Origin of the sequence: Klebsiella sp. 141198 (assembly GCF_050600785.1) — a bacterium.
Classification (GTDB): domain Bacteria; phylum Pseudomonadota; class Gammaproteobacteria; order Enterobacterales; family Enterobacteriaceae; genus Klebsiella; species Klebsiella aerogenes.
Map to the genome: position 1 here is coordinate 1 of NZ_JAQIRM010000005.1, position 57,259 is coordinate 57,259.

At 56.6% G+C, this 57,259-nt stretch carries 52 protein-coding genes and 2 pseudogenes (1 of these 54 cut by a window edge); 10 read left to right on the plus strand and 44 right to left on the minus strand.

Annotated elements, in window-relative coordinates; all coding sequences use genetic code 11:
* Positions 1–380: 380 nt before the first annotated feature.
* The gene (locus PGR10_RS17750) at positions 381–656 is read left to right on the plus strand and encodes a DUF2574 family protein (protein ID WP_020079736.1); all 276 of its coding nucleotides are present in this window, start codon (positions 381–383) and stop codon (positions 654–656) included.
* Positions 657–980: 324 nt separating this feature from the next.
* A complete protein-coding gene (locus PGR10_RS17755; RefSeq protein WP_020079735.1) occupies positions 981–1,298 on the plus strand; it encodes a hypothetical protein in 318 nt (105 codons plus the stop codon).
* Between the two features lie 22 nt (positions 1,299–1,320).
* Here PGR10_RS17755 and PGR10_RS17760 read toward each other — a convergent pair whose 3' ends face one another.
* The 3 genes from PGR10_RS17760 to PGR10_RS17770 are packed head-to-tail and all read right to left on the minus strand — an operon-like array spanning position 1,321 to position 6,265.
* Positions 1,321–2,445 (minus strand): ABC transporter permease, encoded by a 1,125-nt coding sequence (locus PGR10_RS17760; RefSeq protein WP_430923964.1) that lies wholly within the window; start codon positions 2,443–2,445, stop codon positions 1,321–1,323.
* Positions 2,445–5,204: a ribosome-associated ATPase/putative transporter RbbA gene (rbbA, locus tag PGR10_RS17765; protein ID WP_430923870.1), complete on the minus strand. Its 2,760-nt coding sequence runs from the start codon at positions 5,202–5,204 to the stop codon at positions 2,445–2,447. Before rbbA ends, PGR10_RS17760 begins: the two co-directional genes overlap by 1 nt.
* Positions 5,201–6,265: an HlyD family secretion protein gene (locus PGR10_RS17770; protein WP_087859654.1), complete on the minus strand. Its 1,065-nt coding sequence runs from the start codon at positions 6,263–6,265 to the stop codon at positions 5,201–5,203. Before PGR10_RS17770 ends, rbbA begins: the two co-directional genes overlap by 4 nt.
* 371 nt (positions 6,266–6,636) lie before the next feature.
* Between PGR10_RS17770 and PGR10_RS17775 the strand changes: the two genes are divergently transcribed.
* Positions 6,637–8,031: a diguanylate cyclase gene (locus PGR10_RS17775; protein ID WP_430923871.1), complete on the plus strand. Its 1,395-nt coding sequence runs from the start codon at positions 6,637–6,639 to the stop codon at positions 8,029–8,031.
* Between the two features lie 46 nt (positions 8,032–8,077).
* On the opposite strand, the gene trpS is transcribed toward PGR10_RS17775, so the two are convergent.
* From trpS to dagR, 24 genes are all read right to left on the minus strand, one after another.
* On the minus strand, positions 8,078–9,085 hold the full coding sequence (gene trpS / locus PGR10_RS17780) for a tryptophan--tRNA ligase (RefSeq protein ID WP_430923873.1): 1,008 nt from the start codon (positions 9,083–9,085) through the stop codon (positions 8,078–8,080).
* 200 nt (positions 9,086–9,285) lie between these two features.
* On the minus strand, positions 9,286–9,615 hold the full coding sequence (locus PGR10_RS17785; RefSeq protein ID WP_004204123.1) for a DMT family transporter: 330 nt from the start codon (positions 9,613–9,615) through the stop codon (positions 9,286–9,288).
* 17 nt (positions 9,616–9,632) lie between these two features.
* Complete coding sequence (locus tag PGR10_RS17790; protein WP_087859652.1) at positions 9,633–10,046, minus strand: DMT family transporter; 414 nt, start codon at positions 10,044–10,046, stop codon at positions 9,633–9,635.
* A gap of 31 nt (positions 10,047–10,077) precedes the next feature.
* Positions 10,078–10,746, minus strand: a complete 669-nt coding sequence (locus PGR10_RS17795; RefSeq protein WP_430923874.1) for a hypothetical protein — start codon at positions 10,744–10,746, stop codon at positions 10,078–10,080.
* Between the two features lie 12 nt (positions 10,747–10,758).
* A complete protein-coding gene (locus tag PGR10_RS17800; RefSeq protein ID WP_015368476.1) occupies positions 10,759–11,379 on the minus strand; it encodes a phosphate propanoyltransferase in 621 nt (206 codons plus the stop codon).
* The gene (locus tag PGR10_RS17805) at positions 11,376–11,774 is read right to left on the minus strand and encodes a BMC domain-containing protein (protein WP_316425116.1); all 399 of its coding nucleotides are present in this window, start codon (positions 11,772–11,774) and stop codon (positions 11,376–11,378) included. Before PGR10_RS17805 ends, PGR10_RS17800 begins: the two co-directional genes overlap by 4 nt.
* A gap of 12 nt (positions 11,775–11,786) precedes the next feature.
* Positions 11,787–12,734 carry a choline TMA-lyase-activating enzyme gene (gene cutD / locus PGR10_RS17810; protein WP_430923875.1) on the minus strand — a complete coding sequence of 316 codons (948 nt, stop codon included), beginning with the start codon at positions 12,732–12,734 and terminating at the stop codon, positions 11,787–11,789.
* Positions 12,735–12,819: 85 nt separating this feature from the next.
* The gene (gene cutC / locus PGR10_RS17815) at positions 12,820–16,206 is read right to left on the minus strand and encodes a choline trimethylamine-lyase (RefSeq protein ID WP_430923876.1); all 3,387 of its coding nucleotides are present in this window, start codon (positions 16,204–16,206) and stop codon (positions 12,820–12,822) included.
* A gap of 25 nt (positions 16,207–16,231) precedes the next feature.
* Positions 16,232–17,386 (minus strand): 1-propanol dehydrogenase PduQ, encoded by a 1,155-nt coding sequence (locus PGR10_RS17820; protein ID WP_430923877.1) that lies wholly within the window; start codon positions 17,384–17,386, stop codon positions 16,232–16,234.
* 17 nt (positions 17,387–17,403) lie between these two features.
* Positions 17,404–17,661 (minus strand): EutN/CcmL family microcompartment protein, encoded by a 258-nt coding sequence (locus PGR10_RS17825; RefSeq protein WP_015368471.1) that lies wholly within the window; start codon positions 17,659–17,661, stop codon positions 17,404–17,406.
* Positions 17,662–17,685: 24 nt separating this feature from the next.
* A complete protein-coding gene (locus PGR10_RS17830; RefSeq protein ID WP_042896103.1) occupies positions 17,686–19,287 on the minus strand; it encodes an acetaldehyde dehydrogenase (acetylating) in 1,602 nt (533 codons plus the stop codon).
* Positions 19,288–19,340: 53 nt separating this feature from the next.
* Positions 19,341–19,619: a BMC domain-containing protein gene (locus PGR10_RS17835; RefSeq protein WP_004146125.1), complete on the minus strand. Its 279-nt coding sequence runs from the start codon at positions 19,617–19,619 to the stop codon at positions 19,341–19,343.
* 12 nt (positions 19,620–19,631) lie between these two features.
* Positions 19,632–19,916: a BMC domain-containing protein gene (locus tag PGR10_RS17840; protein WP_002442227.1), complete on the minus strand. Its 285-nt coding sequence runs from the start codon at positions 19,914–19,916 to the stop codon at positions 19,632–19,634.
* Positions 19,917–19,933: 17 nt separating this feature from the next.
* Entirely contained in the window at positions 19,934–20,212 is a 279-nt protein-coding gene (locus PGR10_RS17845) for a BMC domain-containing protein (RefSeq protein ID WP_012542984.1), read from the minus strand.
* A 447-nt stretch (positions 20,213–20,659) separates the two neighbouring features.
* Positions 20,660–21,178, minus strand: a complete 519-nt coding sequence (locus PGR10_RS17850; protein ID WP_015368469.1) for a FidL-like protein — start codon at positions 21,176–21,178, stop codon at positions 20,660–20,662.
* Positions 21,175–21,978: a winged helix-turn-helix domain-containing protein gene (locus PGR10_RS17855; RefSeq protein ID WP_430923878.1), complete on the minus strand. Its 804-nt coding sequence runs from the start codon at positions 21,976–21,978 to the stop codon at positions 21,175–21,177. The genes PGR10_RS17850 and PGR10_RS17855 overlap by 4 nt, the downstream gene beginning before the upstream one ends.
* A gap of 21 nt (positions 21,979–21,999) precedes the next feature.
* Positions 22,000–22,584 carry a TetR/AcrR family transcriptional regulator gene (locus PGR10_RS17860; protein ID WP_015704263.1) on the minus strand — a complete coding sequence of 195 codons (585 nt, stop codon included), beginning with the start codon at positions 22,582–22,584 and terminating at the stop codon, positions 22,000–22,002.
* A gap of 166 nt (positions 22,585–22,750) precedes the next feature.
* A complete protein-coding gene (gene dagF, locus PGR10_RS17865) occupies positions 22,751–23,497 on the minus strand; it encodes a 2-dehydro-3-deoxy-phosphogluconate aldolase (RefSeq protein ID WP_430923879.1) in 747 nt (248 codons plus the stop codon).
* Positions 23,484–24,593: a D-glucosaminate-6-phosphate ammonia lyase gene (gene dgaE, locus PGR10_RS17870; RefSeq protein WP_308958284.1), complete on the minus strand. Its 1,110-nt coding sequence runs from the start codon at positions 24,591–24,593 to the stop codon at positions 23,484–23,486. Before dgaE ends, dagF begins: the two co-directional genes overlap by 14 nt.
* Before the next feature lie 3 nt (positions 24,594–24,596).
* The gene (locus tag PGR10_RS17875; RefSeq protein ID WP_162182316.1) at positions 24,597–25,457 is read right to left on the minus strand and encodes a PTS system mannose/fructose/sorbose family transporter subunit IID; all 861 of its coding nucleotides are present in this window, start codon (positions 25,455–25,457) and stop codon (positions 24,597–24,599) included.
* A complete protein-coding gene (locus tag PGR10_RS17880) occupies positions 25,454–26,203 on the minus strand; it encodes a PTS mannose/fructose/sorbose/N-acetylgalactosamine transporter subunit IIC (RefSeq protein WP_015368463.1) in 750 nt (249 codons plus the stop codon). Before PGR10_RS17880 ends, PGR10_RS17875 begins: the two co-directional genes overlap by 4 nt.
* Positions 26,204–26,228: 25 nt before the next feature.
* Positions 26,229–26,714, minus strand: coding sequence for a PTS system mannose/fructose/N-acetylgalactosamine-transporter subunit IIB (locus PGR10_RS17885; protein WP_315712487.1), 486 nt, complete (start codon positions 26,712–26,714; stop codon positions 26,229–26,231).
* 10 nt (positions 26,715–26,724) lie between these two features.
* Complete coding sequence (locus PGR10_RS17890) at positions 26,725–27,153, minus strand: PTS sugar transporter subunit IIA (RefSeq protein ID WP_015368461.1); 429 nt, start codon at positions 27,151–27,153, stop codon at positions 26,725–26,727.
* Positions 27,154–27,272: 119 nt separating this feature from the next.
* The gene (dagR, locus tag PGR10_RS17895) at positions 27,273–30,074 is read right to left on the minus strand and encodes a transcriptional regulator DagR (RefSeq protein WP_430923880.1); all 2,802 of its coding nucleotides are present in this window, start codon (positions 30,072–30,074) and stop codon (positions 27,273–27,275) included.
* Between the two features lie 179 nt (positions 30,075–30,253).
* On the opposite strand from dagR, the gene fosA reads away from it, so the two are divergent.
* Complete coding sequence (gene fosA, locus PGR10_RS17900) at positions 30,254–30,676, plus strand: FosA5 family fosfomycin resistance glutathione transferase (RefSeq protein ID WP_087858271.1); 423 nt, start codon at positions 30,254–30,256, stop codon at positions 30,674–30,676.
* Positions 30,677–30,731: 55 nt separating this feature from the next.
* On the opposite strand, the gene symE is transcribed toward fosA, so the two are convergent.
* The 6 genes and pseudogenes from symE to PGR10_RS17930 form a co-directional block, all read right to left on the minus strand.
* Entirely contained in the window at positions 30,732–31,067 is a 336-nt protein-coding gene (gene symE / locus PGR10_RS17905; protein WP_126034200.1) for an endoribonuclease SymE, read from the minus strand.
* Positions 31,068–31,290: 223 nt separating this feature from the next.
* Positions 31,291–34,554 (minus strand): type I restriction endonuclease subunit R, encoded by a 3,264-nt coding sequence (locus PGR10_RS17910; protein WP_213292798.1) that lies wholly within the window; start codon positions 34,552–34,554, stop codon positions 31,291–31,293.
* Between the two features lie 95 nt (positions 34,555–34,649).
* The gene (locus PGR10_RS17915; RefSeq protein ID WP_430923881.1) at positions 34,650–36,038 is read right to left on the minus strand and encodes a restriction endonuclease subunit S; all 1,389 of its coding nucleotides are present in this window, start codon (positions 36,036–36,038) and stop codon (positions 34,650–34,652) included.
* Positions 36,028–37,647 carry a type I restriction-modification system subunit M gene (locus tag PGR10_RS17920; RefSeq protein WP_430923883.1) on the minus strand — a complete coding sequence of 540 codons (1,620 nt, stop codon included), beginning with the start codon at positions 37,645–37,647 and terminating at the stop codon, positions 36,028–36,030. Before PGR10_RS17920 ends, PGR10_RS17915 begins: the two co-directional genes overlap by 11 nt.
* A gap of 63 nt (positions 37,648–37,710) precedes the next feature.
* A pseudogene (locus PGR10_RS17925) lies at positions 37,711–38,877 on the minus strand (restriction endonuclease).
* Positions 38,878–39,071: 194 nt separating this feature from the next.
* Positions 39,072–40,484 carry a PLP-dependent aminotransferase family protein gene (locus PGR10_RS17930; RefSeq protein WP_213317801.1) on the minus strand — a complete coding sequence of 471 codons (1,413 nt, stop codon included), beginning with the start codon at positions 40,482–40,484 and terminating at the stop codon, positions 39,072–39,074.
* Between the two features lie 177 nt (positions 40,485–40,661).
* Between PGR10_RS17930 and PGR10_RS17935 the strand changes: the two genes are divergently transcribed.
* From PGR10_RS17935 to PGR10_RS17950, 4 genes are all read left to right on the plus strand, one after another.
* On the plus strand, positions 40,662–40,826 hold the full coding sequence (locus tag PGR10_RS17935) for a DUF1127 domain-containing protein (protein WP_064571553.1): 165 nt from the start codon (positions 40,662–40,664) through the stop codon (positions 40,824–40,826).
* Between the two features lie 149 nt (positions 40,827–40,975).
* Positions 40,976–41,440: a MarR family winged helix-turn-helix transcriptional regulator gene (locus PGR10_RS17940; RefSeq protein ID WP_049047305.1), complete on the plus strand. Its 465-nt coding sequence runs from the start codon at positions 40,976–40,978 to the stop codon at positions 41,438–41,440.
* Positions 41,441–41,446: 6 nt separating this feature from the next.
* Positions 41,447–42,514, plus strand: coding sequence for an HlyD family secretion protein (locus tag PGR10_RS17945; RefSeq protein WP_015368453.1), 1,068 nt, complete (start codon positions 41,447–41,449; stop codon positions 42,512–42,514).
* Positions 42,504–43,568: a DUF2955 domain-containing protein gene (locus PGR10_RS17950; protein ID WP_213317802.1), complete on the plus strand. Its 1,065-nt coding sequence runs from the start codon at positions 42,504–42,506 to the stop codon at positions 43,566–43,568. The genes PGR10_RS17945 and PGR10_RS17950 overlap by 11 nt, the downstream gene beginning before the upstream one ends.
* Here PGR10_RS17950 and PGR10_RS17955 read toward each other — a convergent pair.
* From PGR10_RS17955 to PGR10_RS17980, 6 genes are all read right to left on the minus strand, one after another.
* A complete protein-coding gene (locus PGR10_RS17955; protein ID WP_213317803.1) occupies positions 43,565–43,819 on the minus strand; it encodes a DUF3343 domain-containing protein in 255 nt (84 codons plus the stop codon). The genes PGR10_RS17950 and PGR10_RS17955 overlap by 4 nt on opposite strands.
* Positions 43,816–44,583, minus strand: coding sequence for a putative 2-hydroxyacyl-CoA dehydratase activator YjiL (gene yjiL / locus PGR10_RS17960; RefSeq protein ID WP_213317804.1), 768 nt, complete (start codon positions 44,581–44,583; stop codon positions 43,816–43,818). The genes PGR10_RS17955 and yjiL overlap by 4 nt, the downstream gene beginning before the upstream one ends.
* A gap of 9 nt (positions 44,584–44,592) precedes the next feature.
* The gene (locus PGR10_RS17965; protein WP_213317805.1) at positions 44,593–45,744 is read right to left on the minus strand and encodes a double-cubane-cluster-containing anaerobic reductase; all 1,152 of its coding nucleotides are present in this window, start codon (positions 45,742–45,744) and stop codon (positions 44,593–44,595) included.
* A 97-nt stretch (positions 45,745–45,841) separates the two neighbouring features.
* Positions 45,842–46,081 carry a DUF2164 domain-containing protein gene (locus tag PGR10_RS17970; RefSeq protein ID WP_015704280.1) on the minus strand — a complete coding sequence of 80 codons (240 nt, stop codon included), beginning with the start codon at positions 46,079–46,081 and terminating at the stop codon, positions 45,842–45,844.
* Positions 46,082–46,105: 24 nt separating this feature from the next.
* Positions 46,106–47,350, minus strand: coding sequence for a multidrug efflux MFS transporter MdtM (gene mdtM, locus PGR10_RS17975; RefSeq protein ID WP_411325771.1), 1,245 nt, complete (start codon positions 47,348–47,350; stop codon positions 46,106–46,108).
* A gap of 56 nt (positions 47,351–47,406) precedes the next feature.
* A complete protein-coding gene (locus PGR10_RS17980) occupies positions 47,407–48,699 on the minus strand; it encodes a DUF445 domain-containing protein (protein ID WP_162750224.1) in 1,293 nt (430 codons plus the stop codon).
* A 205-nt stretch (positions 48,700–48,904) separates the two neighbouring features.
* On the opposite strand from PGR10_RS17980, the pseudogene PGR10_RS17985 reads away from it, so the two are divergent.
* Positions 48,905–49,854 (plus strand): annotated as a pseudogene (locus tag PGR10_RS17985) (Rpn family recombination-promoting nuclease/putative transposase).
* Between the two features lie 167 nt (positions 49,855–50,021).
* Positions 50,022–51,392 carry an NAD-dependent succinate-semialdehyde dehydrogenase gene (locus PGR10_RS17990; RefSeq protein ID WP_213317808.1) on the plus strand — a complete coding sequence of 457 codons (1,371 nt, stop codon included), beginning with the start codon at positions 50,022–50,024 and terminating at the stop codon, positions 51,390–51,392.
* A 57-nt stretch (positions 51,393–51,449) separates the two neighbouring features.
* Here PGR10_RS17990 and yjiA read toward each other — a convergent pair whose 3' ends face one another.
* The 5 genes from yjiA to hpaB all read right to left on the minus strand — a co-directional run.
* Positions 51,450–52,406: a GTPase gene (gene yjiA, locus PGR10_RS17995; RefSeq protein ID WP_430923885.1), complete on the minus strand. Its 957-nt coding sequence runs from the start codon at positions 52,404–52,406 to the stop codon at positions 51,450–51,452.
* A gap of 11 nt (positions 52,407–52,417) precedes the next feature.
* Positions 52,418–52,621, minus strand: a complete 204-nt coding sequence (locus PGR10_RS18000) for a YbdD/YjiX family protein (RefSeq protein ID WP_002887451.1) — start codon at positions 52,619–52,621, stop codon at positions 52,418–52,420.
* Between the two features lie 109 nt (positions 52,622–52,730).
* Positions 52,731–54,881 carry a carbon starvation CstA family protein gene (locus PGR10_RS18005; RefSeq protein WP_045395482.1) on the minus strand — a complete coding sequence of 717 codons (2,151 nt, stop codon included), beginning with the start codon at positions 54,879–54,881 and terminating at the stop codon, positions 52,731–52,733.
* Between the two features lie 300 nt (positions 54,882–55,181).
* The gene (locus tag PGR10_RS18010; protein WP_202181166.1) at positions 55,182–55,694 is read right to left on the minus strand and encodes a 4-hydroxyphenylacetate 3-monooxygenase reductase subunit; all 513 of its coding nucleotides are present in this window, start codon (positions 55,692–55,694) and stop codon (positions 55,182–55,184) included.
* 19 nt (positions 55,695–55,713) lie between these two features.
* Positions 55,714–57,259, minus strand: the 3' portion of a protein-coding gene (gene hpaB, locus PGR10_RS18015; protein WP_002887473.1) for a 4-hydroxyphenylacetate 3-monooxygenase, oxygenase component. It continues 17 nt past the right edge of the window; 1,546 of the gene's 1,563 nt are visible here — the last part of the coding sequence; its start codon lies off the right edge, out of view — the gene reads right to left on this strand; it ends in the stop codon at positions 55,714–55,716.

Here is a 57,259-nt window from a genome sequence, read left to right on the forward strand (position 1 = left end):
GGGGTCTCCCCATGTGAGAGTAGGGAACTGCCAGGCATCAAATAAAACGAAAGGCTCAGTCGGAAGACTGGGCCTTTTGTTTTTGTGTTTTGCGGCCAGACGCGCCGCCATCTCCCCGGTGGCGCTGCGCTTACCGGGGCTACAGACCCCGTAGCCCGGAAAAGGTGCGCAGCACCGCCTCCGGGAAAATACCCGACCCGGCCGCCTGGTTCGTTAACATCAGTAATACCTATCGCACTAATAGCTCTCAGTATAATTGTCCTTATTAATTATATGGATTATCTTTCCTGCGTGATGACATCAACGCATCACTTCTCCTGAGGGAGAAAAATAGAAAGCAAATCGCTTATTTCTCATCCTGTTAACTGGTTATAAATTCAATGAAAAAACCGCTAATTGGGATTCTGACATTAGCTTATGGATTGAGCTTGCCTGCATTCGCTGCTGATACCGCTACATTAACGATCTCCGGGCGTGTGGCGACACCTACCTGCAGCACCAATATCATTAACGAAAAGGCTCAACAGCGTTGTGGGCAAAATACTTACCTCATTAACACGCAAAATATGGCAGTCCCTTCTCATGGGGTGGTTACCCAAACGGTGAATTTACCGAATGATGCGAACAGGAAAATAATTATCAGCAGCTACGATTAATCACCCACTTATATTTCCGCGCCATTATATTGCCCAGCGGCGAAATAATGGCGCGCTGCTATCAGCTATAAAAATCAGCCACTTGTAGACTTGAAAATTTATTCCCACCGCTTAATACTTCTCTCCCCACTTATTTCCACGATCGACAGGTGTTATCCACTCTTTTGGCGTTAATGAGAGACATCATTAACACTTTGTTAACTTGATCTGGTTTAAGTGACGGTAAATTTGATATACAAATAGGGTAGATTGCCTGTATGGATGCTGCCCGAAGTGCCTTGCGATGAATGTTGCAGGTCATCGGCTGGCAATATGAGAATATAAATGAAAATCCTGCTTAACTGGCCGCCGTTGCGCCAGATCGTTACTTACATTCAGGAGCGCTTTACCTTTCTGGTTCTGCTCTGCTGGCCGGCGATTATCTGGCTGTTTTGCCGGGTTGGCGTGTGGCTTACCGATAGCGCCTATCAACTGCTGGGGAAATCGCCTGCCCACTCTTTCACCGTTTATCTTCAGCCATTTATGACGCCCGGCACGTTGCTGCGCATTTCTATCAGCTGGATTGTGCTGTTATTCATTCTTTTCAGTATGGCGATGGCCTTCACCTGGGGTCTGCGCCGCTTTATGAATCGTCAAAAATAAGCCATCGGCGCAGCTCCAGGTTTTATGCCATCTCACCAATTGTCTTGCGAAAACGCAGCAGCGCAATGGTAAAGAAAGCGCTGCCGATAGCGAACAAGATTAAAAACTGCGGCCAGACGATGGCAAAGTTGGCGCCACGGTAAAGTATCGCCTGCGCGAGGCTGACGAAATGGGTGGTCGGCATGGTCAACATAATGTCCTGAACCAGCTGCGGCATACTCTCCCGTGGCGTGGATCCACCGGAGAGCATCTGCAGCGGCAGCAGCACCAGGATCATCAGTAGCCCCAGTTGCGGCATAGAACGGGCGAGCGTGCCCATAAAAATGCCAATGGAGGTGGTGGCGAACAGGCTGAGCGCAACTCCCAGCATAAACAGCGGAATCGACCCCTCAATCGGTACCTGCAAAATTCCCTGCACCATCAGCAGTAGCGACAGCCCGGAGACAACCAGTACCACTAGCCCCATCGACCAGATTTTTGCCATCATTATCTCAAACGGCGTTACCGGCATCACCAGCAGGTGCTCAATGGTGCCGTGCTCTCGCTCGCGGATAAGCGCCGAGCCGGTGAGGACAATTGCCAGCATGGTGATGTTGTTAATAATCGCCATCACCGCGCCGAAGCGCTCTTGCTCAAGGTTAGGGTTAAAGCGCATCCTCACCGCCAGCTCTACAGGCAGCGCACTATTGTCGCGATAGCGGGCGACAAAGCTGTTCACTTCACCGCTGATAATATTCTGGATATAGCCGTTGCCGGTAAAGGCCTGGCTCATTCGCGTGGCGTCGACGTTGACCTGCACTTCCGGCTGGCGACCGGCCAGCACATCGCGCTGGAAGTTTGGCGGAATATTGATGGCGAATGTGTATCGTCCCGCATCCAGCCCGGCATCCATTTCATCGGCGCTGATCAACTCCGGCGTTAAAAACCACGGCCGATAAAAGCCGTTAATGATCCGCGATGAGAGCTGTGATTTATCCATATCGGCAATGGCGATAGGCGCCAGGTGCAGTGAGCCGGGCATTACCGTGGCCGAGGAGTAAACCGACACGGTAAAAGCAAACACGATCAGCGCCAGCATCGCTTTATCGCCGAGCAGGCTGCGCAGCTCTTTGATGCCGAGGTTATAGATATTGCGTAATCCGCGCATCATCCCTCCTGTTTCTTCAACAGCAACACGCTCAGCCCGAGCACCAGCGGCACCGCAATCAATAGCGGAATGAACGAAACCCACAAATCGCTAATATTCAGCGCCTTGGAGAAGGTGCCGCGGGCGATGGTCAGGAAATGGCTGGTCGGGTAGATTTGCCCGATCCAGCGACCTGGCCCTTCCAGAGATGCCACCGGATCGATCATCCCGGAGAATTGGGTGGCCGGAATCAGCGTAATAATCGCGGTACCGAAAATAGCGGCGATTTGGCTCTTCATAAATGTCGAAATCAGCAAACCCAGCCCGGTGGCGATGGTGACATACAGCAGCGCCGCCAGGGAGAGGGTCAGGAAACTCCCCTTATGCGCGACGCCAAATACGAAGACCGATAAAGCGCACAGTAGAAAGAAGTTAAACATCCCCAACACGATGTAAGGCAACTGTTTGCCGAGCAAGAATTCGCTGCGGGTGGTCGGCGTCACGTACAGGTTGATGATCGAACCGAGCTCTTTTTCACGCACTACGCTCAGCGCGCTGAGCATCGCCGGGATCATCATCAGCAGCAGCGGGATCACCGCCGGGACGATGGCCGGCAGGCTTTTCACGTCCGGGTTATAGCGATAGCGGGTCTCGATGGAAATGAGCGAGGTCTCACGATTCGGGCTACTTTGCCGCCCGGCCATCTCCTGCAGCCAGGCCAGATGCATCGCCTGCACGTATCCGCGCACCGTTTCCGCGCGATTCGGCATTGCGCCGTCCACCCACACGCCAATCTGCACCGGCGTACCGCGAGCGATATCGCGGCCAAAGTTTGGCGGGATTTCTATTGCCACCGCCAGCTCGCCGTTACGCATTCGACGATCCAATTCGTCATAACTCTGCAGTGGCGCCTGCTCGATAAAGTAGCGTGAGCCCGCGATATTCTGCGACCAGTTCTGGCTGCTGATCGTTTGATCGCGGTCGAGGACGGCAAAGCGCAGATCCTCAACGTCCATGCTGATCCCATACCCCATGATAAACATCAGGATCACCGTTCCCAGCAGCGCCAGCGTCGATCGCACCGGATCGCGGCGCAATTCCAGCGCTTCGCGGCGGCTATAGCTAAACAGGCGACGCAGGCTGAATGACTGGCGTGGGGACGCATTCTTCTGCTGTGATGCGACAGCAGGCGGCGCGGGCGTTGTAGAGACAGAAACGGTCGGTTGCGCGGCATCCGCCGCTTCCTGCAGCCAGGCGATAAACGCCTCTTCGAGGCTGGCGGAGCCACGTTGCTCAACCAGCGCCTGCGGCGTATCGCTGGCCAGTACCTTGCCGGCGTGCATCAGCGAGATGCGATCGCAGCGTTCCGCCTCATTCATAAAGTGGGTAGAAATGAAGATGGTGACGCGATCCTGCCGCGCCAGGTCGACCATCAGCTGCCAGAACATGTCGCGTGCCACCGGGTCAACGCCGGAGGTGGGTTCATCGAGGATCAGCATCTCCGGGCGATGGATTACCGCTACCGCTAATGACAGACGCTGGCGGATCCCCAGCGGTAAGTCAGCGGGAAGCGCGTCTTCAGCCTCGGTCAGCATAAAGCGTTTGCTCATTTCTGCGACCCGGCCAGCTATTTCTTGGTCCGGAATGTGAAACAAGCGGGCGTGCAGCTCCAGGTTTTGCCGTACGCTCAGTTCGCTATAGAGCGAGAAGGCCTGCGACATATAACCCACTCGCTGTCGGGTGGCGATATCTTTCGGATCGACCGGTTGGCCAAACAGCCAGGCCTCGCCTTCGCTGGCGGGCAACAGGCCGGTTAGCATCTTCATGGTGGTGGATTTGCCGCAGCCGTTAGAGCCGAGGAAGCCAAAAATTTCGCCACGGGCGATACGAAAGTTAACGTGGTCGACGGCGACAAAGTTGCCGAAGCGCATGGTCAGGCCGCGCGCTTCAATAGCGATCTCTTCCTCACTGCTGTCGCGCGGCGGGATGACCACGTCTTTATGCGCCAGGCGCTGCGCTTCCGGCAGCAGGGCGATAAATGCCTGTTCCAGTGTCTGGCTACCGGTCTGTTTTTTGAGCGCCGCCGCGCTACCGGTCGCCAGAATCTCGCCGGCGTTCATCGCCACCAGCCAGTCGAAGCGCTCAGCCTCTTCCATGTAGGCGGTGGCGACCAGCACGCTCATTTCCGGCTGACGCTGGCGAATGCTGTCGATTAGATCCCAGAACTGCGCGCGGGAGAGCGGGTCGACGCCGGTAGTCGGTTCATCAAGGATGAGTAGCTGCGGGTCGTGGATCAGCGCACAGCACAGCCCAAGTTTTTGTTTCATTCCACCGGAGAGTTTACCGGCGGGGCGATCGCGAAACGGCGCCAGCCCGGTGCTCTGCAGCAGTTCGTTGATACGAAGTTCACGCTCGGCTTTATCGTGACCAAACAGGCGAGCGAAGAAGTCGACGTTTTCATAGACCGATAGCGTATGGTAGAGGTTTTTCCCCAGGCCCTGCGGCATCCAGGCGATTTTCGGGCATACCTGCTGGCGGTGACGAACGTCGCGCATATCGCCGCCGAGCACCATCACGTTACCCTGCGCGATGGCCCGCGCCCCGGCGATAAGCGAGAGCAGGCTTGATTTACCGACCCCGTCCGGGCCAATCAGGCCAACCATACGCCGCGCCGGAATCGCCAGGTTGATATCGCGCAACGCGATGGTAGCGCCAAACTGCTGGCCAACGTTTTCCAGCAGGGCGACGGGGGGCGAAGTATCCTGCGGCGTCAGTTTCATTGCGGCAACCTCACCGTCAGCGCTTCAGGCCAGCTTTTCTGCTTATCCAGTCGTACCCAGGCCATCCCAGGCAGGCCGGTTTTGACATATTCCAGATGCTGCTCCAGCAGCTCTGGCGGAATGCGCGCCTTGACGCGGAACATCAGCTTGAGCCGCTCGTCGCTGGTTTCTACCGTTTTCGGCGTGAATTGCGCGACGCTGGCGACAAAGCTGATATTTGCTGGGATCACTAGATCTGGCGCGGCATCCAGGATCAAGCGCGCTTCACTGCCGAGCGCCAGGAGACCCGCCTGTTCCGTTGGCAGGAAGAAGGTCATATAGACGTCAGCCAGGTCGACCATGTTCAATATCCGCCCCCCGGCGGCCAGCACTTCGCCCGGTTCGGCAACGCGATACTGGATGCGGCCGTCGCGCGGCGCTTTCAGCTGGCTATCGTCGATATCGGCGAGGATCCGCCGCTCGGTGGCTTCGGCGGCTTCAACGCGGGTTTTGGCCTGAATGATGCTGGTACGGGCGGCTTCAATGGCGGCGCGGGCGGCAGAGACCTGCGCTTTCGCCGATTCCAGCGCCGCGCGGGCGCTTTCAGCGGCCGCGCGATCGTCATCCAGCTGCTGAGCGGAGACGGCGCCACGCTGTGAAAGGGTGCTGGAACGGACGTGGCGTTTAGCGGTGGAGTCTAGCTCCGCCTGGCGTTGCTTCACCACCGCTTCGGTGGCGCGCATTTCGCTCTGCCGCTGGTCGAGTAACGCGTTGGCGGCGGCAACCGCGCTTTGCGCTTCTTTGATTTGCGCGGCGGCTTCGAGGCGCTGCTCGTTAAGTACCCGCGTATCCATCCGCGCCAGCACATCGCCTTTATGAACGAACTGCCCCTCTTTGACCAGAATCGTCTCGATACGCCCGGCAATTTTGGTGGCGATATCGACTTCCGTCGCCTCGATGCGGCCATTACTGGCGGCGAAGCCCGGCGGTAGCCCGGCCGGGCGCAACATCCACCATGCTGCGGCGATGATTACCGCTGCAACTACGATATACCCGGTCCAACGTCGTTTGTTCTTGTCCATACGCGACTCGCTCTGTTCCATATTGCTGAGTGGTGCGCGTTTCGCTATTTCGCCCGGCGGGACGATAAAAAAAGAGGAGATAAGGCCGTCCGGCGCAAAATCCTGTTACGTTGCCAACCGGTGGGGAAGATGTGCTTTTAGAGTGGTCATCATCAGCAATCCTGGCCTTAAATGAAACACGCATATTTATAATCTGGATACTAACATCGGTTGCGCCAAAGTCCATATATAAACTATGGAATTGCGAGCCCCTCACTGTAATGGCTGAGAACTACGCTATCCCTATGATTTTCTTCGTCTGGTTGACCTGCGGCAACTCATGTATGATCGGCAACCCCGAAATAGACTAACGCCCGGCGAGCGCTTTATTCATGAACGATGAAAGCAAAAAATATATCTCTGTTATTTTTAAGGAGTGGCTACCTCTGTATGACAGCCTGACGCCAGCCGTTAAGGAGGTACTTAAAAATATCGCAGAGGAGCAATCGGAAGCGTTAGCGGCCCGGTTTTATGATTTTATTTTTCAGGATCCGGATATTGCCCGCCACCTGACTTATGATTTAGTTCAGGAGCGTCTGAGCCGCTCGCTGGCGCTATGGGTGAAGGAGATCCTGACCAGCGATAAAGCGCAGTTGCCGGCGTTGGCGGAACGGCAATATCAGATTGGCAGCATCCACGCGCGGATCGGCATCCCGGCGGAGGCGGTTCTGCGCGGCGCCCGGCAGATTAAGGCCGGGCTTATCGAGTATATCCGCAGCCACGTTAGCGACCGCCAGATTGCCGTCGATGCCATTTATTACGCTATTATGGCGATTAATATGGCCGTTGAGATGATGTGCCACGCCTATACCTTATCGCACTATCGGGCGACCAAAAACGAAGAGGCTTATCGCCTGTATAGTTTGATGGACAATGTCCCGATGGAATATGGCAAACAGCAGGCGGCGCTTTCCGGTTGGGAAAATACGGCGATTTTTAATATTGTTAGCGAAAATAAAGCACATACTAACGCTACGTTATTATCTGAGTCGGAATTTGGCCTATGGTTCCGCCATAAGTGCGTGCGCTATTTTAACAAAAATAGCCAGATGGACGAAATCGCCGCATTAATTTCGCAGGTCGACGACTTATTAATAGGATGGCGGGCATCAGCCCCTGCCATGGATTATAAAAATACACAAAACCTGATTCAGGGAATCCATATTCATTGCCAGCAAATAGGCAGCCAACTGGGCGTAATTTTTAGCAGCCTGTCGCAGATGCAAAATGGCAAAGATGCGTTAACCAGCCTGCTTAACCGCCGCTATTTGCCGGTGGTGCTGAAGCATGAAGTGACGCTGGCGATGGAGCATGAGTTGCCGATGACGGTGGCGATCGTCGACATCGATCATTTCAAAGGCATTAACGATAACTGGGGTCATATGGTCGGCGACCGGGCGATTAAACATGTCGCGGAACTGCTCAGTGATAATATCCGTTCCAGCGACTATATCTTCCGCTACGGCGGGGAAGAGTTTCTGCTGGTGCTGGTGGAGACCGGCTTGTCAGAAGCGTTTACCATCCTCGACCGCCTGCGGAAGAAAATTAGCCAATTGGCGTTTAACGTTGGCGGCGATACGCAGATCCCGATCACCGCCAGCATTGGCTATGCCGTGCACTCCGGCCATCCCGATTACAACCTGCTGTTGCGCGATGCCGATAATGCGCTGTACGCCGCCAAACGCGAGGGGCGCAACTGCGTGAAGATGCATAAAGGCAGGGTGTAAAACGAGCCCCGGTAAACGTAGCGCGACCGGGGCAGGGCTCTGAAGCTCAGAACAGTACCGGCAGCCCCAGCCCGCGCTTCACTTCATGCAGCGTCTGCTGCGTGAGCTGGTGGGCGCGTTCGCTGCCCTGGCGCAACAATTCCAGTAGCATTCCTTTATCCTGACTGTAAGTGGCCCGGCGTTCACGGATCGGCGCCAGTAGCTCCTGCAAACAGGTTTCCAGTTCATTCTTACACTGGCGATCGCCCAGCCCGCCGCGCTGATAGTGGGCTTTCATCTCAGCAACCCGCGCCTTATCGCTATGGAAAGCGTCGAGATAGGTGAACACCACGTTGCCGTCGACATGCCCCGGATCGCAGACTCTCAGGTGTGTCGGGTCGGTATACATCGCGCTGACCGCGCGGTGAATCTCCTCTTCACTGGCTGATAACGTCAGCGTATTGCCCAGCGATTTCGACATTTTGGCATTACCGTCGACGCCCGGCAGGCGGCTCACTTCGCTGAGTAGCGCTTTGCAGTGGTGGAGCACCGGTTCGCCGGTGAGGCTATTCATTTTGTGGACGATTTCGTTGGTCTGCTCAATCATCGGTAGCTGATCGTCGCCCACCGGCACCAGCTCGGCCTTGAAGGCGGTGATATCGGCGGCTTGGCTAATCGGATAGGCGAGAAAGCCAACCGGCAGCGAGCGGGCGAATCCCTTCTGGGCAATCTCATTTTTTACCGTCGGATTACGTTCCACGCGAGCGACGGTGACGATATTCATATACAGCGCGCTGAGCTCAGCCAGCGCGGGCAGAGCGGACTGCAGGCAAATAGTGGTGAGCCTGGGGTCGATGCCGACGGCCAGATAATCGGCCATGACTTCGAGGATATGGTGGCTGATTTTTTGCGGGTTGCTGCCGTTATCGGTGAGCCCTTGCAGGTCGGCGATCAGGATAAACTGCTGGTGGTCGTGTTGCAGCGCGACGCGCTGGCGCAGCGAGCCGACGTAGTGGCCAAGATGTAGTTGGCCGGTCGGGCGGTCGCCGGTGAGAATGGTTTGTGGATGGTTCATCAGGGACTCCTTATCAGACTGTTCAGCCGAAAGACGTCCTGAAAATAACAAAGCCGCCTTCCGGCGGCTTTGAAAATGGAAACGTGTATCGTGCCGCCTGTTATGCAGGCAGCCACCAACGACGGGGGTAGGTAACGATAACGTTTCTGTTCATCTTTTTATCCTGCCACGAAATCACGGCGGGGTAAACCCGCCTTGTATTACATGGTCGAGAAGACGTTCATGATCACGCCGCCGGAGATAATCAGCGCCATGGCGATAATGGCCGCCAGGTCCGGCTTCTGTTTATAGAGGATCATGGAGCAGATGGTGACGCCGACGATACCGAAGCCGCACCACAGCGAGTAGGCTACGCCCACCGGAATGGTGCTCATCGCGCGGGTGAGGGCGAAGTAGCACAGGCCGTAGGCGCAGACCACCAGCACTGAAGGCGCCAGCTTGCTGAAGCCGTTGGTTTTTTTGATCATCGAGGTGCCAGTGATTTCGGAGCCGATAGACAGCGCCAGCCATAAAAATCCGAGATTAAACATAGGGTATTCCTTTCCTGTTAGTTGGCGATTTTCTTATCCATAGACGCGATTGGCGCGGCGGGCGCGGCTTCTTCGCTCTCTTCAGAACCCATTTTCGAGAACAGGTTCATGATAACGATGCCGCTGGCGATGACCGCCATGCCGATGATGGCGGCGGTATCCGGGTGCTGGCCGTAGAAGGCCATTCCCAGCGTCGAGACCACCAGGATGCCGGTACCGGACCAGGTGGCGTACGCCAGGCCTACCGGGATATCTTTCACCGCCCTTGAGAGCGAGTAATAGCAGGTGCAGTAGAGGACAATCAGCAGGCCGAGCAGCAGCATTTTTGTGCTGCCTTCGCTGCTACCGAACATTTTTAACGTCGAGGTTGCTGAGGTTTCGGAGAGGATAACCAGCAGCATCCATAACCAGCATTTTGTTTTCGAAGACATCGTTAAGCTCCAGGTTCATAGTTGGGTAAGGTCATATCTTTCTGTTTTTTAAATAATCAATGGCCGCATCGGTCAGCTGCGCGTGCGGGGCCGCCGCCAGCGCCGGATTATTCACCACGTCTGTGACGGTGAGATAACGGCGCGGTTCGCCGCTGGCGGCGGCAGGCGCGGTGGGCGCGTCCAGCGTCGCCAGCAGCTCATTCATGGTGCCGAGGAAGACGCCGCAGGCTTCCAGACGAGCCAGCGTGGCCTGCAGATGCCCGGCATAGGCGCTGTCGGCCTGAGCGCCGCACAGTTGGTTGAGTTCGCTGAGCGGATCGCAGTGATAGCGCAGCGCCAGCACGGGAATACCCTTCAGCAGCGCCTCATGCGCGCAGCGGGCGAGCGGGCTGCTGAGCGTGCCGTTCAGCAGGTCTGCAGCCAGCGGATAATCGAGAAACGGCAGCAGTACCGCCCGCCACGGCGCTGACGGAAGGGCATCCTGCCAGGCCGAAGAGGGAATTATCTCGCCGACCTCCCGCCACGCGGCGGCGTCAGCGAGGCCATCCTCCAGCGCGAGGCGTAGCGGATAGCCGCTTCCCGCCAGGCGTTGGCGGATAGCCGCGCGATAGCCATCAGCGGCGGTCACCATCACCAGTACCGGCGGGCGCAGGCGCTGCAAAACACGCGCAACTAAACCTTCAATCTGTTCGTCGGTCATGGCGAGCCTCCGTTAGCCGATGAGCGTCACCTGCGCGCCGTTTTTCAACCCGGCGGCATTGGCTTCTTCGGTGTCAATGTGAAACTCCAGCGCGAAGTCATCGCGCACCCGCACCACCACTTCATCGAAAGTCAGCTGGCGCTCGCCGTTGCTGCGCACGCTGACCTTCTGGCCATTGCTAACGTTGAGTCGGCGTGCGTCCTGCGGCGACATATGAATATGCCGCCAGGCGCAGATCACCTGTGAATGGAGTTCAACGTGGCCAGCGGGCCCAATCAGCAGCGCGCTACCGGCATTCTCCAGCTGGCCGGACTCACGAACTGGCGCCTTAATCCCCAGCGTGAAGCAGTCGGCGCGCGACACTTCCAGTTGCGAAACCGGGCGGGTCGGCCCGAGGACACGGACGTTGGTCAGCGAGCCCTTCGGCCCGACAACGGTCACGCACTCCTGGGCGGCGAACTGCCCCGGCTGGCGCAGCGGTTTAAACGGCGTCAGGCTGTAACCTTTACCGAACAACGCCTCGACGTCCTGTTGCGCGAGATGGACGTGGCGGTTGGAGATCCCCACTGGGATCGCCGGCGCCGTTGCGCTCAGGCGGGCGGCGATTTTTTCGCGAACCAGGGTGTCGATCATGACTTCTTCCCTTTCTTCAGCGCCGGATGTTTATCTTCCGTTTCGTTCGGGGCGGCAGGGGGGGCGATAGGTTCCGGGGCGGGGATAACCACCGGTTCGGCCGTTTTTTGCTCGCGCGGCGGGTTGCCTTTGAGGTTGCTTAACGCTTCAACCACGCAGCGCTCCGGGCGGGCGATCACCAACGACCTCACGGTGTGCTCGGCGCCAGCCACCGCCACGCCGCGTTCAATGGCGGTGTGGATGGCGCTGATCTCCCCTTCAAAGCAGACGCTTACCAGCCCGGAGCCTGGTTTGCGATAGCCAATGCAGGTCACTCCCGCAGCTTTACAGGCGGCGTCGACGGCCTGAATGGCGGCGACCCATCCTCGCGTTTCAATTACGCCTAAACTTTTCATGGTCGGCTCCTGTTAATGGCGGACTAAGCGAATATCAAAATCAAATTGCTGGAAGAAGGTTTCCAGCCGGTCCAGTTCGTCCGGTGAATAAGACGGGTCCTGGGTAATTGGGTAGGGCATATCCAGGCGTTCGTACTTTTTGCGTCCCAACTGGTGGTACGGCAGCATGTCGATGCGGCGGATATTTCCACGCTTCGCCAGCTTCTGTACGTAATCAATGGCGCCGGTAATGGCGTCGAATGAGTCGTTGTAGCCGCGAATGAGCGGCATACGCACAATGACGTTGGCGCCGGAATCCACCAGCCATTCGAGATTGCGGCGGATCCCTTCGTTACCGATGCCGAGCATCGCCTTGTGGTGTTCGCTGTTAATCTGCTTTATGTCGAATAAGAAGGTGTCGGTGACAGGCGCCAGCTTCTGGTAGTTGGCAAGCGGGGTGGTACCCTGGGTTTCGACGGCGGTGTTAATCATCATTTTTTTGCATTCGCTGAATAAGGCGACGGCAAAATCGGTCTGCAGGCTCATCTCGCCGCCGCCGATGGTGACACCGCCGCCGGAGGAGATATAAAAGTCGTAGTCCTGCATGATGATCTCCATCAGCTCGCTAACGGTGACGTCCTTGCCCATAATGTCCAGCGCGTTCTGGGGGCAAATCTCTTCGCATTTGCGACAGCCAATGCAGTCTTTATTGCGGTCGACGAAGTGCTTCATTTCGCCGTTTTCTTCCGCCCGATAATGAATACCCGCCGGACAGACGCTGACGCAGTCGCCGCAGTTAATGCATTTGTCGTGCGAGAACATCACCTGGAACTGACTGCTCAGCCCTTCCGGGTTGGCGCACCACGGGCAGCGAATGTTGCAGCCCTTAAAAAACACCAGCGTGCGAATGCCATCGCCGTCATAGATCGAATATTTCTGGATATTGAAAATTCGGCCCGTTAATTCTTGTTTTGCGATCACGCTTGCCTCCCGCTCCGTCCCGTTACGGGACGGAGAACTTCCGGTTGTTTCTCAAATACAGCTCAAATAATTCCCATTAAGAGAACTAGAACTTCTCAATCACCGTACGACTGATGATCTCGTCCTGGACCTCTTTGCACAGCTCAACGAAGTAGGCGCTGTAGCCGGCGACGCGAACGATCAGGTCGCGGTATTTCTCCGGCTCCTGCTGCGCCTTCTTCAGTACTTCGTTATCGACGTAGCTGAACTGCATCTGGCCGTTGCCGAGAATCGAGGCGGTACGCAGCAAGGTAATCAAGCCGTGGCGACCTTCCGGGGTATCCAGCAGCCCTTTGAGGAACTTGAAGTTGTGCACCATGCCGATGTTCATGGTTTCCACGTTCATCTTGCTGACCGACTTGATAATCGCCGTCGGGCCTTGTTTATCCGCGCCCTGAGTCGGGCTGATGCCGTCGGAGAGCGGCATCCACGCCAGGCGGCCGTTAGGCGTGGCGTTGGTCAGCTCGCCGATTGGCGTGTTGTTGGAGATAGACAGGGTGCCGTGGCTCAGGGTCGAGTAGAGCATTTTGTATTTACGGCACTCTTTCTCGGTCCATTCGGTAATATCCAGCGCGTACTGGTCGACGTAGTTATCGTCGTTACCGTATTTCGGCGCGTTCAGGCAGTCGCGGCGCAGCGCTTCGTAACCTTCAAAGTTGGCCAGCAGCGCATCGCGGATCTGCTCAAGGGTGTATTTCTTCTCTTCGAACACCAGCTTGCGGATCGCCGCCATCGAGTCGACGTAGGTCGCCAGACCGGAGAAAATCAGCCCCGGACCGTGGTTGACCATCGCGCCGCCGGCGGCGACATCTTTGCCGCTCTCCATGCAGCCTTCGACCAGTAGCGACATCAGCGGCTTCGGCGCCACATCGCGATGGACGCGCTGGCTAATGACGGTGCCGATGGCCGACAGGCGCACGATATGGGCGATCTGCTGTTTTACCGCCGCGTCGAATTCGTCGAAAGTGTGCAGGTCGCGCAGGTCGCCGGTGTCCAGCCCCTGATAGCTATCGAACAGCACCATCCGCCCGCGGTTGAGCACGAATTCAATCGCGATAGGCCACTGGGTGTAGCCGGTGGAGGTCCACTGATAGATGCGCCCGGATTTCTGCGGCTCAACGCAGCCCATCAGGCAGTAATCGCGGGCGTCTTCAAAATCGAAGCCTTTGCGCAGCATCATCTTGATGTGGGAGTCATCGAAGTGGCAGGCCGGGAAGCCCATTCCCGCTTTCACCACGTCGACGATTTTTTCCATGTATTTCTGCGGCGACTGGTTGTGGATACGGCAGGCCAGCGACGGCTGGTAAACCTTCACGAAGCGCACGGCGTCCATAATCAGATAAGTCAGATCGTTACAGGCATCGCCGCCGCTACGTTTCTGGCCGCCAACGGTGAGGTTGATAAACGGCTGATAACCCGCGAAATATTTCGCTCCCAGCTCACTCGACATCCACATCAGTTCAGCGCATTTGATGATGAACGCCTGCAGCAGCTCCAGCGCGGTCTCGTGGGTCAGGCGGCCTTCGCGGATATCGGCTTCGAACATCGGATAGCAGTACTGGTCGACGCGCCCCAGTGACAGCCCGGTCTGGTTCTCTTCGATTTCAAACAGTGATTCGACGGTCCAGATACTCTGCAGCGCTTCCTGCAAGGTCTTCGGCGGATTGGCCGGCACGTTTTCGTTGACGTCGGCGATGGTCAGCAACTCGGCGCGGCGCTGGGCGTTTTGCTCTTTAGCCGCCAGTTCGCGGGCGTGGGCGGCGATGCGGCGGGCGTAGTTGACCACCCCTTCACAGGTTTCAATCGCCGCTTTGTAGTAGTAGATACGGTCGATATCTTCCGGGTTTTCCATGCTCAGGCTGGCCAGATGCGCCTCGGCATCGGCTTTAATGCCGTTCATCCCTTTGGTGAACAGCAGCACGTCGTAGCCCGGACAGGTATCGCCGCCGCCGTTAATCTGGTGATAGGAGAGGTCGCTGACGAAGGTCTCGCCGCTGAAGGCCCAGACGCCGGCCTCACGGTATTGCGCTTCGCAAATCTCATCCAGCGAACGGCCTTCCCAGAACGGCACGATCTCTTCGCGAATGGTTTTTTTATCCGCTTCGCTGATTTCAAACGGATCCTGCGGGCGGGTGCTCATGGTGTCGAGCTCATCCCGTACCCAGCGCCAGGCGATATCCGGCGAGAAGGCGCCCGCGCGCGGCTTGCCGCACGGATGGCCGACGATCAGCTCATCGTCCTGAATCAGAATCGGCGCGGTTTCGCAGGCGTGGCGGAAAGCTTTGGCGCGCAGCAAAATGGTCGGCATGCCAGGGTTGGCTTTGACCACTTCGGTAAAGGCCAGCGCGCGATAGATAGAGACGCTCGGGCGTACCGTCAGGTAGTGGTTACGCAGGCGCTGCATACGCGGGGTTAAGCCTTCTATCGCCGGCGTGTCGGCGCAGGCCGCGAACGGCGCGTGGCTGACCTGTTGTGCGCCGCTAAACAGACGCACCGGCAGATTCAGCGCGCTGAGGTTGCGCTGGGCGCTGATAAACATCGCCGAGAGTTCGTTCACTTCGGCGTTGTCAAAAGAGGCGCCGTGCAGCATGGCGTCGAGCATCGGATAGCCGTCAATGGCGCAGGCGGCGCGGACTTCGCTCAGTTCCGCCAGCTTGAACCACAGGCACTCCACGATTTCATAGGCCTGCTGGTTATTCAGCGCGCCGCTGTTGATATCGCGCTGGAAGTAAGGCAGCAGCGCTTTATCCGCCCCTTGCGGGTTAACCGCATAGCTGCCGTTATCCAGCTGTAGCGCCAGCTGGAACAGATAGAACGCCTGGCAGGCTTCTTTGAAATTACGCGCCGGATGGGCCGGAACGTGGTGCAGAATGGCCGCGCTATCGAGCAGCTCGGCTTTGCGATAAGTATTGGTTTCTGCGGCTGCCAGCTGCTCGGCGCTGTTGGCCAGATTTTGCGCCAGCGCGAGCAGGGCCTCGCAGGCGTAGATGGCGGCGCGGCAGCCGTTGACTTCATCCATACCGCTGCGGCTAACTGCGCTACCGAGGGCGCGGGTTTTCTCTTCCAACTGGTGCTTAATCGCCAGCACGCCTTTTTCGACGACCAGGTTGTAGTCCGGTGAATCGAGATCGCTGTTGAGGTTGAGGAACTGGAATACGGATGGCCGATGCGCGGCGCTTTCATCATGGAAAATCGCCCCGTGCGGTTTACGGGTCTGGTTACCGACGATCAGTTCGTCGGCGCTAATGGTCAGCGGCAGCTGGCGCATCAGTTCATAGAAACGGCGAGCCGGTTTGACGGCGGCGGGAATGCCTGCGATATCGCTATCCAGCGCGCTGAGGATCGCGGCGTGCTCGGTGCACAGGCTGCTTGCCTGTGAGCGTAAACGGTCTGCCAGCACTTTGACGCGCGGCGTTAAGCTGTAGTGTGCCATGGGTAAGGTTCTCCAAATCTTGTTATCAGTGGCCCTGTACGGGATGACCGGACCAGGCCCGGCGATAAAGCTCGGTTAACGCGTTAGCGTCCGGCGCGCGTGGGTTGGTTGGGGTACAGCTGTCGCGCAGCGCCTGGCCGACCATCTCCGGCAAACGGCGTTCGAATTCAGCCGCCTCAATGCCGGTGTCGCTAATGCCGGAGGGCATGCTCATCTCTTCTTTTAAAGCCTGAATGGCGACCAGCAGGCTGGCGACGCCCTGGCGCGGCGAGGCGGCTGGCAGATCCAGCAGATGCGCCAGACGGGCATATTTCGTTGCTGCAAGGGTGTCGCACTGGCCGTTGAAATCGGCGTTCCAGGCGACGACTTGCGCCATCAACAGGGCGTTGGCGCGGCCATGTGGCACGCGGAAGACGCCGCCGAGGGCGTGGGCCAGGCTGTGGGTTATCCCAAGCGAGGCGTTGGTGAAGGCCATCCCCGCCATGCAGGAGGCGTTATGCATCTTTTCACGCGCCTGCAGGTTGTCGCCGCTGCGCCAGCAGGTCGGCAGATAGCAAAATACCTGCTGCACCACTTTCTCCGCCAACGCGTCGGAAAAGTCGCTGGCGGCGCGGGAGACGTAGGCTTCCAGAGCGTGACACAGTACGTCCATGCCGGTGTCGGCGGTAATGGCCGGCGGCACCGAAGCCACCAGCGCCGGGTCAAGAATGGCGATATCCGGCAGCAGCGACGCATCCACCAGCACCAGCTTCTCCGCGTTGGCTTTCACCACCGAAAAGGCGGTGACTTCCGAGCCGGTACCGCTGGTGGTTGGGATAGCGACAAAGCATGGACGCGGGCGGTCAGTCTGCGGACGGGTTTGCGCCAGGGAGAAAATAACCGCTTTGGCGGCATCGATTACCGAACCGCCGCCGAGCGCGATAACCAGATCTGGATAGTGGTTATCCATCAGCTTCATGCCGCGCACCACGGTGGCGATATCCGGATCCGCCACTACGTCGTCCCACATCTGCCAGGCGATCCCGCGCTGGCGCAACAGGGCGGTGACGCGCTCGGCGAGACCAAACTTCACCATCGCTTTATCGGTCACCAGCAGCACGCTGCGGGCGGAAAGTTCGTTCAGCACCGAGAGGGCGTCCTGACCGAAGCAAATCCGCGGTTTCAGTAAAAATTCACTCATTGGGCTACTCACTCCTGTTAGGCGTCCCGAAACACGTTCTCGACAATGGCGACCACCGACATCGCTTTGTAGCGGTCTTTATTGAGCGCGAAGTACTCTTCCGCCAGCACGATGTCGTGCATGCCGGCGCCGACGTTATCGACGGCAACCCAGGTCTGGTCTTTCATCGGCTGCTGTTTGTCATCTAAGCGGGTGATCAACAGCAGGTTGCTGCCGCGTAGCTCATCGCATTTTTGCGTGGCGACGACATGGCCGGTTACCTTTGCGAGAATCATCGTTTATCGCCTTATATCAGTGCGTTACTTAGCGAGGCGCTCCAGCACCTGGCGAATAACGCGTTCCACGTTTTGTTCGTTGATTTCACCTTCCATGCTGGCGGCGCCTGCGCTGGCGAAACGGTCATCGTTGCCTGCAGTGCGCGCTGGCGCGGCGCTGGCCGGGGCGTTGAAACGCACGTCATCAAGAATGCTGCGCTGCGGATCGCTCGCCGGAGTAACGATGGTCGGCTGGGGTTCAGGGCGGCTGCCCGGCGCGCGCAGCTCGTCAATCGAACGCACGCCATAGCCGACTTTGCGGATATTGAGCAGGTTCATCGGGCCGACGTTGTCGGAGCTGGAGCCGCCGCCGACCGCGCCGCAGCCGAGAGTCAGCGCCGGAGAGATGTTGGTGGTCGCGCCGATCCCGCCGAGCGCCGCCGGAGTATTAATCAGAATGCGGTTGACCGGTTTTTCGAGGCTGAACTGGCGGATGACGTCCTGATTACGGGTGTGGATCACCAGCGTATGGCCGAGTCCTTCGTTGGTCAGCAGCTCCACCACGCGGTGGCAGGCGGCTTTCCAGTCTTCTTCCACGTACAGGCCGAGTACCGGGCACAGTTTTTCGCGCGAGTAGGGGTTTTTCGGCGATACGGTGGTTTGCTCGGCGATCAGCACTTTAGTGCTGGCCGGTACGCAGAATCCCGCCATCTGGCTGAGGTATAGCGCGGTTTTGCCGACCACTTTCGGGTTGATGGTGCCGTTCGGGCGCAGCAGCAGCGCCGCCATTTTCGCCGCCTCATCTTCATTCATGAAGTAGACGCCCTGCGCTTCCAGCTCGCGGTGAACCTCGTCGTAAATGCAGCGTTCGACGATAATCGACTGCTCAGAGGCGCAGATCACGCCATTATCGAAGGTTTTACTGGTGACGATATCTTTCACCGCGTGGTGGATATCGGCGCTGCGTTCGATAAACGCCGGGCCGTTACCCGGGCCGCCGCTGATGGTCGGGGTGCCGGAAGCGTAGGCCGCCCGCACCATGCCTTCGCCGCCGGTGGCGAGGATCAGCGACACGTCTTTGCTGTGCATCAGTTCGGAGGTGGCTTCGAGCGTTAACTGGGTGATGCCGTCAACGCTGCCTGCCGGGGCGCCGGCCGCTTCTGCCGCGCGTTTGACGATTTCAATCGCCTTCCAACTGCACTGACGCGCGCCCGGATGCGGGGAGAAGATAATGGCGTTGCCGGCCTTGAGGGCGATCAGCGCTTTGTAGATAACTGTAGAAGTTGGGTTAGTTGAGGGGACCAGCGCGCAAATCACGCCGAGCGGCACGCCCACGTCCATCACTTTTTTTACCGGGTCGTCATGAATGATGCCAACGGTCTTCATATCTTTGATGGCGTCGTAGACGCGCAGCGAGGCGAAACGGTTTTTCAGCACTTTGTCCTGCCAGTTGCCAAAACCGGTCTCTTCCGCGGCCATTTTCGCCAGCGCTTCGGCGTGGTGCGCTGCTTCCTGGGCCACGTTTTTCACGATGGCGTCGATTTGCTGTTGCGAAAAGGTGGCCAGAATCGCCTGCGCCTTTTTGGCGTTGCGCACCAGTTCCCGCGCGTTCTGCCGGGATTGCAAATCGTTATCCAGTTCAATCATGAGTCTATCCTTCATCAGACGAAAAGAGTGGAGACGGGGCGCGCCCTGTCAGGTCATGCTTTGTGCTGCGCCGCGATTTTTTCGATGTCGTTATGTGGACGCGCAATGACGCGAGAACTGACGACTTCGCCAATGCGTTTCGCCGCTTCCACGCCGGAGTCGACCGCCGCGTTGACCGCGCCGACGTCGCCTTTCACCATTGCGGTGACGAGGCCGGAACCGACGTTTTCATAGCCGATAAGCTCGACGTTGGCGGCTTTACACATCGCGTCCGCGGCTTCAATGCAGGCCACCAGACCTTTGGTTTCGATAAGACCAAGCGCTTCTTTCATCAGGATTCTCCGTTAGTCCGCAATCTTGTAATGCGAGACGATTTTGTTGATGTCGTTATGCGGACGGGCGATAACCAGCGAGGTCACCACTTCGCCGATGCGCTGCGCCGATTCCACGCCGGAATCCACCGCCGCTTTCACCGCGCCGACGTCGCCTTTCACCATCGCGGTGACCAGGCCGGAGCCGACGTTTTCATAGCCGATAAGTTCGACGTTGGCGGCTTTACACATCGCATCCGCCGCTTCAATGCAGGCCACCAGACCTTTGGTTTCAATCAGACCTAATGCATCACCCATTTGCGTTCTCCTGGCCTTCAGGCCTTGTGTTTAATGACGATTTTGTTGATGTCGTTATGCGGACGTGCGATGACCAGCGAAGTCACCACTTCGCCGATGCGCTGCGCGGATTCCACACCGGAATCCACCGCCGCTTTCACCGCGCCGACGTCGCCTTTCACCATCACGGTGACCAGGCCAGAGCCGACGTTTTCATAGCCGATCAGTTCGACGTTGGCGGCTTTACACATCGCGTCCGCTGCTTCAATACAGGCCACCAGACCTTTGGTTTCGATAAGCCCCAATGCATCACCCATCGTGATTTCCTCCAGAACAGGTTTTGTTATTCGGGAAAACCGTCCGCGTAACGGCATCAACACGCGGAAGCGGCGTTCGGGGTTCACTATAGGGAATGGGGAAAGAAGTGAAATTTAAATCCGTGGAGATGAATATTTTAGGTTTTTACTCTGTGATTTAGCCTTATTTAGGCTTCTATTTATCTGTTCGTTCTGTTTTGTGCGTGTTGATTTTTATGATGATATGGCGCTTTTTTAGGCTATTTATCGGAGAGAGGTGAATGTTAATAAGATGCTAATTACTTGCCAGCAGGCGGTAATATAGCCATGTGATAATTGTGGGTATGCTCATGTTTTGGCGTCGAAGCTAAATGCAAAACGTGCGCTTTTAGCATCGTGGAAAGAGGGGGCAATAATGGCGCGTGAGCGAGGGCGCATTTTCCTCGCGGCGGTACAGGGGGGGACGGGTTAGTTAAGCGTGCTGCCGGACTTCAGCGTGCAGATGTAGAGCGGCGAGTTGATAGAACTCAGCAGGATAGCTTTGTCGTTAAGCTTCTGCGCGTTGAGGAACAGGCCATCGTGGCTGTCGGACATCTCGCGCATGAAGTAGTCGAAGATGACATTCGGCGATTCGTCGATGGATGAGGCGCTGGATTCCCATTTTTTAATGCGGTAGTGGCGTTCGGTTGCCGAGATGCGTTGGCTGGTGTAGCTGAATTTGACGTAGCGCTGCAGGTAGAGCCAGCCGGCGGCGGAGTCGGTATAGCCTTCCACCACCATCGAACCGTTGCCGTTGGCGGCAAAATTAAAATGAATATTGCCGTTCACATTCTCTTTTTCCATGTTCTCAAAACGCATGATCGCTTTGGTGGAACAGCTCATCACGCCGTCGTTGGCATCCGGCAGCAGGCGCCAGGCGCTAAAACCGGCGGCGGCGATAAACGCGAGGGCGGAAAGGGCGAAAAAGGGGCGGGGCGCGAGTCTCATTGCGGCTTCCAGGAGTAGTAAAAGTAGTTATCGCAATAGCTAAATGGGTTGTCTTCGTGCATCGCGCAGTGGGCGAGAAATACCCGGCCCAGGCCGTTAGTCTCCAGCCGGTCGCCGTAGAAGAAAACGAAACGCTCCCCCGGCTTGCAGCTGAGCTTCAGCCGCTGACGCACCTCATCAAAATTCTTACCGTAGGCCGTGGCGGAAACCGAACGCAGCATTTCATCGCTGGCCAGCAGTTCGCACTGGCTGTGGCTCATCAGCGTCAGATTGATTGGCCGGGCGACATGGGTGCCGGCGAGACTAAATGCCACCAGCAGCAGGGCGATGAGCAGCAGACAGCCGCCGGCCAGATACCAGCACATACCGCGCGCATGTAGAGAAGCGGTGGGCGGCGTTGGCGCCGCAGCGGGGGCGGCTTCATCAGGCGTATCGCATGTGAGAACGGCATCGGCGGGCGTCGGCTCGGCGTCGAGCGGTTCGATGCTGAGATCCTGATTCAGCTGCAGCATGCCGCGCGACACGGTGACAATAATGTTATCGATATCGTAGTGGCGGAAGGTTTTGCGCAGCATGCTCAGGTATTGATTGAGATTGCTGTTGGATGAGGTTAAGCCGTTATCGTCCCAGACCTTTTTCAACACTTCATCGCGACTGACAACGCCGGTATGGCGAAGAAAGAAATAGAGCAGCGCGTTGGCGGTAATGGATAGCTGACTATCCGGCTCATTGCCGCCCGGTAATGTTAGGGTGCCGTCCGTTGCGTCATAAATGAGACGGGCATTGATGTTGTAGCGCATCGCGGCCTCACTCTACTCGCTTCACGCGGGAAGCGTCATTTTTGTCAGATCGTTTACCAGCGCCTGGCGGTGTTCGCTGCTCATGGTGCGCCCTTCGGTCAGTTCCGATAACCAGATGCCGTCGGCGGCGTAGCGCACCAGCGTGCCGGTCGGGCCGTTGTCGAGCGCATCGCCCTGCGCCAGATGATCCAGCATCCAGTCGCGCCAGCATTTTCGCAGCACCGGTTCGTCCGGCATCGCCAACGACAGCACCATCAGCTGGCGGCTCTCGTGGGTATCCGTCAGCTCCGGGTTGGACAGATAGCGCAAATAGGCGCGGGTAAAGCGTCCATAAGCGATGTTATCGGCGGCCATCAGCTCGCTAATCGCCTTTTCCATAATCGCCAACAGCCGGGCGAACAGGGCGAAAATCAGCGCCTGTTTATTGGGAAAATGGTGCATGAGCCCGCCTTTGCTGACACCAGCTTCGCGGGCGACGGCGTTTAGCGACAGGGCGGCAATACCATCCCGACCGGCGATCATCGCTGCGGATTCAAGCAGTTGACGATGCAGACGGACGGGGTCTTTTTTACGATGCTGGGCTTCCATGTTCATGGCCCGAATCATACCGACCAGACGGTATGATTATTCTTGATCGCTATCAATATGAGAGGGCGCTTCGGACGGCGGGATGTCGTTATTGCGTGGAGGCTCACAGATTGACAGTGACCTTCAGCAGATCAGGAAGTTAGCGCGTGCGGTAATAGTGGCCTACACCGCACGCGCGGGAGGATTAATCGACCAGTTCCTTGACGATGTTCATCAGAGCATGGACATCTTGCGGGCGGGTATTGCCGCTTTGCGGATCGATAATGGAACTATAAATATGCGGCATGACCTGCGCGACGCCGGCCTGCAGGCAGGTTTGTAGAATCAGCGCAAAGTTATCGAGATCGATGCCCCCGGTGGGCTCAATCAGCGTCATACCGTTTTCTACCGCGCTTTGGGCGAGCGCTTTCAGCTCCGCCAGCGACTTTTCGCCGCCCATCGGGAAAAATTTAGCCGCATGCGCGCCCATATCCTGCATCATTCTGACCGCCGCATCGCAGGATACCTGGGCCGGAATGCCCTGGGCGCTGCGCACGCCGGTGGAGATGCGTACTTCACCGGGCGTGCCGCTGGGGCTGACCAGCGCATTAATAAAGGTCTGCTGGCCGCCGGTCGCCGCCAGCTCCCCGGCGGCAAAACCGCTGCCGGTGAAGGTCTGGTTGACGTGAGCGGGGTGGACCTGCGCGGCGATCATTGCCGCTTTGTAAAACTGCGCCGGATCGCCGGCGCCGAGACCGACGGAAATAGAAGGCACTTCCGCCATCCAGCGGCGCACTTCTGCAACACCTTGTTCGACGCTGGTAAATTGCGCCGAGAGTACGCCAATCACCGCGTGCCCTTCAGCGGCGTCATAGATTTCCCGGGCGTTGGCGATGTCCTTCGCCAGCACGTTAATCGCCACCCGCTGGCGATAAAAGTTAATCCGCTGCATGCTGCGTAATCTCCTGTAAGCGCGCGACGATGAGCGACATTTCTCCTTCGCCGACGGTGCGAGGGTCAAGGCTAAAATGACCCTCATGCAGATAGTAGCGGCGGGCGTAAATAGCGATATCGCCGCCGCGTAGCTGGGCTTCAACCTCACGGGCGCTCAGTCCCAGTTCATTGGCGTCGATGCTGACCCGAATGCGCCAGATGGCGCGCCCGGCTTCATCCTGCTCGATTACGGCGCGCAGGCCGCGTAGCGCGGATATCGTTTCGGCGTACGGGCGCAGCGCGTCGGCATCAGGCGCCGGCGCCGCCGTCCGGTAACGGTCCAGCGCGTAGACGAGACCGACCATATTCTCTTTGCCGATTTTCATCGCCCGCGCGATGCCGTGGTGTTGGGCTTTACAAGCGGCGATCCAGTTGCGCTTGCCGCTAATAAAGCCTGAGGTTGGGGCGTTAAAGGCTTTCGCCCCGCTGTAGATAACCATGTCCGCGCCGCTGGCGACCCACTGGCGCAGATCTTCTTCGGCGGCGGCATCGACGATCAGCGGCAGATTATGCTGGCGGGCGACCTGCACGAAATCGTCAATACCGAGCATCCCTTTTTGCACGCAATGGTGGGATTTCACATACAGTAGCGCCGCCGTGCGTGCGTTCACCGCGCTCTCCAGCTGCCAGCGTGCCGCCAGATTGCTGGAGCCGACTTCGACAATGCGCCCGCCGCCGAGGCGGATAGCGCTGGTGATTGGTGCGCCGTAATCGACATTATGCCCGCGCAGTATCACTATCTCGTTCGGCCACTGGCTGCTGTCCGGCATCTGCGCCACCTTTTCCGGCTCGCCGCGGGTGATCGCCGCCGCGACGGCGATGGCGATACCGGCGGAGGCGCAGGAGGTGATATAGCTGTCTTCCGCGCCGGTGTGGGCGGAAACCAGTTCGCCCGCGCGGTCGGTTAATTTATCGATTTCGACGAAGGCTCCCGCCGCCTGCGCGGTGGCCTGCATCACTTGCGGGTCGACGGCGGACACGCCGAGGATGGTCATTTTGCCGCAGGCGTTAATCACCCGTTTTAAGCCCAGTTGCTGGTAGATATTGCCGTTCATGATTTACAGCACTCCCAACAGCGAGCAGACGATGCTGATAGCGACTATCGACAGTAAAATGGTGGTGTAGCGCGGCCCTTTTTTCAGTAAGTAGAAATAGATAGCGAACACCGCCGCCAGCGGCAGCAGACCGGGGGCTATCGAGTCGAGGATCTGCTGGACCACCACTTCCGAGCCTTTAAGCGCGCTGATTTTCAGCGGGGTAGTGATTTTGACATAGCTTGCCGACAGCGCACCCATCATGATGAGACCCAGTACGTTGGCGCCGTAAATCAATTCTTTAATTCGCCCCCCTTGCAGCAGGCCGATAATGGAGTCACGGCCCAGGGTGTAGCCTTTATGCACCAGCCCGTAGCTTATCGCCATGGTGATCGCCGGGTAGAGGATCAGCGGGGCGATCCCGCCGAACGCGCTGCCGCTGGCGGCGAAGGGGATGAAAATCGCAATCAGCAACGGCATCACCGCGGCCCAGATAATCGAGTCGCCCATCCCGGCCAGCGGGCCCATCAGGCCGGTTTTTATCCCGGTGATTGAAGCGTCGCTGATCGGCTCGCCGCGGGTTTTCTGCTCCTCCATGGCGATGGAGATACCCTGGATAACCGAGCCGAAAGTTTGCTCCGAGTTAAAGAAGTTCAGGTGGCGTTTGAGCGCCTCGGTCTGCTCCTCTTTTTCCGGGTACAGCTTTTTGATAATGGGCGTCATTGAGGCGCAGAAAATCAGGCTCTGCAGACGTTCGTAGGAGCTGGATACCTCCGCCCCCAGCCAGTAAATCAGCCAGGCTTTGGTGATATCGGCTTTGCTCAGCGCCTGGGTTTCGCGGGCGCGTTCAACCAGTTCATGTTCCATTACATCGCTACTCATCATGCAGCTCCTTCATTTTTGGCCAGGCCTTTAATCAGGAAGGCGACGCAGGTACCGAAAATCGCCATCGCCATGATGTCCACCTTCAGGTAGAGCACCGCGAAAAATCCGCCGATAAACCACGGCAGCAGGCTCTTTTTGCCGATCACCATGATGGTGATGGCAAATCCCAGCGCCGGCAGGATACCGCCCATAATTTCAAAGGAGTGGGTCAGCCAGTGCGGCATCAGTTTGAGGAATTTTTCCACTACGCTTTGGCCAAAGTAGTTGGCGGCGAAGACCACCGGGAAGCGCAGCACCAGCCCCAGCAGCGCCGGATAGATAAAGGCGCAGCGCATGATGCCCGCCATGTTGGCGCTTTCGGCGTGTTTGTCGGCCATGTGCACCCACGCGGCGTTGAGCGTGCGGCGCAGCTGATCGAGGAATACCCCGATGACGCCAAACGGGATCGCCAGCGCGATCGCCAGGTTGGGCTCCATCCCGGCCTTCACGGCGATCGGAATGGCGATACAGGCGGCCAGCGCCGGGTCCGACGGCACGTTGCCGCCCGGCGTGGAGGTCACTCCAAGATAGACCAGCTGCATACCCGCGCCGATGATCATCGCGGTTTTCATATCGCCCAGCAGCAGGCCGACGAATACTGCGATCACCACGGGTTGCAGCAACATGGCGGAGAAGGTATAGCCTAAACGTAATCGGGCGAACCAGTAATACAACCCCATCAGGCTCGCAAAAAGTAAGGTATCCATAGTTTTTTACCTTTTTATCAACTGGTTAGAATTTTTTCAGGATGTCGTCCAGTGACTGTGGTTTATCTTCCGGGATGGTCTGAAAGAACACCTGAATGCCGCTATCCTTCAGAGCGCCGAGGATGCCGACATCTTTTTCATCAAGGGTGATGTTCTGGAACACGGCCTTGCGGTTCGGCCCGCCGCCCAGCCCGCCAACCTGAATCGTCTGCACGTCAAAGCCCAACTGGACGGCTTCCTGAATGGCCGATAGCGACGGGAATAGCACCAGCACATTGCCATCGCCGAGCTGATTCTCTTTCCAGGCGGCGGCGAAGCTGGCGTTGCTGTAACAGTCGACTTTGATGTTCGGCGGCGCGGCCATTAAATAGATATTTTTCATAAACGGATCGGCATCCAGCTCGTCGCTGACCACGGCGATACGATTGGCCTGCGACTGGCCGACCCATTTGGTGACGACCTGACCGTGGATCAGACGGCTATCGATACGACATAAAACGATTTTTGCCATGATGGGCTCCTTAAGAGGTTAACTGGTTCACGTGGGCGACAACGTCGCGGCAGCTGCTGCGTCCTGCTTCGACCAGCGCATTAACGCAGCCGGTGAGCGGGCCCTGCTCGCGCAGATCCAACGCCTCCAGCAGCAGCGAGGCGTTGAGCCCGCAGACGACGGCGATGGGGTAATCCGCGCTCAAGCGCGCGGCGACGTTGGAGGTAGTGCCGCCGAGAAAATCGGTCAAAATCAGCGAGCCTGCCGGCATCGCCTGCACGGCCGCTTCGACGCGCTGATAAAACTCGCCGAGGGTATCGACTGGCATAAGCGCGATTTCGCTGACGCCGGCGATTTCGCCGGTCACCATGCGCAGACTGTCGCAAAGTTGCGTGCCCCAGCCGCCGTGCGTCAGCAGCAGAATCTGGGGTAACTGGGTGGTAGGTTCAGTGGATGACAAAGTGGCCTCCTGGCGCCGAATCGTTGACGCACTAATAAGAGCAAAGCGCGTGCCACAATTTGTGTCATCTACCAAAGAGGAAAAGGCTGGCGGGCCGCAAAGCCGCGCCAGAACAGGCGTTAACTAAATAATAATTCGTAGATATAAATGTACTCGGCATCGGATAAACGGATGGCATAGGCCTCTTCAACCGGCTGGAAAGCCGATTTGATGACACTAAATGCCTGAGCGTCCATATCCGGCCGCGTTTCCAGCGCCATCTGTAACGGTTTACGGTTAATCACGATACGCTCGACCATACAGCAGCAGTGGATCAGAAAGCGTAGTGTCACCTGGCGGTTAGGCGCGATGGCCAACGCGTTCCTGAGATGGTTCAGGATCCCTTCCATTTCTTTTAATATGCGCTGCGGATTGAGCACCGAAATATGGTTGATAATGCTTTCCATGGTCAGGGCGCTGATAAACCGTGAAGCGCTGCGCTCCATCTCCAGACGACGTTCACTGCTGGACAGATTGGGAGTCAGCAGGCTGAGCACCAGCTCCGGTCCCTGCTCGGAAAACAGCTCCTCCAGCGAGATAAACGGGATATCGGGCAGCCCCGGCTGGAATGTCCCGACAATACCCGCCAGCCGTTCATGCGCCCTGATCGCCTGCTGCAGGCGCTCCGGGCTGCGAACTTCGTTGTAATCGAGGATAACCATCCGGGTATCCTGCGACATCAGCTCGCCAAAGCTCTCCTCCAGCACCTTTTTGATTTTTTCTGCCGTACCCATGCCGGTAATGCAGGAGATCACCAGCACCTTGCCGGCGTTCTCCTGCTGCGGCGTGCACAGCTGGCTGGCGATGCCTTTTTCCTGCATCAGATTGACCAACCGCGGCAGATCGCCGGTTTCGTAGCTGAGATCGAGACCGATCTCCAGCAGGCTGGTCAGGGTGATATTCGGCATCAGCAGGACATCAATCTGGAACAGTTTGCTGATGGTGCTACCGAAATGAACCAGCGATCCGATGTCTACCATCAGGATCAGCCGCTGCCAGCCTTTGCTGTGGATCAACTGGATCAGCTTTTCCAGCGTATCGTGCACCGATTGTTCGAACGGCATGTCGATAGCGTTGAACAATTCGCGCTCCAGCACCCGATTGACGTACTGCGCCATGCTGGTGGCCGTAGTGGCGCCATGGGCAATGAGGATCGCCCCGCAGTCCGGGCTGGCGTTGATGCGTTGGCGGTAATGGCGGCACTCTTTGAGGAACAGGCACAGCCAGACCACCTCGGTGGCCGGGCACTGGATATGCAGCAGATCGTTGATCTTCTTGCACAACAGAGTGGCGTTATCGTATTCATCTTTGCAGCGATCGAGGATCAGACTCGAAGAGTATAACTGCGGGATCAGGCCGCGTTGTACGTAGCTGATGAGAGCGAGAAAGTGTTTACGCAGCGGGTTGACCAGGTTTTCCGGCAGGGCGAAGCCGAGTACCTGCTCAACGTAACCGATCAGCAGATCCACCCGCTCTTCAATCCGATCGCCATAGCGCGGGGCATGGCTGGCGTTATCGCGGCTATAGAGGCCATATTCAAAAATCGAACTGAGCTTATTTTTAAGGATCGCCAGCGTCTCGGCGGGCGGCACGTTGCTGTTGCGCAGGTTAACGTACTCGCGGGTCAGGAAGCTGTAGAACAGGTCGCTCTCCTCGACGCTGTCATCGGCCGCTGAACTTTTCAACTGCGGAAGAGTACGGGCATCGATGTTTAGCAGGGGACGGCCGTTAAACAGCGCATCGACCAGCTGTCGTTGCTCCGGCGTGGCATTGATCGGGCCGTCCGCCAGTTTGCTATCCAGTAGCAATACTTCGTTATGGGCCGCCATCCCCGAGGCCCATGCCTGGGCGCACAAAAACTGGATATCGCTTTTGAGCTGGCCGATATTGCCCTCCAGCGGCTTGTTCAGCAGCCACAGCAGCAAGGGTTTATCTACGCTTACCGTGCGTTCGATCTTGCGGCTTTCACGTTGTAAAAAGCCGATGATCAGTTCGATCTGCTCTTCAACTGAACGCTGGCGGATGCCGGGTAAATCGATAGCGACCTGAATACGCCGCTGAAAGGTACGTAATAGCGATGAGCTGACGGGCTCGGTGGTGGCGCAGATCAGACGGACGGCGATATTGCGCGCCGGACCACTGGCGCCGAGCGGGCGATATTCGCCTTTATCCAGCAGCGAAAAGAGCTTTTCCTGCCCTTCATAGGGCAGGCGATGCACTTCATCCAGCAGCAGATAGCCGCCGTCGGCCTGTTCGATTAGCCCGCTTTTGTTTTCCGTCGCCCCGGTAAAGGCGCCCTGACGGTGGCCAAAGAGATGCGATGACAGCAGCTCCGGGTTGTTGGCGTATTCCGCGCAGTTGAAGTAGACCAGCGGCGGCCGTTTTTCACCGGCATGCTCGCAGGCGTAGCGGTGCATCAGCTCGGCAAAAAAGGTTTTACCCACGCCGGAAGGGCCGGTCAGCAGGACGTGCAGCCCGTGGGGATACAATACTGCGGCTTTCCCTTTTTCCACGGCATCGTGCAGGCTGCGATCGTGGCCGATCAGCATGGCGAACGGATCGACAGCCTCATTGTTATCTTGCGGCTGCGGCAGGAGATCGGCGAGAGTCGCCGGCTCGCGTTCGCTTTCCGTCAGCGTACGGTCGAGCAGCGTTTCCGTCGTCCGGCGATGTAAAAAGAACACCGGGCGGCCGCGCGTTTTAATCACCAGCCCGTCACTCCACAGCTGATTGAGATCTTTACTCACCGAGTTGCGCGCCAGCCCGAGGTTAAAGCCGATTTGCTCTGCGGTGAAGGCGTTCGAGCCCCTGGCTAAATCCTCCAGCGTCACGGCCTGGCTCAGCCTCTCCAGCTCCCGCAGTACTATCTCAATACGTCTCATCTCGTTACCGGGTTGTTCAATGTCGATAGTTGAGAACATACACTATTACGCGGCGTCAGAAAGAGACCGGGGGCGAAGTTGGCGGCCATAACGATATCTACTGAGTGTCCTTTCACTGCCACAATGGTGGTTTAGGGTGGGATTGGATATGGTTAGCGCATCTCACCGGAGGAACAGATATGTTGAGCGGATTAAATCATCTGACCCTGGCGGTCAGCCAGCTGGCGCCGAGCGTGGCGTTTTATCATCAGCTACTTGGCATGACGCTGCACGCGCGCTGGGATAGCGGCGCGTATCTTTCCTGCGGCGATCTGTGGCTGTGCCTGTCGCTGGATCCGCAGCGGCGCGTCACTCCGCCGGAGGAGAGCGACTACACCCATTATGCCTTTAGCATCAGCGAGGCGGATTTTGCCAGCTTTGCCGCCCGTCTTGAGGTCGCTGGCGTAGCGGTATGGAAGCTAAACCGTAGCGAAGGCGAATCGCACTATTTCCTCGACCCCGACGGCCATAAGCTGGAATTGCACGTCGGCAGCCTCGCCCAGCGCCTGGCCGCCTGTCGCGAGCAGCCGTATAAGGGGATGGTGTTTTTTGAGGATGAGTAAGTGGCAGCTGGGAACCTGTAGCCCCGGTAAGCGCAGCGCCACCGGGGAGAATAAACTATGCCAGCTTCTGCTTTTGCCCGACGATGGCGTCGATTAACGCCTGTACCTGTTTTTGCTTACGCGCCGACAGCTTGCTGACCTGACGCAAAGCGGCGGTGAGCTCCGGCTCTGTTGGTTTGGCGGTAATCACGATACAGCCGTTCATCACCTTGAGATCCACTGCGGTACCGGTGGCAAAACCTGCCGCCTCCAGCCACTGACCCTTCATGGTCAACGCCGGAATACGCTGATAATCAGGATGACGAGTCGCATAACTCACGGTTAATTGACGACTAACGGCCGGGGAGACTTCTGGATCGGTGAATTCTGCAATAGAATGCGGGGTAGTCATGATGGCTATTCTCCGAGAATAGTGGTTGTGATTAGCGATGTGGTCGTGTTGCAGCACGGCCACACCGCGTTAAATAACACCTGTAAATCTACCCAGTAAATAAAAATAAAGCCAGCTAAAAATGGACAATAATAAAGGTGTTACTGGAAATATAAATACGGGGATTAAATTGAAGGGAAATATAAAGTAGGCCGGATAAGCAAAGCGCCATCCGGCAATGAAATTAGTGCAGCGTATGACTATGGTGCTGCTTAAAATTCTCCGCCTGCGCCAGCACGCCCATATATACATCATCATTCGCCACCGGCGGGAACTTGTGTTTGTGCAGCAGCAGGATCAACTCCACCTTCAGTTTCGCCTTGATATCATCACGCTTGCTCCAGTCCGGATACTTCGAGGTATTATCGACCACCGCCTTCATCTCTTTCGCCAGCGCCAGCATCTTGTCATCCTCATAGGTGAATTGATACTTATCGCGCATATGCGCCAGAATGTCGTAAAAAGCTTTCTCTTCGATATCAATCCCCATTTCGGCATAGGTACCCATTTCGGTTTTAATATCGTAGATAATATCGGTCATTTCCTGACTGAAGGTATCGAACTCTTCACCATTGAGAACATCATCCTCCCGGCGTTCGTTATATTTATCCATAATTGACTGGAAACGGCGGGTGAAATTGATCCCCTGAAGCTGGTTGATCTTTTTAAAGTCGCTAATGGCTTTTTCCAGCAGCTTTTGCAGCAGCTGAATTTTGGTTGCCGGCAGTTTGATCTTATTGATACGCGCCAGATAATCGTCGTCGAAAATATCGATCGACTCCGCTTTTTTGTCGCCAAGGAAAAACAACTCTTCCACGCCGTCGGCCTTCAGCGCATCGGCAATCATCTCGCGTACGCGGGCGTTCATTTGGGTCACGTCCGGTGCGTCGCCTTTGGTCAGCTTGAAGACGATGGAGCGCACGGCAATATAAAAGTGAATGTAGTCGCGCTCGGTCTGCGAAAGCGCTTCGCTGCCGCAGCAGACGTCGTAGGCCGCTTTCAGGCGCTTCACCAGCCCCATAAAGCGGCGCTCTGTCTTCTGAGTGCGCATGACAAACTCTGCCGCCTGATTCAGGCAGGCCAGCTGCGCCTGCGGTTCTCCTGTGAAGTAAGCCCGGCTGTCGAAGTCGTGCAAAACCTGCGCCAGCAGTTCGAGATGGTTTTTCACCTCAATCACTGACTGCTGGATATCTTCAAAGTTAGTGGCGTCAATGCGGGAATACATCGCCAGCGCCTGGTTCATCTGGCGCTTAATGCCGATATAGTCGACGACCAGCCCTTTACTTTTGCCTTCCAGCTTGCGGTTAACGCGGGAGATGGTCTGGATCAGGTTATGCTTTTGCAGCGGCTTATCGATATAAATGGTGTCCAGCTCCGGCACGTCAAAACCGGTCAGCCACATGTCCACCACGATGGCGATTTTGAAATTCGATTTGTCGTTTTTGAACTGTTTATCCAGCTCTTTGCGGTACTCTTTGCTGCCCAGCAGATCGTACAGTTGTACGCTATCGTCTTTGCCGCGGGTCATTACCATCTTGACCATTTCGGATGGCGGCAGTTCCTTCAGCTCCTGCTCGGTAAGCTCTATACCGTCTGGCGCTTGTTTCACCTCAAACCATGCCGGACGAAAGTCTTTTAATTGACGATAGAAATCCCAGGCAATTTCCCGGCTGGCGCAGACAAACATCGCTTTACCTTTCACCGTGGAGCCTTCGGCGACGCGCTTTTCATAGTGTTTAGCAAAGTCTTCCGCCAGCGCTTTCAGGCGGTCTTCATCACCGAGAATGGCGTTCATAGTGGCGCTGGCTTTTTTGCTCTCGTCGATTTGCCACTCGTTGGTGCCCGCATTGGCGCACTCTTCGTAATACTTTTCCACCTCTTCCAGCTTGCGGGCATCGAGGATGACCTTCGCGGCGCGGCCTTCATAGACGATGCGCACGGTGATCTCATCCTGCACGGATTCGGTCATGGTGTAGCTGTCGACGATGTTGCCAAAGACTTCCATCGTGGCGTCGATAGGGGTACCGGTAAAGCCAACATAGGTAGCCTGTGGCAACGAGTCGTGCAGATATTTGGCGAAACCGTAAGTTTTGCGCACCTTGCCGTTTTCTTTATCGACGATCACTTTCTGATCGAGGTTGACCTGGCTGCGGTGCGCTTCGTCGGAAATACAGATGATATTGCTGCGCCTGGAGAGCAGTTCGGTATCTTCGGTAAATTTATGGATAGTGGTCAGGAAGACGCCGCCGCTGTTGCGACCAGCCAGCTTCTCCCGCAGATCGTCGCGGCTGGTGACGGGCACCACGGTGTCGTCGCCAATATAGTTTTTGGCATTGCACATTTGCGCCGAGAGCTGATCGTCCAGATCGGTGCGATCGGTGATCAGCACGATCGTCGGGCTGGCGAACTCGACGCTTTTCATCAGCAGGCGGGTTAAGAACTGCATGGTGTAGCTCTTGCCGCAGCCGGTCGCGCCAAAGTAGGTGCCGCCCTTACCGTCACCGAAAGGTTTACGCGCCCGTTCGATGCTGTAGTACAGCTTGCGCGCCGCATAGTACTGCGGGTAGCGGCAGCAAATTTTTACTTCGTGTTTGGCTTTATCCGGGAAGCAGATAAAGTTTTTGATCACGTCCAGCAGGCGGACCGGATGAAACAGCCCCTGAATCATTGAGTGCAGGGAAGGGATGCCGTCCTGCTCGCGGTTCTCATTGCCGGTAACTTTGCGCCAGGAGTAGAAATACTCGTACGGCGCAAACAGGTTGCCCATGCGGTTATTGACTCCATCGCTGATAATGCACAGCGCGTTATAGACAAACAGCTGCGGAATATCGCGACGGTAGCGGGTGCAGAGCTGCTTATATGCATCGCCAATATTGGCTTCCTGCTCGCGCACCGCGCTTTTAAATTCAAAGACCACCAGCGGCAGGCCATTAATATACAGAATGGCGTCCGGGATACGCGGCTGGTTTTCTTTGCCGGAGATAGTCAGTTGATTGACGACCTTAAGACGGTTCAGCGGCTTGACAAGATAGGTCGCCGACGGTTCTGCTGCCTGTTGCAGCGGAACCTCTTCGGCATTGAATAATTCACGTAGTGCCGCAGAAAGATGCCGGGTATCGAGCAGTTCGATATAGAGATCTTTCTGCTGACGATCGTCGCGTTTAAACAAGAAACCATTCGCCAGCCAGGCGCAGAAGGTTTTATTGCTTTCGTAAAGATCGGAAGCGGGCAGCGTGGTGAGCTGCTTAATCAGCCGCTGGATTTCCGCTTCGGTGATGCCGTCAATCTGATAGCGAGAGGCGAGATAGTGGCGAAGATCGTCTTCGATAATCACCTGATCGAGGCTTGAACGCGGCACATCATCGCCGATCAGGTGCTGATAGCCCTGTTCCTGTAGCAGTTCGATAATGGCTTGTTCTAACTTCGCTTCACTGAATGAGAGATGCATATCTCGCTCCGGCCCTGGCTGTTTTTCTGGTAAAGGTTCCTGTAACGAAAGAAAACCTTACCAGAAAGCCCCTGATTTAACAGGGGCAAAATGCATTAAGCGGGTTCGGTTTGGGTTACTAAATCCGGGAGATCCTCCAGGGAGAGCTCGCCGGAGATAAGTTTGGGGAGCAGGGTGTCGCGGAGGGCGGTTAAAGTATTATTTTCAGCTGTATTAGAAAACCAGTTCATAAATAATGGGGCTACATTATCTTCAAATATAGAAATTATCGCATTAGAGGGACGTGTAAATTTTGTTGAGGATATTATAAGTTTATTAAGATTCTGTTGCGCTGAGCCCGTAGCTTTTGATGCTAATTCATATGCTTTATCGCTGACAAAATTATAGACATAGAATGGATATTTTTCTGAATACAATCCACAACATGCTTGGTTGGCTGTCATCTTATCGCCAATAAGACACACTTCTCCCGCAGTTGCACCGTACATTGCAACAACGGTTGTATACTTTGCCCATAATTTCGCTGAGCTATTTAGTAATCCAATATCTGTGATTTTTTCTTTTGTATCTAATACTATTTTTCCTTTCACTTCGCCAGATGAAAGCCATTTTATTGTACCTTCATTCCAGAATGATGTTTCCTTTCTTGAAGGTGTTCCCCCACTCTGAATCAAATCACAGAATGAATCGAAAGTCACGCTCTCCCACCCCTTTGGTACCCAACCCAGCTCTGTTTCTTCAAATTCAGCCGGGAACAGAGCACGAATATCCGCCGGAAGTGGTTTGAAATCTGCACTATTGCGGACTTTTTGACGCAGTTTGGCGCGAGATTGCAGCGCTTCCGGGATTGAGTTTCCCGCATCCAGCACGTTATCAATCACCGGGTCGAAATCCACAAACCAGGATTTGAACAGGGTTTGGGACATTTGTTCTAGGGTTTGGTTGATTGCTCTTGATAGTGCTATTTTTTTATCAAGAGAAAGTAGGGTATTTGCTATCTTTTTTTGTGTTTTACGGTCGGGATAACTTATTTCTAGCCGACTAATCATTTCATTATTGAGACTAGCTCGGGTGGACATTGTAGAAAAGGCAAGCATGCCCTGTCTAAATATAGGGCTACGCAAATAATAACCAACATACTCTGGCTCTAATTCAGAAGATTCCTTCGGGCGCAATCTTTTGCAAAAGCCATTGAACGTGGCATCAGCATAATCTTTTAATGCTACAGAACTCATACCTAGTTCATGCATCGTTTCGCTTGTGCGAGTAAGAAAAACATCACCGCGTCTTACTGAGCAAGTGGCTCTTTCTTTATCAGTACTCTGCACTAATTGCGTAAGTGAGTCAGGTAGGAAATAATTATAAAAAATATCCTTAAAGGATAAGAACGGGTAACCCGTGCCAAAGTCTTTAGCTGGCTTGGAAAGACCTGAGCTAATAATGTAATGGTCGGTTAAAAAAGATGTTTTCCACTTACTCCCCATAACCCAGCGCCTCCAGGTTCTGGCGAATGGCTTTATCCAGTTCTTCCGCCTGCTTCATCTGCGCAAACAACGTCTGCGACAGCTCGCGCATTTTGGTTTCAAACGCCACGCCGTCGTCCTCCTGCTCGGCGGCGCCGACGTAGCGGCCCGGGGTCAGCACATAGTCGTTAGCCTTGATCTCTTCAATAGTCGCGACCTTGCAGAACCCGGCCTGGTCTTCGTACTGCGCCAGCTTGCTGTCGCCGCGCTTAACGCGTTCGGCCAGCTCTTCCGGCGTGCTGCGCCAGGCATGGTAGGTATCGGCGATGGTGGCGATATCCTCCGCCGTCAGCTCTTTGGTGGTGCGGTTGATCATGGTGCCAAGGTTACGCGCATCGATAAACAGCGTTTCGCCCTGACGGTTACGATAGCCTTTGGCTGGATCGGCCGCTTTCGACTTGGTCATAAACCACAGGCACACCGGGATCTGGGTGGTGAAGAACAGCTGGCCGGGCAGGGCAATCATGCAATCGATCAGATCGTTTTCGATCATCTGCGCGCGGATCTCGCCTTCGCCGCTGGTGTTGGAACTCATCGAGCCGTTCGCCAGCACAAAACCGGCGGTGCCGTTGGCCGACAGCTTGGAAAGCATATGCAGAATCCAGCCGTAGTTGGCGTTACCGGTCGGCGGCGTACGGTAGCCAGCAAAGCGCGGATCTTTGGTCAGCTCGGCGTCGTTACGCCAGTCTTTCAGGTTAAACGGCGGGTTGGCCAGAACATAGTCGGCTTTCAGATCCGGGTGCTGGTCGCTGAAGAAGGTGTCCGCCGGGCGTTCGCCGAGGTTGGCGGAAAGGCCGCGAATGGCAAGGTTCATCTTCGCCAGCTTGTAGGTGGTGGCCGTCAGCTCCTGACCGTACAGGGCGATATCACGGCTTTTCCCCTGATGACTTTCGACAAACTTCACCGACTGGACAAACATCCCCGCTGAGCCGCAGCAAGGGTCATAAATTTTACCCTGGAACGGTTCGAGCATTTCGGTCAGCAACGTCACCACGCATTTTGGCGTATAGAACTCGCCGCCGCCTTTGCCCTCGGTGGCGGCAAACTTGCCGAGGAAATACTCGTACACGCGACCGACCAGGTCTTCTTTCGACAGCGCTTCGACGTCGGTTTCGTGGGCCAGCGTTTCGATGTTATCGATGGTGTCGATAAGCGACGCCAGCTTCTTGGTTTCCAGATTCTGGCGGCTGAAGTAGTTGTCCGGCAGCGCGCCTTTCAGCGTCGGGTTGCGCTTCTCAATGGTGGAGAGCGCAGTATCAATGCGTACGGCGATATCATCCTGCTTGGCATTTTGCTTGATGAACGTCCAGCGCGCCTCTTCCGGCAGATAGAAGATGTTGTCCTGCTGATAGAAGACTTCCATTTCAAGGAAATCGCCCTGTCCCTCGTCTTTCATCTTCTGACGGCGGGCTTCAAACTTATCGCTAATAAATTTGAGGAACACGAGGCTCAGCACCACGTGCTTGTACTCGGAGGATTCCACGCTGCCGCGAAGCTGGTTCGCGGTATCCCATAATGTGTCTTCAAAGCCTTTCTTTGCTTTGGCTTTTTTAGTTGGTGCTTTGGCCATGATGAACTCGTTCTGGAAAAATTTGCTGGCTATTGTAACGGTAAAAGCGGTGAAGTTCGCCCTCTACTCAATCTCCAGCTCATCAAACAGCTGTAAGTCTACGTCGAGCAATTCAACGGCATTACTGCGTCTGATCCCGACGTTGTTTTCAATCAACAGTTCCAGCAGGCGATCGCCGTCGATCAGCGTAATCGGCGCGGCACCGGGGAATAACGCCGCTTCTGTGCATTTTGCCGCAAATTTTCCGGTGGTGATAAGCGTGCCGCGAATGGCTTTGTGGTAGGGCAATGCGCCGCGCAGCTGATCGATAAACGGGCGGGTAATGGTATTTTGCATCCGCTTCACCTGCACCACTTCGGTAATGGTGGTGATGCCAACCTGCACTTTACCGACCACATCCACGCCTTTATCGCCGGAGGCTTTGGTCACTTCGACTTGCTCATAGCCCATCGCTTCCAGCAACTGAGCCACCAGATGTTCAAACTTGTAGGGATTCATCGTGGAGATCTGTTCACGCAACAGCTCTTTTTGCTGTTGATTGTAGCGCTTCACTGCATCCAGAAGTTCTTTGCGCGGGTCGGTTTGCCGTTCTGGCAGCGCTTTGCCAAGCCACTTTCTTCCTGCTTCGGTGATCTTGTAGCTCATGCCTTCACGAGTAATAAGTTCGCGCTCGACCAGATTGTAAAGCCGGGCATAGAGCGTTGTTTTAACTGAACTTGGAGAGGCGAATTTAGAGTGCTGATGCAAGAAAGCCTGCCATTCCGGAAGCAGATCGGCGCGCCGGGCCTGTTCGCGACCGGCGAGCAATTCCAGTAGCTGCAGCATGCCTTCAATATCGTCCAGTTTACGCAGCGTCGCTTCATCGTGAGCGAGGAATAAGCGTCCCTGTTCACTGGGATGCCAGCCACCATCCTCATCGGTCTGCATCAAATCGAATAGCGGATTATTGATAAACATATAACAGCCATAGCTGTGGCGGGGGTTAAGTATATGGTTATCGGTATTCCAGATTTGCCAGGCTATTTTGGCATCTTCTCCGCTTAGTCGTTCCTTAATCCAGTGGTCCGGTTCTGACCAGTCTACCGGGTTCTACGGGGTGCCGGTCTGTTCCTGAATGGCGGAGATCATATTACGGACCGATTTTACAGAGCATCCTGTTACGGCTTTCATCATCGCTCGGGTTTGGTCGTAGGTCGGAAACAATGGCGTGATGACTTTATAATTTCGCATGGCAATTCCTTCGCTAAAGCAATGTACGGCATCATGCCATTTTATAAAGGCTTATGGCGGGCCGGCTATCACTAAATCCGTTAAATTTCATTCTATTGCTTGCCTGGCTTATGGTAAGTGTGTTTATCCCGGAGGCGGCGCTTGCCGCGCCTTGTCCGGGCTACCGGTTCGTAGACGGTGGGGACACCAGAGCCTCACTCCATTGCCACTTTCACCGCTTCCCCCAGCTTGACCATCACCTCTTTATGCTTCTCGATCGGCGGCAGGGCGCAGTTGATCCTTAAGCAGTTGCGATACTTCCCGGATGCTGAAAACAGCGATCCCGGCGCGACCTGGATCTTCAGCCGACACAGCTGCTTGGCGACGCAGACCATATCCACCTGCTCCGGTAGCTCGACCCACAGCATAAAGCCGCCTTTCGGCCGGGTAACGCAGATGCCGCAGGGGAAAAACTCCCGCAGCCAGCAGGTATAGATCTCCATATTACGCTGATAGATCTGCCGCATCCGCCGCACGTGGCGGTGGTAATGGCCTTCGCGAATAAAGTTACAGGCCGCCAGTTGGGTTGAAGGGACGTTAGTGCCGCTGGCGGCGTACTTCATCTGCAGCAGACGATCGTAGTAGCGACCGGGGGCAATCCAGCCGATGCGCAGGCCGGGGGCGATGGTCTTGGTAAACGAGCTGCAAAGTATCACCCGACCGTCGATATCCCATGAATGAATCGTACGCGGGCGCGGGTATTCGGTCGCCAGCTCGCCGTAAATATCATCCTCAAAAATCACGATATCATGGCGCTGGGCAAGAGACAGCACCGCGCGTTTGCGCGCGTCAGGCATGATGTATCCCAGCGGATTGTTGCAGTTGGGTACCAGAATTACCCCTTTAATTGGCCACTGATCCAGCGCCAGCTCTAAGGCCTCGATGCTGATCCCGGATTCCGGATCGGTTGGGATCTCAATGGCTTTCAGCCCCAGGCCGCGTAGTATTTGCATGGTGCCGTAGTAGCAGGGGGATTCGACGGCGACGATATCGCCGGGATGACACACCGACAGCAGCGCCAGCGATAGTGCGCTGTGGCAGCCGCTGGTGATCAGTAGATCGTCGGCGGTGACGACCGATCCGCCGTCGAGCATCAGGCGGGCGATCTGTTCGCGTAGTTCGCGACGCCCGGCCAGTTCGTCGTAGTTGAGCACTTCGCTGAGGTTGTGCTGAATTGCCCGGCTGAGTTCGCGCCAGATAGGCTTAAGACTAGGCTGGGTGACGTCCGGCGAGCCGCCGCCGAAGGTAATGATTGATTTATCATTGCGCGCATCGAGCATGGTCAACACCTGGTCCCACTGGGTGATCTCCACCGGGCGCTGCACCGGGCGCGACATCGGCGGCACCGGCGCTTGGGCTTTGCGCGGGGCGACGAAATAGCCGGAGCGCGGCTGCGGCACGATCAACTGTTGCTGTTCCAGCGTCTGGTAGGCCTGCTGAACGGTACTGATGCTGACGCCATGCTCCTGGCTCAGGCTGCGCACCGACGGCAGCTTTTCGCCCTGGCGATACAGCCCTTGTTCGATACGCTCGGCCAGCAGGCTGGCCAGATGTTGGTAACGGGTCATGCTGTATCCTTAGTAATTGCCATACAGATAGATAAACCAGTACAGATGGCGGTCAAAAATGGGGCATGGTGTACGTTTTAGCCAATCTGTATGTTAAAGAAAAGTGTTTTGTGAATCTGTATTGTTCAGGCCCGGATCCGTGAAGATAAAGCCTCTGGCAAGGCGAGGAGGTAGAGGATGGAATTTCACGAGAATCGGGCAAAACAGCCGTTTATCGGCTGGGTATTTCTGGCGCGAGCAATTAGAAAATGGTGGCTTCGTGGGCAAACGCGCAAAGTATTGCAGCGAATGAGCGACGAACAGCTGAAAGATGTCGGGTTGCGCCGGGATCAGATCAATTAAAAAGTGCTTTTTTGTAGCCCCGGTAAGCGTCAGCGCTACCGGGGAATTACATTCACAAAATTTATCAATTGATGCTTCTACTCCCATCGTTTCTTGATACTTACCCTGATAAGTATTATTTTTCCCCACAGCTAAGTGAGGAAAGTAACATGACCGAAGACGAACTGTTTGCCCGCCGCCCGATGGGGATGCGCATGGCGATGGTGGTGCGCCAGTGGCGCGCGATTATCGACAGCGCCATTACCGATACCGGCCTGACCCAGTCAAGCTGGACGGTGCTGATGCAGCTGCATCAGCTGGGGTGCAACGTCTCGGTAAGCGAACTGGCGGAAGTGCAGGGTATTGAGCTGCCGCCGCTGATGCGCACCCTTACGCAGCTGGAAAAGCAGGGGTATCTACTGCGCTCAACATCGCCATATGACAAACGCATCCGCCTGCTTACGCTGACGGCAGAAGGCCGTACTATCCTGGAAAAGCTGAACCGCGTCATTGAGACTTATCAACAGCGCGTGACGGAAACCATCCCCGATGCGGACCTCGACACCTTCAGCGCCACGTTAAATCAAATCGCCTGCAACTTGCGGACAATCCGCGAAGAAGATAACAAGATCTAAAAAACTATGATGACGCCAGAACAAAAATTTGCCCGCTGGGTAAGGGTAAGTATTGCCGCTTTCCTGGTGATATTCGCCTGGTTTATCGTTGCCGATATCTGGATCCCGCTAACCCCGGATTCCACCGTGATGCGCGTGGTGACTCCGGTCTCGTCGCGGGTCTCCGGCTACGTCTCGCACGTCTACGTGCACAACAATAGCCAGGTGAAAAAGGGCGACCTGCTGTATGAGCTCGATCCCACGCCATTCATTAATAAAGTTGAAGCGGCGCAAATCGCTCTTGAACAGGCCAAACTGAGTAACCAGCAGCTGGATGCGCAAATCGCCGCCGCTCGCGCCAACCTGCGCACCGCGCAGTACACCGCGCGTAATGACAAAGTCACTCTCGACCGCTACCAGCGCCTGAGCACCATGCAAAACGTGTCGCAATCGGATCTCGATAAGGTGCGCACGACATGGCAGACCAGCGAACAATCGGTCAGCGCCCTGAATGCGCAAATTCAGAACCTGCTGATCCAGCGTGGCGAGCGCGACGACAAGCGCAACGTGACGCTGCAGAAATACCGCAACGCGCTGGAAGAGGCGCAGCTCAACCTCGGCTGGACCCAGGTGCGCGCTGAGACCGACGGTATGGTCAGCAACCTGCAGCTTAATCCGGGTATTTACGCCACCGCCGCCACCGCCGTGCTGGCGCTGGTTAACAACAATACCGATATCGTCGCCGACTTTCGTGAAAAAAGCCTGCGCCATACGGCGGTGAATACCGATGCGGCGGTAGTGTTCGATGCCCTGCCGGGTAAAGTCTTCCCGGCGCACGTGACCAGCAGCGATGCCGGTATTCTTGCCGGTCAGGAAGCGGTGAATGGCCAACTGTCGCAGCCTGAGCAGTCCACTCGCTGGGTGCGCGATGCGCAGCGCATGCGGATTCACGTCGCGCTGGATCAACCTCTGGATAAGCCGCTGCCGACCGGCGCCCGCGCTACGGTGCAGTTGTACAATAGCGACGGACCTTTCGCCCGCACCTTTGCCGGCCTGCAGATCCACCTGGTGAGCTGGTTGCACTATGTCTATTAACACCCTGGCGCACGTCTTTACCCCGCACGGCAATATCGTCTATACGGCCAATGATTTTCGCCAGACGGTACGCATTGCCGTCGCCGGGACCATCGCGCTGAGTATTTCGACCTTCTACGACGTGCAGTACGGCGTGTTTTTCGTCGTTTATCCGCTGATGCTGATGTCGCTGGTGCCGGTGTTCAACCGCCACGTCGCCCGGCAGTTTGTATTCAGCGCGGCGGTTAATTGCGTCGAAATGGTGCTCATCGTCGGCTATCTGTCGCAGTGGCCTGTAATTATGACATTAGTCGTCTTTGGTCTGTACGTGATGCGTTTTCGCTTTATGAGCCAGGGGCCGCTGTTCCTGCTGGGATCGATGGGCGTGGTGTGCCAGAGCACGATGCTCAATTTTATGAGCTATCCCACCAGCAACTGGCACACGCTGATGTTCTCCAATATGGAGGCCTGCGTGATGGCGGTGGCGCTGAGCGCGCTGCTGCACTATTTGATCCCGGATGTTGAACCGCGTAAGCCGCCGCCGCGCATAGAGAAAGACGCCGCGCGGATCCGCCATGAATCGCTGCTTTCCGGCACGGTTGCGACCATTATCTTTGTGATCTTTCAGATCTGCGATCTGAGCGATTCGCTATCGGCGCTAATGGCCGGGGTGCTGATCCTGTTTCCGATGCACTATCGCGGCGCGGTGATAAGCTCGATCTGGCGTGTGGCGGGGGTCGTGCTGGCTTGTCTGTACATTCTGGTGGTGCAGTTGATTATCTATGATTTTAGCAACCATATGATCCTGATGATGCCGCTAATTGGTCTTGGTCTGGCCTTTAGTGCCCGCCTGCACGTGATGGAAAAAGTGGGCGCGGGCGTAGGTTTCGCCAGTATCACCACCATCGGTATTATGTTTGGCCAGAACCTGCATCCGAATCAGGATCTGGTGTTCAGCGACCTGTACCGTATTACTTCGGTCACGGTCTCGCTGGTGGCGACGCTGACTATGGTGTTTCTGGTCCATCGGGTACTGAACTGCTTCGCGCCGACGCGGTTTGTGATCACCGATTAATCCTCCTGCGGGAAGCGGGCGATGCAGCGCCACGCTTCCCCGTTTTGCTGATAAAGCGCCGCAGTATGCCCGGCGATTATCCAACTTCGCGCTGTTTTTTCGCCCCCCTCAATCAATACGCACAGCCCGCAGCCGCTGCGCAGCTGGCGGGGAATATCTTTTACCTCGAAGGTCATCCCTGCCGCCTGCAGGGCTTTGCGCATCCGCACGACGCCCACCGTTGAATGGAATAAGAATAGATATTTGCTCATCCGCGTCTCCGCTGGCGCTGGCCGATCAGCGCCGCGCCGATCGCCCCGGCAAACTGGGCGTCGGGATGGGTCGCGACCGGCATGCCAACATGCTTCTCCAGCATGCGGGCGAAGGCGACGCAGCGGCTGACGCCGCCGGTAAACAACAATGGCCCCTGTGCCGATAAGCGGCCAATAAAGTTCGCGCTGCGCCGCGCCATGGCGTTGATCACCCCGGCCAGAATTGACTCCGGCGCGACTCCGGCGGAACGCAGGCTGATGACTTCCGATTCGGCAAAAACCGTACACATGCTGGTGATGGCGTGCGGTTCTACGCCTTCGGTAATAGTGTCCAACTGGTCGACGCTGGCGCCGAGGGTCCGTGAAATAACTTCCAGAAAGCGCCCAGTACCAGCGGCGCATTTGTCATTCATCAGAAAGTCGCTGAGGTTGCCCTGCTCATCAAGCTGGATGACTTTGCTGTCCTGGCCGCCGATATCAATCACCGCGCGGGTTTCCGGCGCCAGCAGGCGCGCGCCGAGCCCGTGACAGGAAATCTCGGTGACTTGTTTATCGGCGAAATCGACCAACTGGCGACCATAGCCGGTGAGGGTTAAAAAAGGCGTTGTCGCGAGGTCCGCGCGCAGCGTCTCCCAGGCCTCGTGAATGGCATCGGTGGGGCGAAAGGGCGTCGGAATGAGGAAACGGCGCACGATGGCGCCGTCTGCCAGTAGGATGCCTTTGGTGGCGGTGGAGCCGGAATCAATACCTACCGAGTAGATCACGCTTGCTCCTTATAGCATTTCGATAAACGCGGCGACGCGGGTACTGAGCTGGCCGAGATCTGCCGTCGAATAATCGGTCTCGATCGCGATATAAGGAATGTCGTGCCGCTGGCGAACGTGACGCTTAATCGCCAGCGATTCCACGGCGTAGGTATGGCAAGCCTGCAGAATGACATCGACCACGCCGTCGGCCTGGTATTCCTCAACCATCTGGCTTAGCAATTGCAGGCGCTGGTCGTTAGGTGAAATACAGGAGCAGCCGATGGCGAGATATTTATCGGTTAAGGCATCGTAGACGTCGCCATCTTCCGCCACGCAGCGCTCGGTGGCCTTCGCGCCGGTACAGTTCTCGTAGCCCACCACCCAGCCGCCGTTTTCTTCGATAGCGCGGACGACTTTTTCCGCCGCGCCGCCGATCGGGCAGCCGGTGATCAGAATACGCGGACGAGACGCCAGCCGTTGGCCTCCTTGCCATTGCTGATGGATACGTTCCGCCATCGCGTTCAATTCGTCAATCAGCGCGCTTTTGTCGAAGCGGAAGGTCGCGCCATAAACCACCTTCAGAATATCGCTGCCGCTAAGCGCCGGCGGATTGAGTTGCCCGAGGCGATAGAAGTTGGCCAGCGCCCGGCGTTCGCAATTTTTCAGTATGATGGCTTCACGCAGCGCCGCTTCGCTAATGGGCGTGGCAAACCGGGTTTCAACGACCTGCTGCAGGCGTTTGATTTCCGCTTTCCACAACGCGCGGGAGGTGGCGTCGCTGGCGCTGTTCGGTAGTTGCATTACGTGTACTGCCTTGAATTCGGCCATGTACTCGTACATCTTCTTTTTGCCGTCGCAGGTGGTTTCGCCGACCACCAGATCGGAGAAATAAAAGTAGGGGCATTTATCGGTTTTGCCGAAGCCGTAGCTGCTTTTAATCAGTGGGCAGAGGTTGCGCGGCAGGTCTTTCTCCGCCTCTTCAATAGTTTCATCAGAAGTGGAACACAGTGAGACGACCACGGCGCCCGCCGCCATGGCTATCTCCTGGGGCATAAAAGTGCAGTAGGTACCGACCAGCGGTACGTTCTGCTCTTTGAGTTCCATTACGCTGAGAAAGCCTTTCTGGCGAGCTTCTGAGAATTGATCGAAGAGGGCGGGTAGATCGGTGATGAGCGACATGATTTTCCTTCCCCGTACACGGGAGATGATGAAAGAGTCGCCATTATAACCATGTTGTTTGTGTGTATTTATTGATCTCCCGCCCATCCCGGTGGCGTTAATAGACCTTCTTCAAATCCATCTCTTCCTGGATACGTTCGCTCCATGCCAGGTGGGTGCGGATGGCCTCTTCAATGCCGGCGTTGTAGAACAAAGGCCCCAGCTCTTTGGCGATAAAGTCGACAAAAAACTCGGCGTCGAACTGTTCCAGCTCCAGGTTAAAGGTCTCTTCGCAGTACTTGCTTAGCCGCTCGCGCAGCAGATCGCGCTGCGCCGGGCTGAGTTCAATATCGCTCATGCGTGGTTAATCTCGGTGAGTTAGTCAGGATTGCCGGGCTTCGATGACCGCCTCTGAACGCTGGCGCAGATTGCGGAGTAGCCCCGCCAGACAGCAGGCGGCGACGATCCCGGCGGCCACTGCCAGCAGGTGGAACGGCAATCTGCCGCCATGGAACCATAACCAGCGCGCGCCTTCAATCGACAATGCGCTGACGCTAAGGATCACGATATTCAGCGAGGCGGAAACGGTCCCTTTCGGCAAGTCGTTGGAAAAAAGGGTAAAGCGGAACAGCGTCGGGAAAATCAGCCCGATGCCGAAGGCGTAGAAGCAGGTGCCGAGCACCGACCACAGCCAGACGTGCGGCCACGTCAGATTACCGATAATCAGGATCGCCAGGCCAACCATCTGGATGGGGACCGCGCTTAACACAAAGCGCGGGCGAGTCGGGTCTTTCACCCAGCGCGCCACCGACAGATTAGCGATAATCACCGCGCTGAAAACCGGCACCTGGCTCCAGGCAAACTCGCTGGTGGTGAGCCCGCCGGCGTCCATTAAAATCACCGGCGACACCGCCACCCAACTCATCAGCGGAATATAGCTCAGCGCCAACGTGGCGGCGCCGAGTAAAAAGATGCGGTTGCGGAAGACGTCGCGAAAATCGCGCACCACTCCGAGCGGGCTGAACGGCACGTCGCCGCGACGCACCGTCTCCGGCATGTTAAACAGTAAACCCAGCCAGGCCACCAGCCCCATCGCGGCGATAATGCCAAACAGCGCTTTCCAGTGGATAAAGTGCATCAGCGCCGCGCCGGAAAGCGGGCCGACGATCGGCGCCACCAGCACGATGGAGGTAATCACCGCCATCAGCTTGATTGACCGCTTTTCGTCAAAGGCCTCCTGCACGGTGACGTAACCAACGGTGGCGATAAAACAGATGCTGGTGCCCTGCACAAAGCGGGCAATCAGGAACTGGGTCATTGAGGTCGTCCACAGGGTGGCGAAGCAGGCGAGGGTAAAAATCAGCGCGCCGCTTAGCAGTACCGGCCGGCGGCCAATACGATCGGAAAGCGGCCCCAGCAGCCACTGAAGCGCCATCCCGCCGGCCATATATAAACTCACCGAGGCCGGCGCCAGCGCCACATCGGCGTTGAAATCCCGCACCACGTGCAGGATTCCCGGCTGGATGAGATCGGTGGTCAGGTAGGCGGAAAAGTCATACAGGATCAGCGCCATCGGAAAGAACAGCGATGCGCCGTAGCGGGCGCTCAATCGCGAAATCCATGACATAGCCGTCTCCTTGCCGTCGTGTATTCATCGTGAGAATGGATATGATGCTACCATTTTCAGCCAATATGCAGATGCAGCAGCGCCGGAATTTGCGATAACAGCCACAGGCCGAGGCCGATAGTGCCGCCAACCAGCGTGCCGTTGATGCGAATAAACTGCAGGTCCTTGCCGATGTTGAGCTCAATCTGTCGCGACATATCGCGCGCGTCCCAGCTTTTGACCGTGTCGCTGATATGGCGAGTCAGGAAGGCGGCGAATTCCGGCGCCACCCGATGCGCCGCCTGCTCCAGATGCTCATTCAGCGATTCACGCAGCGCGTCGTCGCGCACCAGGGTTTCGCCGAACCACTGACCGGCCTCGGCGATCCGCTGCTTGATGCGCGAATCGTCACTGCTGATATCGTTTTTCACCCAACCGCGCAGATCCGCCCACACCTCGCCGAGATAGCGATTAAAGGTCTCATCGTTTTTCAGATACGCTTTGATGTTATCGGCTTTTTGCGCCATTTGCGGATCCGATTTCAGATTGTCGATAAGCTTCTGCGCCGCGCGGTCGAAGGCCTGACGAATTTGATGCGTGCGGTCTTGAGTGACCTCATCGAGCAGCGTATTCACGGCGTCTGTCACCATTTCGGCGCTGTGCTCGCCAAGCCACTCGGTGGGTAACAGTTTGGCCTTCAGCGGGTGTTCGGTCTCCAGCCAGTGCACGATGCCGCGGGCGATAAAGGCGCGGGAGCTGTCGCGCTGTAGCAGGGCGATAAGCTGGCTTATCAGTGAATCCAACAGCTTCTGATGACGATTGTCGCGGGTCAGCCCCTCCAGCATCATGGCGCTGGTCTGGGTCAGGTCGACCTTATCGATAGCCTTGTGCACCGCGCGCCGCAGCAGACGCTGAATGCGGGTGTCATCGGTGAGCTCGAGAAAACCGCTCATCACCTGTAGCAGATGTTGGCCGACACGGCGGGCGTTTTCGGGCTGACTGAACCAGTTACCGAGCATCAGGGCCGGTTCGTAGCGGCGGATCAGCGCCACCAGAGATGGGGTATCAAGAAACTTCTCCTGCACGAAATGGCCAAGATTATCGGCGATCCGGTCTTTATTGCGCGGAATGATCGCCGTATGGCGGGCGACAAACGGCAGCGGAATGCGGCGAAACAGGGCCACCACCGCAAACCAGTCGGCCAGCGCCCCGACCATCGCCGCTTCGGAAATAGCCTTCAGCGCGCTGACCCACGGCGTCGGCGGTAGCAGCAGCGTAGTGATAAACAGCGCCGCCGCAATCAGCAGCAGCGACAGCGCCAGCAGTTTGGCGCGTTTTAATTCAGCGAGTTTTTCCATAGGGTTAAGCATATAACCTGACGGCGAGGTCATGCAAAAATCGGCACAACTTCCTGTATGCGCGGGTCAATTTGCGAGTGGGCTGCCAGGGTAAGATAACGATTGCAGCACGCAGAAATTAGCTTTCGGCACGGCTCGAGAAAACGCTTTTTGCCAGGTGTCAGAGGGAGATCTGCAGCGTAGAGTCGCAGCAGAATTGGCTGGCAGGGGCGAACACATGGAAAGGTCCACAACGTCTACGCCGCATGATGCGGTTTTCAAAAAGTTTCTTACGCAGGCTGATACCGCCCGTGATTTTCTGGCGATCCATTTACCGCCCGCGCTACATCAGATCTGCGATCTCAATTCGTTACAGCTTGAATCGGCTAGTTTTATTGAGGAGAACCTGCGAGCCTGGTATTCGGACGTGCTGTGGTCGCTAAAAACGGTTTCTGGCGAGGGCTACATCTATGTTGTTATCGAACATCAGAGTTCACCCGATGCGCAGATGGCGTTTCGCCTGATGCGTTATGCTATTGCTGCGATGCAACGTCATCTCGACGGCGGCCATAAAACCTTGCCGCTGGTGGTACCTATGTTGTTCTACCATGGTTCCGTGTCTCCGTATCCGTGGTCGCTTAACTGGCTCGATAGGTTCGCTGACCCACAACTCGCGAAGGCGCTTTATTCGTCACCCTTTCCGCTGGTGGATATTACGGTTATCCCGGATGATGAAATTGTGGGACATCGACGCGTGGCGCTATTAGAACTTATCCAAAACATATTCGTCAGCGCGATTTAATGGGCATAGTCGAGCAGCTAACGTCAATTTTACTTAGCGGTTACGCTAATGACAGGCAGCTAAAAACGCTATTTAATTATTTACTGCAAACTGGCAACGCGCGCCGATTTGGCCGGTTTATTCGCGAAGTCGCGCATCGGGTTCCTCAACACAGGGAGAGATTGATGACCATCGCAGAAAGATTACAGGAAGTTGGCCGCAGAAAAGGCAAACGTGAAGGGCGGCTTGAAGGCAGGCAAGAAGGACGGCAAGAAGGACGGCAAGAAGGGCGGCACGCCGAGGCGCTGCGGATTGCGAGGATGATGCTTGCCGACGGTATTGCACGTGAAACCGTGCTGAAAATTACCGGTCTGGCTGCCGAAGAGATAGCCACGTTACCACATTGATAAAGCCGTTATGCAGGGGCGCCCTTAGGGGCGTCCCTGCTACCCACTCTCATGGAATATTCCGGATATACCTAACTTTACCCGCATCGCCAGCTATCTCGACTACCCTTAATATCCTTAGCGGCATTTTTGACTGCGTTAATAGCGATAACAAGGAGACATGCGATATGGCTTATCAGACAGTGAATCCTGCGAATAATCAGCTTATTAAAAGCTATCCCGCACACAGCGATGCTGACGTGGAGGCGGCGCTGCAGCAGGCAAATGCGCTTTATCATTCTGCGTGGGCGAAAGGCGATATTGCGCAGCGTCTGCCGGTGTTGCATAAGCTGGCCGACCTTATCGACAGCCGAACGGAGGAGCTGGCGAAAATCGCCAGCCAGGAGATGGGCAAACTCATTAAACAGAGCCGCGGCGAGGTCAAACTCTGTGCGCAGATCGCCCGCTATTATGCCGACAACGCCGAACGGTTCCTGGCGCCGGTGAAGTATCCCTCCGAGCTTGGCGAAGCCTGGGTTGAGCATCATCCCATCGGCGTCTTGATGGCGGTGGAGCCGTGGAACTTCCCCTATTACCAGTTAATGCGCGTGCTGGCGCCAAATCTGGCGGCCGGTAACCCGGTGATTGCCAAGCATGCCAGCATCGTTCCGCAATGCGCCGAGACCTTCGCGCATCTGGTGCGCGAGGCTGGCGCGCCGGAAGGGGCGTGGACCAACTTGTTTATCTCTCAGGATCAGGTAGCGAAAATTATCGCGGATGACCGGGTGCAGGGCGTGGCGCTGACCGGCTCGGAAAAAGCGGGCGGCATCGTGGCGTCGCAGGCGGCGAAGCATATCAAGAAAGCGACGCTGGAGCTGGGCGGCAACGATGTGTTTGTGGTGCTCGAGGATGCCGATCTGGAACGCGCGGTGAAAATTGGCGTACAGGCGCGGCTGAACAACGCCGGGCAGGTTTGCACCGCCGCCAAGCGCTTCATCCTGCATGAAAAAATCGCCGAGTCGTTCCTGAGCAAGTTTAGCGACGCCTTCCGCCAGGTGAAGATCGGCGATCCGCTTGATGAAAGCACTACGCTTGGCCCGCTCTCCTCGAAAGATGCGCTGGAAACCTTAAGCAAGCAGGTCGACGAGGCGGTGAAGCATGGCGCCAAATTACACCTCGGCGGCAAGCCGGTTTCGGGCGAAGGTAACTTCTACGAACCCACCATTCTGACGGGAATTACCCGTGATAACCCGGCGTACTTCGAGGAGTTCTTTGGCCCGGTGGCGCAGATTTACGTGGTGAAAGACGATGATGAGGCGATTGCGCTTGCCAACGACTCTCACTACGGCCTGGGCGGCGCGGTGTTCAGTCAGGATATTGAGCGGGCGAAGCGCATGGCCTCGGGGATTGAGACTGGAATGGTCTATATCAACTGGTTAACGGATACCGCGCCGGAACTGCCTTTTGGCGGCGTGAAGCGCTCCGGCTTTGGCCGCGAGCTTTCCGACCTCGGTATCAAAGAGTTTGTGAATCAGAAGCTGGTGGTCGTTCGCCGCTAAACCACCCATCATGAAGTATCCCTCTCCCATCGGGGGAGGGATACATCCTTGCGTCGGCTATTTACGGAGCCCGGCAAACGCGGCGCGGATTTCCTCTTCCGGCAGCTGAATGCCGATAAACACCAGCGTGCTGTGCGGCGTTTCATCGCCCCACGGGCGATCCCAGTCGGCGCTGTAGAGGCGCTGCACGCCCTGGAACAGCAGGCGATTTGGCTCGCCGTCGATCCACAGCATGCCTTTATAGCGCATCAGTTGCTCGGCGAAGGAGAGCAGCAGGTTTTCCATCACCCGTGAGACTTCACTGATATCCACCGGATAGTCGAGTTCGACCACAATCGACGAGACGTCGTTCTGTTTTTCCGCCACGAAGTGAAAGCGCGGTGTGGCGCTTACGACCTTCTCTTCCAGCATAAAACCGCTGGTATTAAAGAGCAGGCTTAAATCGATATCGCCTTGGATGACGGTATAAATTGGCGCCCGCGCGTTGATGCGCGCCAGCCGTTCGCGCAACTTTTCGCTGTCGCCGGCGACATCGGTTTTGGTTAACAGAATCCGGTCCGCATAGCCGACCTGCGACTGGGCAATGGTGAACTGATCCATCTGCTGGTCGGCATGGACGGCGTCAACCAGGGCGATCACGCCGTCCAGCAGATAGCGTTCGCAAAGCACCTCATGGGAGAAAAAGGTCTGAATAATCGGCCCCGGGTCGGCCATGCCGGTGCACTCAATCACCAGTCGGTCGAAGGCAATCTCGCCGCGATCGCGGCTGTCGAGCAGATCGAGCAGGGCATCTTCCAGTTCGTTGGAGCGCGTACAGCAAATACAGCCGTTGGTCAGGGTTTTAATCTGCGTGGCGCGATCGCCGATCAGCTGATCGTCAACGGAAACTTCGCCAAATTCATTTTCAATCACGGCGATTTTGAAACCGTGCTGCTCGTTAAGAATATGGCGCAGCAGGGTGGTTTTTCCTGCGCCGAGAAAACCGGTTAATAGGGTGACTGCAATCGGTGCCATTATTGCCTCCATTAACAGCAGCGTACGCCGCCTTTGCCGTCGCCGCCGTAGCGGGCCTGCTGGCGTTCGCGGAAGAATTCTTCATAAGTCATGTACGGCTGATCCGGATGGTTGGTTTGCATATGGGTGACGTAGTTGTCGTAATCCGGAATGCCGATCAGCATTTTCGCTGCCTGACCGAGATATTTTTTTGCCTGACCTAAGTTACCAAACATTGTAAGTTCCAGATAACGAATAAAGCCGGATGGCGACTCGCGCCTTATCCGGCCTACGTTAATGCGTTTTTGGTAGGCCGGATAAGCGTAGCGCTATCCGGCATCAGGGTTAATGATGTGACGAGGTTTTCACGCCGCCTTCCGGTACCGGCACGTACGGAGTCTCTTTGTCGGTACGCACCTTATTGTTGCGGACATTGAGCCAGGTTTTGATGCCGTAAAAGATGATGCTGTACACCACCACCAGGAACAGGATGCTCAGGCCGGCGTTGGTGTAGTTGTTAACCACGATATGGTTCATGTTGGCGACCTGCTGCGCGGTCAGCTCGCCGCCGGCGGCAATCTTCTCTTTATACTGCTGAGCCATAAAGAAGAAGCCTTCCATCTGCGGGTTGGTGCTGAACAGTTTCAGACCCAGCGCCCAGGTTGTGCATAGCAGCAGCCACGCAGCCGGAATAACGGTGACCCAGATATATTTGGTGCGCTGCATTTTGATCAGCACCACCGTGCCGAGCACCAGCGCCACCGCGGCCAGCATCTGGTTAGAGATACCGAACAGCGGCCACAGGCTCTTCACCCCGCCTAGCGGGTCGACCACGCCCTGATACAGCAGGTAACCCCACAGGCCGACGCAGCCGGCGGTACCGATAATACCGGCGACCAGCGAGTCGGTTTTTTTCAGGAACGGCACGAAGTTACCCAACAGATCCTGCAGCATAAAGCGGCCTGCGCGGGTACCGGCATCCAGCGCGGTGAGGATAAACAGCGCTTCAAACAGAATACCGAAGTGGTACCAGAAGCCCATATCCGCCATCGGGATGATTTTGTGGAACACGTGAGCGATACCGACGGCCAGCGTCGGCGCGCCGCCGGCGCGGTTCAGTACGGAAGGTTCGCCGATATCTTTCGCCGTCTGCAGGATCTGCTCAGGTGAAATCACGAAGCCCCAGGAACTGACGGTCGCCGCCGCGTGGACGGTCACTTCTTTCAGCTGTGCGGCGATCATCGCCGCGTTTTCACCGCCCATTTCGTGCAGGTTCGGCATGACGATGCCAAGGCCCGCCGGCGGGGTATTCATCGCGAAGTAGAGACCCGGTTCGATAATTGATGCTGCGACCAGCGCCATGATGGCGACGAACGACTCCATCAGCATCGCGCCGTAGCCGATAAAGCGGGCGTCGGTTTCGTTGGCCAGCAGCTTCGGCGTGGTGCCGGAGGCGATCAGCGCGTGGAAGCCGGAGACCGCGCCGCAGGCGATGGTGATAAACAGGAACGGGAACAGCGCGCCTTTCCACAGCGGGCCGGTACCATCAATGTACTGGGTCACTGCCGGCATTTTCAGGTCCGGGTTGAGGATAACGATCCCCAGCGCCAGGCCAACGATCACGCCGATTTTCAGGAAGGTGGCCAGATAGTCACGCGGCGCCAGAATCAGCCATACCGGCAGCAGCGCGGAGATAAACGCGTAGCCAATCAGAGTAAAGGTGATGGTGGTGTCTTTAAAGGTCAGCGCCGGGCCCCAGTACGGGTCGTGGGCAATGATGCCGCCAAACCAGATAGATGCCACCAGCAGCACGATACCGATAACCGAAACTTCGCCGACGCGGCCAGGGCGCAGGAAGCGCATATAAATACCCATAAACAGGGCGATAGGCACCGTCGAGCAGACGGTAAAGACGCCCCATGGGCTCTCCGCCAGCGCTTTCACTACGATGAGCGCCAGCACCGCGAGAATGATGATCATAATCAGGAAGCAGCCGAACAGGGCGATAGACCCTGGTACCGGCCCCATCTCCTGTTTAATCATCTCGCCCAGCGAAGCGCCGTTACGCCGCGAGGAGATAAACAGCACCATGAAGTCCTGTACCGCGCCCGCCAGCACCACGCCGGCCAGCAGCCAGAGGGTGCCCGGCAGATAGCCCATCTGCGCGGCCAGTACCGGGCCAACCAGCGGACCAGCGCCGGCAATAGCGGCGAAGTGGTGGCCGAACAGCACGTAGCGGTTGGTCGGCACGTAGTTCAGGCCATCGTTATTAATGACCGCCGGCGTCGCGCGCGTTGGGTCAAGCTTCATCACCTTCTGCGCGATGTACAGGCTGTAATAACGGTAGGCGACGAGGTACACGGAAACCGACGCGACGACGATCCACAGCGCACTGACGTGCTCACCGCGGCGCAACGCGACGACTGAGAGGCAAAATGCCCCGATGATTCCAAGAATCACCCAGGGTATGTGCTTGAGTAGTTTTTTGGTATCCATAGTAAAACCTGGCGTTAATTAGATTAATAATTGGCCGAAGCCGTCTGGTTTTGTGTTTGGGTTGGTGGAGGTATTGATTAGCTAGGCTAGCGTCGATCTTGCCAGAACTGCGCGCGCGTAAAGTTGGGTAAATGAGTGAGTGGTTGTATGGGGGGTTAAGCGGTCGCTAGCTGGGGTAAGCGGTTGGCTATGAAGTGAACAGGAGATAAATATGTGATTGAGATCACAGGGGATTGTGGCCGAGAAGATGGTCATGAAAGATAAGGCTCCTCCCCGGGCGGAGAGGAGCAGGCGAGGCCATTACACCGCGACTTCCATTTCCATCATCACCGGGTGGAAACGGCGTTTAAAGTAAATCAGGCCGTGCCCTTGCGGGCTCAGGGTAATATTGCGGATCTCCACCAGATACACCAGGTGGGTACCAATGGTTTGCACCTGGCTAATCTCGCCTTCGAGACTGGCCAGCGAACCCTTCAGCACCGGCTGCCCGAGCGTGCCCTGCTGCCAGCCGCTGAGGGCAAACCGCTCTTCCATCGTCACTCCGGTCATCCCGGCGAAATGACGGGCCATGATTTCCTGTTCGTGGTTCAGCACGTTGATGCACAACTTGCCGTTGCCCTGAAAGACCGGGTTCATCGCGCTGTTGGCGTTGATACAAACCATCACCGATGGCGGCGTATCCGTCACCGAGCAAACCGCCGTGGCGGTAATGCCGCAGCGGCCGGCTTCACCTGCGGTGGTGACAACGTTAACCGCCGCCGACAGGCTGGCCATGGCATCGCGAAAACGCAGGCGTTGTTCATCTAATTGCATTATGACCTCCCGCTGTGAATTACTTCAGCAGCTTATCCAACATGTTGATATCAGCGTTATTGTGCAGATGCGGCACCGTCCAGCCGTTCTGGTCGTACTCGGACAGGCAGCGGTCGACCATCGCCATCATTTTGTCCATATTGCCGGAGCTCTGCGCCTGGCGCAGACACTGCAGGCGAATTTCATCCTGGCTACCGGAGTAGTTGATCTCATACAGTTCATGGCGGCCGCCGAATTCGCTGCCGATGGCGTCCCACATCAGTTTGAGGATCTTGATACGTTCAACGTGATCCATACCGTTGGAGCCGCGCACGTACTTCGCCAGATACTGGTCGATCTGCGGGTTGTTCAGATCGCGGGCGCTGGACGGCAGATAAATCAGGCCGCTGGTGACGTTACGCTCGATGATGTTCTTGATCTTGGCGTAGGCCATCGGCGCCATCACGCGATAGGTCTGCAGCGCGGCGTGATCCGGCAGCCATGCGCCGTTGACCCACGGCGTCGCTTCCGAGCACATGGAATCGCTTAACGCCCAGAACATGTTGCGCCACGCCACCACTTCTCCGAGGTCGGCCTGTACGCCGCGGAATTCGAGGGTGCCGGTACATTCCAGAGAACGCTTCAGCAGGGCAGTGATAAAGTCCAGTTTTACCGCCAGGCGCACGCAGGCCTGCAGCGGGTACATGCGGGCGAAACCCCCTTCCATCGTCCAGCGGCGGCAGCGGTCAAAGTCGCGATAAATCAGCACGTTCTCCCATGGGATCAGCACTTTATCCATTACCAGAATCGCGTCATTCTCGTCGAAACGGCTGGAAAGCGGATAGTCGTATGGCGATCCGGTCGCGCCGGCGACCATCTCGTAGGAGGCGCGGGAGATAAGCTTGACGCCTTCGGCATCCATCGGCGCGACGAACATCAGCGCGAAGTCCGGGTTCTCGCCCATCACCTGTGCGGAGCCGAAACCGATCATGTTGTAGTGGGTCAGCGCCGAGTTGGTGGCGACCACTTTCGCGCCGCTGACGATGATCCCGGCATCGGTCTCTTTTTCCAGCTTGATGTAGACATCCTTCACTTCATCAGCCGGCTTGTGGCGGTCGATCGGCGGGTTGACGATAGCGTGGTTAAAGTACAGGCCGGTTTCCTGAATGCGGGTGTACCAGTTGCGGGCGTTCTGCTCGAACTGGCCGTAAAACGCTGGGTTGGCGCCCAGCGCGCAGCCGAAGGCGGCTTTGTAGTCCGGGGTGCGGCCCATCCAGCCGTAGCTTAAGCGCGACCATTCGGCGATGGCGTCGCGCTGCTGGCGCAGGTCGTCGGCGCTTTTCGCCACGCGGAAGAATTTATGGGTGTAGCCGCCGCTACCGGTATCGGTGCCCCAGCACAGGGAATCCTGCATCTCCGGTTTGTGCAGCGCATCGTACAGCTGAGCGACAGAAGCCGCGGCATTACGGAAAGCCGGGTGCGTAGTGACATCCTTCACGCGCTCGCCGTAGATATAAATTTCGCGGCCATCCTGCAGGCTTTTTAAATACTCTTCGCCAGTTAACGGGCGCTTCGCGTCGGCGCGG

What these genes read in the sequence shown, in the direction of transcription:
- PGR10_RS17770 (WP_087859654.1), bottom strand. Translation starts at nt 6,265, where the DNA reads ATGGACAAGAACAAACGACGTTGGACCGGGTATATCGTAGTTGCAGCG.
- PGR10_RS17880 (WP_015368463.1), bottom strand. Translation starts at nt 26,203, where the DNA reads ATGGATACCTTACTTTTTGCGAGCCTGATGGGGTTGTATTACTGGTTC.
- PGR10_RS17790 (WP_087859652.1), bottom strand. Translation starts at nt 10,046, where the DNA reads ATGTCTTCGAAAACAAAATGCTGGTTATGGATGCTGCTGGTTATCCTC.
- PGR10_RS17970 (WP_015704280.1), bottom strand. Translation starts at nt 46,081, where the DNA reads ATGAGCGATATTGAACTCAGCCCGGCGCAGCGCGATCTGCTGCGCGAG.
- trpS (WP_430923873.1), bottom strand. Translation starts at nt 9,085, where the DNA reads ATGAACCATCCACAAACCATTCTCACCGGCGACCGCCCGACCGGCCAA.
- dagF (WP_430923879.1), bottom strand. Translation starts at nt 23,497, where the DNA reads ATGCAGCGGATTAACTTTTATCGCCAGCGGGTGGCGATTAACGTGCTG.
- dagR (WP_430923880.1), bottom strand. Translation starts at nt 30,074, where the DNA reads ATGAGACGTATTGAGATAGTACTGCGGGAGCTGGAGAGGCTGAGCCAG.
- PGR10_RS17935 (WP_064571553.1), top strand. Translation starts at nt 40,662, where the DNA reads ATGGAATTTCACGAGAATCGGGCAAAACAGCCGTTTATCGGCTGGGTA.
- PGR10_RS17775 (WP_430923871.1), top strand. Translation starts at nt 6,637, where the DNA reads ATGAACGATGAAAGCAAAAAATATATCTCTGTTATTTTTAAGGAGTGG.
- symE (WP_126034200.1), bottom strand. Translation starts at nt 31,067, where the DNA reads ATGACTACCCCGCATTCTATTGCAGAATTCACCGATCCAGAAGTCTCC.
- PGR10_RS17755 (WP_020079735.1), top strand. Translation starts at nt 981, where the DNA reads ATGAAAATCCTGCTTAACTGGCCGCCGTTGCGCCAGATCGTTACTTAC.
- PGR10_RS17965 (WP_213317805.1), bottom strand. Translation starts at nt 45,744, where the DNA reads ATGTCGCTCATCACCGATCTACCCGCCCTCTTCGATCAATTCTCAGAA.
- PGR10_RS17805 (WP_316425116.1), bottom strand. Translation starts at nt 11,774, where the DNA reads ATGAAAAGTTTAGGCGTAATTGAAACGCGAGGATGGGTCGCCGCCATT.
- PGR10_RS17910 (WP_213292798.1), bottom strand. Translation starts at nt 34,554, where the DNA reads ATGCATCTCTCATTCAGTGAAGCGAAGTTAGAACAAGCCATTATCGAA.
- PGR10_RS17945 (WP_015368453.1), top strand. Translation starts at nt 41,447, where the DNA reads ATGATGACGCCAGAACAAAAATTTGCCCGCTGGGTAAGGGTAAGTATT.
- PGR10_RS17915 (WP_430923881.1), bottom strand. Translation starts at nt 36,038, where the DNA reads ATGGGGAGTAAGTGGAAAACATCTTTTTTAACCGACCATTACATTATT.
- PGR10_RS17820 (WP_430923877.1), bottom strand. Translation starts at nt 17,386, where the DNA reads ATGAGTGAATTTTTACTGAAACCGCGGATTTGCTTCGGTCAGGACGCC.
- PGR10_RS17855 (WP_430923878.1), bottom strand. Translation starts at nt 21,978, where the DNA reads ATGCGCTACAACATCAATGCCCGTCTCATTTATGACGCAACGGACGGC.
- cutC (WP_430923876.1), bottom strand. Translation starts at nt 16,206, where the DNA reads ATGGCACACTACAGCTTAACGCCGCGCGTCAAAGTGCTGGCAGACCGT.
- PGR10_RS17920 (WP_430923883.1), bottom strand. Translation starts at nt 37,647, where the DNA reads ATGGCCAAAGCACCAACTAAAAAAGCCAAAGCAAAGAAAGGCTTTGAA.
- PGR10_RS17795 (WP_430923874.1), bottom strand. Translation starts at nt 10,746, where the DNA reads ATGACCGACGAACAGATTGAAGGTTTAGTTGCGCGTGTTTTGCAGCGC.
- PGR10_RS17830 (WP_042896103.1), bottom strand. Translation starts at nt 19,287, where the DNA reads ATGATTGAACTGGATAACGATTTGCAATCCCGGCAGAACGCGCGGGAA.
- PGR10_RS17950 (WP_213317802.1), top strand. Translation starts at nt 42,504, where the DNA reads ATGTCTATTAACACCCTGGCGCACGTCTTTACCCCGCACGGCAATATC.
- PGR10_RS17760 (WP_430923964.1), bottom strand. Translation starts at nt 2,445, where the DNA reads ATGCGCGGATTACGCAATATCTATAACCTCGGCATCAAAGAGCTGCGC.
- PGR10_RS17785 (WP_004204123.1), bottom strand. Translation starts at nt 9,615, where the DNA reads ATGTTTAATCTCGGATTTTTATGGCTGGCGCTGTCTATCGGCTCCGAA.
- PGR10_RS18000 (WP_002887451.1), bottom strand. Translation starts at nt 52,621, where the DNA reads ATGTTTGGTAACTTAGGTCAGGCAAAAAAATATCTCGGTCAGGCAGCG.
- rbbA (WP_430923870.1), bottom strand. Translation starts at nt 5,204, where the DNA reads ATGAAACTGACGCCGCAGGATACTTCGCCCCCCGTCGCCCTGCTGGAA.
- PGR10_RS17885 (WP_315712487.1), bottom strand. Translation starts at nt 26,714, where the DNA reads ATGGCAAAAATCGTTTTATGTCGTATCGATAGCCGTCTGATCCACGGT.
- PGR10_RS17940 (WP_049047305.1), top strand. Translation starts at nt 40,976, where the DNA reads ATGACCGAAGACGAACTGTTTGCCCGCCGCCCGATGGGGATGCGCATG.
- PGR10_RS17850 (WP_015368469.1), bottom strand. Translation starts at nt 21,178, where the DNA reads ATGAGACTCGCGCCCCGCCCCTTTTTCGCCCTTTCCGCCCTCGCGTTT.
- dgaE (WP_308958284.1), bottom strand. Translation starts at nt 24,593, where the DNA reads ATGAACGGCAATATCTACCAGCAACTGGGCTTAAAACGGGTGATTAAC.
- yjiA (WP_430923885.1), bottom strand. Translation starts at nt 52,406, where the DNA reads ATGGCACCGATTGCAGTCACCCTATTAACCGGTTTTCTCGGCGCAGGA.
- mdtM (WP_411325771.1), bottom strand. Translation starts at nt 47,350, where the DNA reads ATGTCATGGATTTCGCGATTGAGCGCCCGCTACGGCGCATCGCTGTTC.
- PGR10_RS17835 (WP_004146125.1), bottom strand. Translation starts at nt 19,619, where the DNA reads ATGAAAGAAGCGCTTGGTCTTATCGAAACCAAAGGTCTGGTGGCCTGC.
- PGR10_RS17800 (WP_015368476.1), bottom strand. Translation starts at nt 11,379, where the DNA reads ATGATCGACACCCTGGTTCGCGAAAAAATCGCCGCCCGCCTGAGCGCA.
- PGR10_RS17930 (WP_213317801.1), bottom strand. Translation starts at nt 40,484, where the DNA reads ATGACCCGTTACCAACATCTGGCCAGCCTGCTGGCCGAGCGTATCGAA.
- PGR10_RS17825 (WP_015368471.1), bottom strand. Translation starts at nt 17,661, where the DNA reads ATGATTCTCGCAAAGGTAACCGGCCATGTCGTCGCCACGCAAAAATGC.
- PGR10_RS17955 (WP_213317803.1), bottom strand. Translation starts at nt 43,819, where the DNA reads ATGAGCAAATATCTATTCTTATTCCATTCAACGGTGGGCGTCGTGCGG.
- PGR10_RS17750 (WP_020079736.1), top strand. Translation starts at nt 381, where the DNA reads ATGAAAAAACCGCTAATTGGGATTCTGACATTAGCTTATGGATTGAGC.
- fosA (WP_087858271.1), top strand. Translation starts at nt 30,254, where the DNA reads ATGTTGAGCGGATTAAATCATCTGACCCTGGCGGTCAGCCAGCTGGCG.
- PGR10_RS17845 (WP_012542984.1), bottom strand. Translation starts at nt 20,212, where the DNA reads ATGGGTGATGCATTGGGGCTTATCGAAACCAAAGGTCTGGTGGCCTGT.
- PGR10_RS17860 (WP_015704263.1), bottom strand. Translation starts at nt 22,584, where the DNA reads ATGATTCGGGCCATGAACATGGAAGCCCAGCATCGTAAAAAAGACCCC.
- PGR10_RS17980 (WP_162750224.1), bottom strand. Translation starts at nt 48,699, where the DNA reads ATGCTTAACCCTATGGAAAAACTCGCTGAATTAAAACGCGCCAAACTG.
- PGR10_RS17875 (WP_162182316.1), bottom strand. Translation starts at nt 25,457, where the DNA reads ATGATGAGTAGCGATGTAATGGAACATGAACTGGTTGAACGCGCCCGC.
- PGR10_RS18005 (WP_045395482.1), bottom strand. Translation starts at nt 54,881, where the DNA reads ATGGATACCAAAAAACTACTCAAGCACATACCCTGGGTGATTCTTGGA.
- PGR10_RS18010 (WP_202181166.1), bottom strand. Translation starts at nt 55,694, where the DNA reads ATGCAATTAGATGAACAACGCCTGCGTTTTCGCGATGCCATGGCCAGC.
- PGR10_RS17990 (WP_213317808.1), top strand. Translation starts at nt 50,022, where the DNA reads ATGGCTTATCAGACAGTGAATCCTGCGAATAATCAGCTTATTAAAAGC.
- PGR10_RS17840 (WP_002442227.1), bottom strand. Translation starts at nt 19,916, where the DNA reads ATGGGTGATGCATTAGGTCTGATTGAAACCAAAGGTCTGGTGGCCTGC.